Source organism: Longimycelium tulufanense (assembly GCF_014645795.1).
In the GTDB taxonomy this organism is placed as follows: domain Bacteria; phylum Actinomycetota; class Actinomycetes; order Mycobacteriales; family Pseudonocardiaceae; genus Longimycelium; species Longimycelium tulufanense.
The window spans coordinates 1372-57198 of the sequence record NZ_BMMK01000030.1; the positions used below are offsets into that span (position 1 = coordinate 1372).

The 55827-nt window shown below is 69.9% G+C and carries 57 protein-coding genes and 1 tRNA gene (1 of these 58 only partly in view); 24 read left to right on the forward strand and 34 right to left on the reverse strand.

What is annotated here, in order from left to right; all coding sequences use genetic code 11:
* The first annotated feature begins 28 nt into the window (after positions 1-28).
* The 6 genes from IEY55_RS24180 (at position 29) to iolD (ending at position 6738) form a co-directional block, all read left to right on the forward strand.
* Positions 29-1069, forward strand: a complete 1041-nt coding sequence (locus IEY55_RS24180; protein WP_229686713.1) for an ABC transporter permease — start codon at positions 29-31, stop codon at positions 1067-1069.
* 4 nt (positions 1070-1073) lie between these two features.
* Entirely contained in the window at positions 1074-1928 is an 855-nt protein-coding gene (locus IEY55_RS24185) for an ATP-binding cassette domain-containing protein (RefSeq protein ID WP_229686708.1), read from the forward strand.
* Positions 1925-2899, forward strand: a complete 975-nt coding sequence (iolC, locus tag IEY55_RS24190) for a 5-dehydro-2-deoxygluconokinase (RefSeq protein ID WP_189060845.1) — start codon at positions 1925-1927, stop codon at positions 2897-2899. The genes IEY55_RS24185 and iolC overlap by 4 nt, the downstream gene beginning before the upstream one ends.
* A 44-nt stretch (positions 2900-2943) precedes the next feature.
* A complete protein-coding gene (locus IEY55_RS24195; protein WP_229686714.1) occupies positions 2944-3894 on the forward strand; it encodes a Cgl0159 family (beta/alpha)8-fold protein in 951 nt (316 codons plus the stop codon).
* Positions 3891-4802, forward strand: coding sequence for a 5-deoxy-glucuronate isomerase (iolB, locus tag IEY55_RS24200; RefSeq protein WP_189060846.1), 912 nt, complete (start codon positions 3891-3893; stop codon positions 4800-4802). The genes IEY55_RS24195 and iolB overlap by 4 nt, the downstream gene beginning before the upstream one ends.
* Positions 4803-4863: 61 nt before the next feature.
* Positions 4864-6738, forward strand: a complete 1875-nt coding sequence (gene iolD, locus IEY55_RS24205; RefSeq protein WP_189060847.1) for a 3D-(3,5/4)-trihydroxycyclohexane-1,2-dione acylhydrolase (decyclizing) — start codon at positions 4864-4866, stop codon at positions 6736-6738.
* A gap of 360 nt (positions 6739-7098) precedes the next feature.
* On the opposite strand, the gene IEY55_RS24210 is transcribed toward iolD, so the two are convergent.
* Complete coding sequence (locus IEY55_RS24210; protein WP_189060848.1) at positions 7099-7293, reverse strand: DUF3073 domain-containing protein; 195 nt, start codon at positions 7291-7293, stop codon at positions 7099-7101.
* A gap of 185 nt (positions 7294-7478) precedes the next feature.
* Between IEY55_RS24210 and IEY55_RS24215 the strand changes: the two genes are divergently transcribed.
* Complete coding sequence (locus tag IEY55_RS24215) at positions 7479-8372, forward strand: DUF8083 family protein (protein WP_189060849.1); 894 nt, start codon at positions 7479-7481, stop codon at positions 8370-8372.
* Positions 8373-8395: 23 nt separating this feature from the next.
* Here the strand turns inward: IEY55_RS24215 and IEY55_RS24220 are convergent, their stop codons facing one another.
* The 6 genes from IEY55_RS24220 to IEY55_RS24245 all read right to left on the reverse strand — a co-directional run bounded on the left by IEY55_RS24220 (position 8396) and on the right by IEY55_RS24245 (position 12985).
* A complete protein-coding gene (locus IEY55_RS24220; protein ID WP_189060850.1) occupies positions 8396-8599 on the reverse strand; it encodes an antitoxin in 204 nt (67 codons plus the stop codon).
* Positions 8600-8732: 133 nt separating this feature from the next.
* Positions 8733-9704 (reverse strand): asparaginase, encoded by a 972-nt coding sequence (locus tag IEY55_RS24225; RefSeq protein ID WP_189060908.1) that lies wholly within the window; start codon positions 9702-9704, stop codon positions 8733-8735.
* Positions 9705-9801: 97 nt separating this feature from the next.
* On the reverse strand, positions 9802-10383 hold the full coding sequence (locus tag IEY55_RS24230) for an RsiG family protein (protein ID WP_189060909.1): 582 nt from the start codon (positions 10381-10383) through the stop codon (positions 9802-9804).
* A gap of 80 nt (positions 10384-10463) precedes the next feature.
* Positions 10464-11351 (reverse strand): beta-keto acid cleavage family enzyme, encoded by an 888-nt coding sequence (locus tag IEY55_RS24235; protein ID WP_189060851.1) that lies wholly within the window; start codon positions 11349-11351, stop codon positions 10464-10466.
* 111 nt (positions 11352-11462) lie between these two features.
* Positions 11463-12590, reverse strand: coding sequence for a CAF17-like 4Fe-4S cluster assembly/insertion protein YgfZ (gene ygfZ, locus IEY55_RS24240; RefSeq protein ID WP_189060852.1), 1128 nt, complete (start codon positions 12588-12590; stop codon positions 11463-11465).
* Complete coding sequence (locus tag IEY55_RS24245) at positions 12587-12985, reverse strand: Fur family transcriptional regulator (protein ID WP_229686715.1); 399 nt, start codon at positions 12983-12985, stop codon at positions 12587-12589. Before IEY55_RS24245 ends, ygfZ begins: the two co-directional genes overlap by 4 nt.
* 115 nt (positions 12986-13100) lie before the next feature.
* On the opposite strand from IEY55_RS24245, the gene IEY55_RS24250 reads away from it, so the two are divergent.
* Positions 13101-13958 (forward strand): aminodeoxychorismate lyase, encoded by an 858-nt coding sequence (locus IEY55_RS24250; RefSeq protein WP_189060854.1) that lies wholly within the window; start codon positions 13101-13103, stop codon positions 13956-13958.
* Between the two features lie 32 nt (positions 13959-13990).
* On the opposite strand, the gene IEY55_RS24255 is transcribed toward IEY55_RS24250, so the two are convergent.
* From IEY55_RS24255 to IEY55_RS24310, 12 genes are all read right to left on the reverse strand, one after another.
* Positions 13991-14371, reverse strand: a complete 381-nt coding sequence (locus IEY55_RS24255) for a cupin domain-containing protein (protein WP_189060855.1) — start codon at positions 14369-14371, stop codon at positions 13991-13993.
* Between the two features lie 35 nt (positions 14372-14406).
* Positions 14407-15711 (reverse strand): hypothetical protein, encoded by a 1305-nt coding sequence (locus IEY55_RS24260; RefSeq protein ID WP_189060856.1) that lies wholly within the window; start codon positions 15709-15711, stop codon positions 14407-14409.
* Positions 15708-16217 (reverse strand): RNA polymerase sigma factor, encoded by a 510-nt coding sequence (locus tag IEY55_RS24265; RefSeq protein WP_189060857.1) that lies wholly within the window; start codon positions 16215-16217, stop codon positions 15708-15710. Before IEY55_RS24265 ends, IEY55_RS24260 begins: the two co-directional genes overlap by 4 nt.
* A gap of 95 nt (positions 16218-16312) precedes the next feature.
* Positions 16313-16765 carry a hypothetical protein gene (locus IEY55_RS24270; RefSeq protein WP_189060858.1) on the reverse strand — a complete coding sequence of 151 codons (453 nt, stop codon included), beginning with the start codon at positions 16763-16765 and terminating at the stop codon, positions 16313-16315.
* 278 nt (positions 16766-17043) lie between these two features.
* Positions 17044-17910, reverse strand: a complete 867-nt coding sequence (locus IEY55_RS24275; RefSeq protein WP_189060859.1) for a 5-oxoprolinase subunit C family protein — start codon at positions 17908-17910, stop codon at positions 17044-17046.
* Positions 17910-18530: a 5-oxoprolinase subunit PxpB gene (pxpB, locus tag IEY55_RS24280; protein WP_189060860.1), complete on the reverse strand. Its 621-nt coding sequence runs from the start codon at positions 18528-18530 to the stop codon at positions 17910-17912. The genes IEY55_RS24275 and pxpB overlap by 1 nt, the downstream gene beginning before the upstream one ends.
* Positions 18531-18562: 32 nt before the next feature.
* Positions 18563-19201 carry a heme-binding beta-barrel domain-containing protein gene (locus IEY55_RS24285; protein ID WP_189060861.1) on the reverse strand — a complete coding sequence of 213 codons (639 nt, stop codon included), beginning with the start codon at positions 19199-19201 and terminating at the stop codon, positions 18563-18565.
* A 376-nt stretch (positions 19202-19577) separates the two neighbouring features.
* Positions 19578-19883 carry a DUF1416 domain-containing protein gene (locus IEY55_RS24290; RefSeq protein WP_189060862.1) on the reverse strand — a complete coding sequence of 102 codons (306 nt, stop codon included), beginning with the start codon at positions 19881-19883 and terminating at the stop codon, positions 19578-19580.
* Between the two features lie 271 nt (positions 19884-20154).
* Positions 20155-20994, reverse strand: a complete 840-nt coding sequence (locus IEY55_RS24295) for a sulfurtransferase (protein WP_189060863.1) — start codon at positions 20992-20994, stop codon at positions 20155-20157.
* A gap of 63 nt (positions 20995-21057) precedes the next feature.
* Positions 21058-21498, reverse strand: coding sequence for a DUF4395 domain-containing protein (locus tag IEY55_RS24300; RefSeq protein WP_189060864.1), 441 nt, complete (start codon positions 21496-21498; stop codon positions 21058-21060).
* Between the two features lie 583 nt (positions 21499-22081).
* The gene (locus IEY55_RS24305; RefSeq protein ID WP_189060865.1) at positions 22082-22519 is read right to left on the reverse strand and encodes a TlpA family protein disulfide reductase; all 438 of its coding nucleotides are present in this window, start codon (positions 22517-22519) and stop codon (positions 22082-22084) included.
* Positions 22516-23298, reverse strand: a complete 783-nt coding sequence (locus IEY55_RS24310; RefSeq protein ID WP_189060866.1) for an LmeA family phospholipid-binding protein — start codon at positions 23296-23298, stop codon at positions 22516-22518. The genes IEY55_RS24305 and IEY55_RS24310 overlap by 4 nt, the downstream gene beginning before the upstream one ends.
* 377 nt (positions 23299-23675) lie before the next feature.
* On the opposite strand from IEY55_RS24310, the gene IEY55_RS24315 reads away from it, so the two are divergent.
* From IEY55_RS24315 to IEY55_RS24350, 8 genes are all read left to right on the forward strand, one after another.
* A complete protein-coding gene (locus tag IEY55_RS24315) occupies positions 23676-24443 on the forward strand; it encodes a response regulator transcription factor (RefSeq protein WP_189060867.1) in 768 nt (255 codons plus the stop codon).
* Positions 24444-24698: 255 nt separating this feature from the next.
* On the forward strand, positions 24699-25613 hold the full coding sequence (mshD, locus tag IEY55_RS24320) for a mycothiol synthase (protein WP_189060868.1): 915 nt from the start codon (positions 24699-24701) through the stop codon (positions 25611-25613).
* Positions 25614-26164: 551 nt separating this feature from the next.
* Positions 26165-27271, forward strand: coding sequence for a phosphate ABC transporter substrate-binding protein PstS (gene pstS / locus IEY55_RS24325; protein WP_189060869.1), 1107 nt, complete (start codon positions 26165-26167; stop codon positions 27269-27271).
* Positions 27272-27443: 172 nt separating this feature from the next.
* A complete protein-coding gene (gene pstC / locus IEY55_RS24330; RefSeq protein ID WP_308424785.1) occupies positions 27444-28370 on the forward strand; it encodes a phosphate ABC transporter permease subunit PstC in 927 nt (308 codons plus the stop codon).
* Positions 28367-29278 carry a phosphate ABC transporter permease PstA gene (gene pstA / locus IEY55_RS24335; RefSeq protein WP_189060871.1) on the forward strand — a complete coding sequence of 304 codons (912 nt, stop codon included), beginning with the start codon at positions 28367-28369 and terminating at the stop codon, positions 29276-29278. The genes pstC and pstA overlap by 4 nt, the downstream gene beginning before the upstream one ends.
* A 7-nt stretch (positions 29279-29285) precedes the next feature.
* Positions 29286-30062 carry a phosphate ABC transporter ATP-binding protein PstB gene (gene pstB, locus IEY55_RS24340; protein WP_189060872.1) on the forward strand — a complete coding sequence of 259 codons (777 nt, stop codon included), beginning with the start codon at positions 29286-29288 and terminating at the stop codon, positions 30060-30062.
* 496 nt (positions 30063-30558) lie between these two features.
* Complete coding sequence (locus tag IEY55_RS24345; RefSeq protein WP_189060873.1) at positions 30559-30951, forward strand: SH3 domain-containing protein; 393 nt, start codon at positions 30559-30561, stop codon at positions 30949-30951.
* A gap of 330 nt (positions 30952-31281) precedes the next feature.
* Positions 31282-32883: a CocE/NonD family hydrolase gene (locus IEY55_RS24350; RefSeq protein ID WP_189060874.1), complete on the forward strand. Its 1602-nt coding sequence runs from the start codon at positions 31282-31284 to the stop codon at positions 32881-32883.
* Between the two features lie 107 nt (positions 32884-32990).
* Here IEY55_RS24350 and IEY55_RS24355 read toward each other — a convergent pair whose 3' ends face one another.
* Complete coding sequence (locus tag IEY55_RS24355; RefSeq protein WP_189060875.1) at positions 32991-33806, reverse strand: SAM-dependent methyltransferase; 816 nt, start codon at positions 33804-33806, stop codon at positions 32991-32993.
* A gap of 260 nt (positions 33807-34066) precedes the next feature.
* On the opposite strand from IEY55_RS24355, the gene IEY55_RS24360 reads away from it, so the two are divergent.
* From IEY55_RS24360 to IEY55_RS24370, 3 genes are all read left to right on the forward strand, one after another.
* Positions 34067-35428 carry a cytochrome P450 gene (locus tag IEY55_RS24360; protein WP_189060876.1) on the forward strand — a complete coding sequence of 454 codons (1362 nt, stop codon included), beginning with the start codon at positions 34067-34069 and terminating at the stop codon, positions 35426-35428.
* A gap of 418 nt (positions 35429-35846) precedes the next feature.
* On the forward strand, positions 35847-36758 hold the full coding sequence (locus tag IEY55_RS24365; protein WP_189060877.1) for an alpha/beta hydrolase: 912 nt from the start codon (positions 35847-35849) through the stop codon (positions 36756-36758).
* A 267-nt stretch (positions 36759-37025) separates the two neighbouring features.
* The gene (locus IEY55_RS24370) at positions 37026-37616 is read left to right on the forward strand and encodes a hypothetical protein (protein WP_189060878.1); all 591 of its coding nucleotides are present in this window, start codon (positions 37026-37028) and stop codon (positions 37614-37616) included.
* 432 nt (positions 37617-38048) lie between these two features.
* Here the strand turns inward: IEY55_RS24370 and IEY55_RS32625 are convergent, their stop codons facing one another.
* The 6 genes from IEY55_RS32625 to dusB form a co-directional block, all read right to left on the reverse strand.
* Positions 38049-38177: a hypothetical protein gene (locus IEY55_RS32625; protein WP_268239350.1), complete on the reverse strand. Its 129-nt coding sequence runs from the start codon at positions 38175-38177 to the stop codon at positions 38049-38051.
* 31 nt (positions 38178-38208) lie between these two features.
* Entirely contained in the window at positions 38209-38862 is a 654-nt protein-coding gene (phoU, locus tag IEY55_RS24375) for a phosphate signaling complex protein PhoU (RefSeq protein ID WP_189060879.1), read from the reverse strand.
* Positions 38863-38977: 115 nt separating this feature from the next.
* Complete coding sequence (locus tag IEY55_RS24380) at positions 38978-40987, reverse strand: LCP family protein (protein WP_189060880.1); 2010 nt, start codon at positions 40985-40987, stop codon at positions 38978-38980.
* A gap of 1054 nt (positions 40988-42041) precedes the next feature.
* A complete protein-coding gene (locus tag IEY55_RS24385; RefSeq protein ID WP_189060881.1) occupies positions 42042-42950 on the reverse strand; it encodes a GGDEF domain-containing protein in 909 nt (302 codons plus the stop codon).
* Between the two features lie 337 nt (positions 42951-43287).
* A complete protein-coding gene (locus IEY55_RS24390) occupies positions 43288-43746 on the reverse strand; it encodes a hypothetical protein (protein WP_189060882.1) in 459 nt (152 codons plus the stop codon).
* Between the two features lie 262 nt (positions 43747-44008).
* On the reverse strand, positions 44009-45169 hold the full coding sequence (dusB, locus tag IEY55_RS24395; protein WP_189060883.1) for a tRNA dihydrouridine synthase DusB: 1161 nt from the start codon (positions 45167-45169) through the stop codon (positions 44009-44011).
* A gap of 83 nt (positions 45170-45252) precedes the next feature.
* Here dusB and IEY55_RS24400 point away from each other — a divergent pair, with 83 nt between their 5' ends.
* Positions 45253-46326, forward strand: coding sequence for a DUF3558 domain-containing protein (locus tag IEY55_RS24400; RefSeq protein ID WP_189060884.1), 1074 nt, complete (start codon positions 45253-45255; stop codon positions 46324-46326).
* 48 nt (positions 46327-46374) lie between these two features.
* Here IEY55_RS24400 and IEY55_RS24405 read toward each other — a convergent pair whose 3' ends face one another.
* Positions 46375-46947 carry a superoxide dismutase family protein gene (locus tag IEY55_RS24405; protein ID WP_189060885.1) on the reverse strand — a complete coding sequence of 191 codons (573 nt, stop codon included), beginning with the start codon at positions 46945-46947 and terminating at the stop codon, positions 46375-46377.
* An 89-nt stretch (positions 46948-47036) separates the two neighbouring features.
* Between IEY55_RS24405 and IEY55_RS24410 the strand changes: the two genes are divergently transcribed.
* Both IEY55_RS24410 and IEY55_RS24415 read left to right on the forward strand, forming a co-directional pair.
* Positions 47037-47960 carry a DMT family transporter gene (locus tag IEY55_RS24410; protein WP_229686709.1) on the forward strand — a complete coding sequence of 308 codons (924 nt, stop codon included), beginning with the start codon at positions 47037-47039 and terminating at the stop codon, positions 47958-47960.
* A complete protein-coding gene (locus IEY55_RS24415; RefSeq protein WP_189060887.1) occupies positions 47957-48427 on the forward strand; it encodes a DUF6328 family protein in 471 nt (156 codons plus the stop codon). The genes IEY55_RS24410 and IEY55_RS24415 overlap by 4 nt, the downstream gene beginning before the upstream one ends.
* A gap of 62 nt (positions 48428-48489) precedes the next feature.
* Here the strand turns inward: IEY55_RS24415 and lysA are convergent, their stop codons facing one another.
* On the reverse strand, positions 48490-49824 hold the full coding sequence (lysA, locus tag IEY55_RS24420) for a diaminopimelate decarboxylase (RefSeq protein WP_229686710.1): 1335 nt from the start codon (positions 49822-49824) through the stop codon (positions 48490-48492).
* A gap of 294 nt (positions 49825-50118) precedes the next feature.
* Here lysA and IEY55_RS24425 point away from each other — a divergent pair.
* A tRNA-Lys gene (locus IEY55_RS24425) sits at positions 50119-50191 on the forward strand.
* 611 nt (positions 50192-50802) lie between these two features.
* On the opposite strand, the gene IEY55_RS24430 is transcribed toward IEY55_RS24425, so the two are convergent.
* From IEY55_RS24430 to IEY55_RS24440, 3 genes are all read right to left on the reverse strand, one after another.
* Positions 50803-51030, reverse strand: coding sequence for a hypothetical protein (locus IEY55_RS24430; RefSeq protein ID WP_189060888.1), 228 nt, complete (start codon positions 51028-51030; stop codon positions 50803-50805).
* A 95-nt stretch (positions 51031-51125) separates the two neighbouring features.
* The gene (locus tag IEY55_RS24435; RefSeq protein WP_189060889.1) at positions 51126-51518 is read right to left on the reverse strand and encodes a PPOX class F420-dependent oxidoreductase; all 393 of its coding nucleotides are present in this window, start codon (positions 51516-51518) and stop codon (positions 51126-51128) included.
* Positions 51519-51711: 193 nt separating this feature from the next.
* Positions 51712-52461, reverse strand: a complete 750-nt coding sequence (locus tag IEY55_RS24440; protein WP_189060890.1) for a DUF4190 domain-containing protein — start codon at positions 52459-52461, stop codon at positions 51712-51714.
* 429 nt (positions 52462-52890) lie between these two features.
* On the opposite strand from IEY55_RS24440, the gene IEY55_RS24445 reads away from it, so the two are divergent.
* Positions 52891-53652: a MerR family transcriptional regulator gene (locus tag IEY55_RS24445; protein WP_189060891.1), complete on the forward strand. Its 762-nt coding sequence runs from the start codon at positions 52891-52893 to the stop codon at positions 53650-53652.
* Between the two features lie 200 nt (positions 53653-53852).
* Here IEY55_RS24445 and IEY55_RS24450 read toward each other — a convergent pair whose 3' ends face one another.
* The 3 genes from IEY55_RS24450 to IEY55_RS32630 all read right to left on the reverse strand — a co-directional run.
* Positions 53853-54521 (reverse strand): endonuclease V, encoded by a 669-nt coding sequence (locus tag IEY55_RS24450; protein WP_189060892.1) that lies wholly within the window; start codon positions 54519-54521, stop codon positions 53853-53855.
* A 12-nt stretch (positions 54522-54533) separates the two neighbouring features.
* Entirely contained in the window at positions 54534-55094 is a 561-nt protein-coding gene (locus IEY55_RS24455) for a suppressor of fused domain protein (protein ID WP_189060893.1), read from the reverse strand.
* 638 nt (positions 55095-55732) lie between these two features.
* Positions 55733-55827: the 3' portion of a hypothetical protein gene (locus IEY55_RS32630; RefSeq protein ID WP_268239351.1), read on the reverse strand. The gene runs 37 nt beyond the window's last position; 95 of the gene's 132 nt are visible here — the last part of the coding sequence; its start codon lies off the right edge, out of view — the gene reads right to left on this strand; the stop codon is at positions 55733-55735.

The following is a 55827-nucleotide window of genomic DNA, read 5'->3' on the forward strand; positions in this document are numbered from 1 at the left end:
GACCCCACCCCTGACAAGGAGGACAACCGTGGCCGTAGCCACACCTACAGTGGACGAACGCCTGGCCCGGGTCGGCGTGCTGGACCGGCTCCTGGTCCGGCCCGAGCTCGGCGCCGTGCTCGGCGCGCTGGTGGTGTTCACGTTCTTCTCGGTCTTCACCGACCAGTTCCTCAGCCCGGCCGGCGCGGCGACGTGGCTGGACGACGCCTCGACGCTGGGCATCATGGCCGTGGGTGTCGCGATGCTGATGATCGGCGGGGAGTTCGACCTCTCGGCCGGTGTGATGACCGCGTCGACCGCGCTCGTCACCGCCATCCTGGCCACCCAGCTGGGGCTCAACGTCTGGCTGGCGCTGGGCGGCTCGTTGCTGTTCGCGCTCGCGGTGGGCGCGTTCAACGGTTTCGTCGTGATGCGCACCGGACTACCCAGCTTCATCGTCACACTGGGCATGTTCCTGGCCCTACAAGGCCTGAATCTCGGTGTGACCCGGCTGTTCACCGGAAGCGTGCAGGTCTCCGGGATCTCCTCGGTGGATGGCTACGAGTCCGCCGGGTTCCTGTTCGCCTCCACCGTGCAGATCGGCAGCATGACGTTGCAGGTGTCGGTGCTGTGGTGGCTGCTCGTGGCAGGGGTGGCCACGTGGGTGCTGCTGCGTACCCGGTTCGGTAACTGGATCTTCGCCGTGGGCGGTTCGGTGACCAGCGCCCGCCAGGTCGGCGTTCCGGTGATGCGCACGAAGATCCTGCTGTTCATGACGACCGCGTTCGCGGCCTGGGTGGTCGGCTCGATCAACATCCTGCGGTTCACCACGGTGCAGGCCAACCAGGGAATCGGCCTGGAGCTGCAGTTCATCGTGGCCGCGGTGGTCGGCGGTTGCCTGCTGACCGGTGGTTTCGGATCGGCGATCGGCGCCGCGATCGGCGCTCTGATCTTCGGCATGACGCGGCAGGGCATCGTTTTCGCCCGCTGGGACACCGACTGGTTCATGTTGTTCCTTGGCGTGATGCTGCTGGCGGCCGTGCTGGTCAACAACGCCTTCCGCCGCAAGGCGGAAAGGGTACGGAGGTGAGCGGGTGAGTACCCCCCTGCTGGAAGTACGCAACGTCGGCAAGCGCTTCGGCGGCGTGATTGCACTCCGCGAGGTCTCCACCGTGGTCAACGCCGGCGAGGTCACCTGCGTGCTCGGTGACAACGGCGCCGGCAAGTCCACGTTGATCAAGATCCTCGCCGGCGCACACTGTCACGATGAGGGCGAGTACCTCGTCGAGGGCGAGCCGGTGCGCCTGTCCTCGCCCCGTGAGGCGCTGGACCGCGGTATCGCCACCGTGTTCCAGGACCTCGCGGTGGTGCCACTGATGAGCGTGTGGCGCAACTTCTTCCTCGGTTCCGAGCCACGTGTCGGCTGGGGCCCGTTCTCCATGATCGACCGGAAGAAGGCGTGCGAGACGACCCGGTCGGCCCTGGCCGACATGGGGATCGACCTGCGAGACGTCGAGCAGCCGGTGGGCACGCTCTCCGGCGGTGAGCGGCAGTGTGTGGCGATCGCGCGTGCCGTCCACTTCGGTGCGAAGGTGTTGATCCTGGACGAGCCGACGGCCGCGTTGGGCGTGAAGCAGGCCGGTGTCGTGCTCAAGTACGTGGCGCAGGCCCGCGACCGCGGCCTGGGCGTCGTGCTGATCACGCACAACCCGCACCACGCCTACCCGGTGGGCGATCGGTTCCTGCTGCTCAAGCGGGGACGCAGCCTCGGCTGCCAGGAGAAGGCCGACATCACGTTGGCCGAACTGACCAGGCAGATGGCCGGTGGCGCGGAGCTGGAGGCCCTCGAGCACGAGCTGCGGCAGGAGCGGGTGGTGCCGGAGCCGGCGGGGGCCCTGGAGAAGAAGGTGAACAACAGCCGTCTGAGCAAGGAGCGTGCTATCTCGTGACTGCCCACGAGGCGCAGGCGAGACCGGGCGGATCGGTCGGCACGGAGTTGCTGACCGTCGGCCGGGTCGGCGTGGACCTCTACCCGGAGCAGAGCGGCGTACCCCTGGCCGGGGTACGCACCTTCGCGAAGTCGCTCGGGGGCACCGCCACCAACGTGGCGGTGGCCGCTGGGCGTCTGGGCCGCCGCAGTGCCGTGCTGACCAAGGTCGGCCCGGACGGGTTCGGCGACTACGTGCGGGAGGCGTTGCAGGACTTCGGGGTCGACCCCGGTCACGTCGGTACCGCGCCCGATCTGCTGACACCGGTCGTGTTCTGCGCGTTGGACCCGCCAACCGATCCGCCGCTGCTCTTCTACCGGTTGCCCACCGCACCGGACATGACGCTGCAGCCGGCGGACGTGCCGTGGGAGCTGGTGGAAGAGGTCCCGCTGCTGTGGGTGACCGGCACCGGGGTCTCGGCCGAGCCGGCCCGCTCCACCCAGCACGAGATCCTGCGCCGCCGCGGCCGGCGTGCGCACACCGTGCTCGACCTCGACTACCGGCCGATGTTCTGGCCGGACGTGGCGACCGCACGCCGGGAGATCGGCGCGATGCTGGACCACGTCACGGTCGCAGTCGGCAACCGGACCGAGGTCGAGGTTGCCGTCGGAACCGCGGACCCGGAGGAGGCGGCCAAGCGGCTGCTCGACCGCGGCGTGGAGCTGGCAATCGTGAAGAAGGGCGGAGACGGCGTGCTGGTGGCGAGCCGGGACGGGTCCTGGACCGTGCCGCCGCGGCGGGTCGAGGTGGTGTGCGGGCTGGGCGCCGGTGACGCGTTCGGCGGTGCGCTCGCGCACGGCCTGCTGGCCGGCTGGGACCCGGTGCGCGTCGCCGGGTACGCCAACGCGGCCGGGGCGATCGTGGCGGGCCGACTGGCCTGTGCGGACGCCATGCCCACCCCGGAGGAGATCGAGGAGTTCCTGCAACCGTGAATCCCGTGAGCAGTGGGGTGGCCGACGGCACAACCAGCGGCCGCATCAGCGACGCCGACTGGGCGGACCTGCTGGCCACCCGAGCTACCGAACCGGAGGCGGTCTCCCGCGCCTACGCGTCCCGGCGCCGCCGGGACAGCCTGCTGTCCGAACAGGGCACGCTCTTCCTGGTGGCCGCCGACCATCCGGCGCGGGGCGCGCTGGGCGTCGGTGACGACCCGATGGCGATGGCCGACCGGCGGTCGCTGCTCGAGCGACTGCTGGTGGCGCTGGACAATCCCGCGGTGGACGGGGTGCTGGGGACGCCGGATGTCGTGGAGGAACTACTCCTGCTGGGCGCCCTGCACGACAAGATCGTCATCGGTTCGATGAACCGGGGCGGGCTGGCCGGTGCGAGCTGGGAGGTCGACGACCGGTTCACCGGACACGACGCACAGTCTATTGTGGACAACCGGCTCGACGGCGCGAAGATGTTGCTGCGCCTGGTGGACGACGACCCCGGCACGATCCCAACCCTCATCGGGTGCGCGAACGCCGTGAACGAGCTGGCCGAGCGCGGCCTGATGGCCATGGTCGAGCCGCTGCCGTATCAGCGGGACGGTGCCGGAAAGCTCGTGCTGCGCCGGGATCCCGCCTCGCTGGCCCGCGCGATCACCATCGCCAGCGGGCTGGGCCGCACCTCCGCCCACACCTGGCTCAAGCTGCCCGCGCCCGCCGAACCCGACACGGTTCTGGCGGCGACCACACTGCCGGTCGTGGTGCTCGGCGGTGTCCCCTCGGCGGACCCGGGCGCCGACCTGGCGTCCTGGGGCGCGGCCCTGCGCAACCCGGTGGTCCGCGGCCTGGTCGTGGGCCGGGCGCTGCTCTACCCGCCGGACGGCGACGTGGCCGGCGCCGTCGAGTCCGCCGCCCGTGTCCTGCGCGCCGCCCGCGGCACCGCGGACGACGCGGGCACCGACGGCAAGACGAACAACAGCAAGGAGGTCCTCGCGTGACGCAGGCAGCACCCAGCACCAGCAAGCTGCACCGGCCGCTCGGCACACTGTCCCACGGCGACGACCCGATCCTGCTGACCCCGGAGGAAGCGGGCTGGACATGGACCGGGTTGCGCGTGCTGCGGCTACCGGCCGGTGGGTCCCGCACCCTGCGCACCGGTGAGTTCGAGGCGTTCGTGCTCCCCCTGACCGGAGGCTGCACCGTCGAGGTGGACGGCGAGCGGTTCGAGCTGGCCGGCCGCGAGTCGGTGTTCACCAGTGTCACCGACTTCGCCTACGTACCAAGGGATGCCGAGGTCGTTCTCGCCAGCGCCCAGGGCTGCGAGGTGGCCCTGCCGATGGCACGCTGCACCCGCCGGCTGGCCCCGAAGTACGGGCCGGCCGAGCAGGTTCCGGTCGAGGTCCGCGGCGCCGGCACCGCCACCCGGCAGGTGACCAACTTCGGAGTCCCGGGCGTCTGGGACCACGCCGACAAGCTCAACGCGTGCGAGCTGATCACCCCGGACGGCAACTGGTCGTCCTACCCGCCGCACAAGCACGACGACACCGAGCCGTGCACGGTGGTCAACGAGGAGATCTACTACTTCCGGATCGCCGGCCGGGACGGGGTGACTCCCGACCGCGAGGGCTTCGGACTGCACCGCACCTACACCGACGACGGCTCGATCAACGAGGACGTGGTGGTGCGCGACGGGGACGTGTTCCTGATCCCGCGCGGCTACCACGGGCCGTGCGTGGCCGCCCCCGGGTACCCCATGTACTACCTCAACGTTCTGGCCGGCCCGGGTGAGGAGCGCTCGATGGCCTTCTGCGACGACCCCGCGCACAGCTGGGTCCGCGACACCTGGGCCACCACCCCCACCGACCCACGGTGCCCGGTCACCTCGGCCGAGGGCCGGGTGCGGTGACCGCGCCGCCGGGTACGCCCGGCCCGCGGTCCACCCCTTGAGAAACGAAACGGAGCCAACCGTGACGACCGTCCGTCTCTCCGCGGCACAGGCACTGGTGCGCTGGCTGGTCGCCCAGCGGACCGAGCTGTTGGACGGCACCGAGGCACCACTGTTCCCCGGCGTCTTCGCGATCTTCGGACACGGCAACGTGCTCGGCCTGGGCACCGCCCTCGACGAGCACCGGGACGACCTGCCCACCTGGCGCGGCCACAACGAGCAGGGCATGGCGCTGGCCGCCGTCGGCTACGCCAAGGCCACCCATCGCCGCCAGGTCGGCGTCGCCACCTCCTCCATCGGCCCGGGCGCGATGAACATGGTCACCGCCGCCGGCGTCGCGCACGCCAACCGGCTGCCGGTGCTCCTGCTGCCCGGCGACACCTTCGTCGGCCGCGCCCCGGACCCGGTGCTGCAGCAGGTCGAGCACTTCGACGACGCGACCGCCACGGTCAACGACGCCTTCCGCGCGGTGAGCCGCTACTTCGACCGCATCACCCGGCCCGAGCAGCTGCTGGCCACCCTGCCCCAGGTCGCCCGGGTGCTCACCGACCCGGCCGACTGCGGCCCGGTGGTCCTGGCGCTGCCCCAGGACGTCCAGGCCGAGGCCTTCGACTACCCGCTGGAGCTGTTCACCCGGGTCGTGCACCGCGTGCCCCGGCCCCGGCCGGACGCCCGTGCGGTCGCCGCCGCCGTGGACCGCATCCGCCGCGCCGAGCGACCCCTCCTGGTGCTCGGCGGTGGCGTCCGCTACTCCGGGGCGGCCCAGGTGGCCATCGATGTCGCCGAGGCGCACGGCATCCCGATGACCGAGACCACGGCCGGCCGCACCCTCGTGCCGCACGACCACCCGCTGCATGCCGGCCCGATCGGCATCACCGGCTCCGCCTCCGCCAACACCCTGGCCGAGCGGGCCGACGTGGTGCTGGCCGTGGGTACCCGGCTGCAGGACTTCACCACCGCCTCCTGGACCGTGTTCAACCCGGAGACGCTGGTGACGATCAACGCCGCCCGGTTCGACGCGGTCAAGCACAACGCGCTCGCCGTGGTCGGCGACGCCGGTGAATGCCTGCACGAACTGGCGGGGGCACTGGGCGACTACCACGCACCGCCGGAGTGGACCGCCAGCGCCGCCGAGGAACGCGCCAAGTGGGACGCGCACGTCAACGCGCTGCGGGAACCCACCCCCAAAGACGGCCTGCCCACCTACGCCCAGGTCGTCGGGGTCGTCAACGACCTGTCCGGCCCCGACGACTACGTGATGACCGCCTCCGGCGGGATGCCCGGTGAGCTGATCGGCGGCTGGCGGGCCAACGGCACCGCCACCATGGACGTCGAGTACGGGTTCTCCTGCATGGGCTACGAGCTCGCCGGTGCCTGGGGTGCGGCCATGGCCCGCCGCCACACCCACCCGCACGGGATCGTCACGACACTGCTGGGCGACGGCTCGTACCTGATGCTCAACTCCGAGCTGTACTCGGCCGCGTTCGCCGGGCACGGGTTCGTCGCCGTGGTCTGCGACAACGACGGCTATGCCGTGATCGCACGGCTGCAGACCGGGCAAGGCGGCCGGGCGTTCAACAACATGTACGACGACTGCCGCAGCGAGCGGACCGACACCCTACGGCCCCGGGTCAGCTTCGCCGACCACGCCGCCGCCCTCGGCTGCGCGGTGCTGCCCGCGGACGACCTGGCCGGCGTGGCCGACGCCTACCGCAAGGCGCGCGAGATCGCCGTGGCCGAGCGGCGGCCCGCCGTCGTCGTGGTGCGCACCCACCCGTCGTCGTGGACCGAGGCCGGCGCCTGGTGGGAGGTGGGCGTGCCCGAGCACCTGTCCGGCCACCCCGGCTACCAGCAGGGCAAGGCCCGCCAGCTCCGTTACACCAGCTACGGCGGTTAGGCCCCGCTTCGGGCGCGACACCCGTCCAGGGCCCCCGGCCGCGCCCGGAGCGGTCTTCAAGGGAAAGGGAAGGGCCCGTCACCGTTTCTCTGCGGTGACGGGCCGCCTTCTGCTCCGCGTTTCGCGAGAGCTCCCGGCCCTGCCGGCGCGACCCAGACGCGCGTCGGACGTGGTCGGGATCCGACCACGTCCGACGCGTCGTCGTGTCTGCCCGGGCCTGGCCCACACCCCCGACAACCGTCAACAAGCCCGCCCGCCGGACACACCAGGCCGACCCCTGTGGGTCGGTATGGCTACCCAGGAAGGCGGGCCGACCACCGCCACCCCACCGCGACCGGCCGGCCCGGTGGGACGCCGACGTCAGCGGCGGTACTCGTCGTACCCGTCGTCGTACGCGTACGGGTCGTCGAAACGGTCGTCGTCGCCGTACTCCTCGCCGGAGGACTTACCGCCCGTCAGCTCCTGCTGCAGGGCCCTGAAGTCCGGGGTGGGGGAGTTGTACTTGAGCTCTCGGGCCACCTTCGCCTGCTTGGCCTTGGCACGGCCGCGCCCCATGGCTCGACCCCCTCGCACAGGGACGGGGCGGCCGCGGGAAACGGCGGCCCCGTTCGGTCTCGACAACTTCTCCTGGTAACTACCGTACCGTGTCGACGGGGTTTGACGCGACGCGGGACCGCCCGCTCCCGACGTGATGCGGACCGCCGCTGCCGCCCCACCCCGCGCCATGCGAGTATGCCCCGGTGCCGCGTCCGTTCGTCGCCTACCTGCGGGTGTACGAACCGTTGCCGTCGCTGGACACTGCGCTGCGGCAACGGGTGGAGGAGGCGTTGGGCGCCGGGGAGCTGGACCCCGCCGACGCCGGAGAACGGGAACGACAGCTGTGGCTGAAAGCACAGCTGGCCTCGCCGCCCCGGCTGCTGCCCGGGGAGCTGCCGGACGGCACGGCCGCCCCGAGCGCCCCGTTCGACGTGATGGTGCTCGAACCCGAGGACGTACCCGCCGAGACCGACGGTGAGATCGGGCCCGGCCCCCTGGTCTGCCCGCTGGACGTGCGACCCCGGGCCGCGGCCGCGCTGATCGGGTTCCTGTCCACCGCACCCGCCCCGTTGCGCGAGCAGGTCCTGCCGCTGCCACCGGACTCGGTGCGCTCCCGCGCGTCCGCGGTGATGGCCGAGCTGACCGCCGGGGCCGTGCACGTGGTGTCCTCCACCTGGACCGTCCCGCTGCCGTGGTTCGCGCTGGTCGATCCGGACGCCCGGCAACTCGTGCTGGCGCCCCAGGAGGACCCGCACCGCCGGGTCTGCTGGCGGGTGAGCATGGCCGATGCCCGTCGGCGGACGGCTCGGGCGCACACGGCGGTGCACGACGCGCTCGGCGACGAGGGGCCGGCCAAGGTCCTCAAGGACACCGGACGGTGGCTGGAGCACTTCCACCCGCACTCGGCGGTGGAACTCGACTACGGCGGGTTGGTCCAGCTACTCGACGACGCCGACCTGCTTGCCGACACCTCCGCCCATGACGTGCACGCGGCCGTGGACGCCCTGGAGTCCGGCGACGTGGACGAGGTCGCCGAGCTGTACGAGCGGCTGCGCGAGTTCTGGGGCGAAGTCGCCGAACGCGAGCGCTTCAACTAGCCGGAACGAGCCGGCCGGCTCGGTCAGGTCGGGTTCTGCTGCTCACCCTCGGCCGGCGGTTCGTTCCCACCGAGCTGTTCGCCGATCTTGTCCCGGGCGGTGTCGATCTGGTCGGTGTACTTGCCGCCGGTCTTCTCGTCGGCGATGTCCGCCGCCTTGTCGACGCCCTCCTTCACTTGCTGCTCGCGCCCGGTCACCAGTTCCTTGAGCTTGTCGAGAATGCTCATCCGCCTACCTCCTGCGGTCCGCTGAGGGTTGTGCGCACGCCGCGGACGAACCCCGACGGACCCCCGCCGCGGCCGCGCACGACCATCTTGGGCGTGACCGCGCCCGATCCCGAACAAACCGCTCGGCCGGGCGTCACCCGGACGAGCGGCCGAAGACGTCCGGGAGCAGGCGGACCACGCCGACCGGCTCGCCCCGGCCCAGGACCGGGTCCTCGGCCAGCGCGTCGAGCTCCGGCGAGGCCGGTACGCCCAGCGCCCGCAGCGCACCCACCATGATCGGCAGCCGGGCCCGGGCCGCCCCGTCGGTGACCTTCAGCGCAACCGCGCCCACCCCGGGCACCGCGGCGGCGTGCACCCCCTCGGCGCCGGCCTTGCACAGCAGCCCGGACACCGCCGACATCAGCCGAGTGTCCTCCCGGCCGGCGCCCGCCACCAGGTACGGGTAGGCCCGCATGGCGTCCGCGATCCGCCGCTCCGGCGTCCCCGGCTCCGCGCTCACCAGCGCCAGGAACGCGTGCGCCAGCCCGGCCAGCGAGAAGGCGAACAGCGGGGCACCGCACCCGTCCACCGCGGTCGCGGCCACCCGCTCCCCGGTCAGCTCCTCGACCGTCTCCCGTACCGCGACCTGCAGCGGGTGCGCGGGGTCCAGGTAACCCTCGGTCGGCCAGCGCAGCTGCACGCAGGTCGCCAGCATCGCGGCGTGCTTGCCCGAGCAGTTCATCGCCGCCCGGCGCGCACCGCCACCGCCGGCCAGCAGCGCGTTCCGGCTCGCCTCGTGCGAGGGCAGCTCCGCCGGGCAACCCAGCGCGTCCTCACCCAGCCCGTGCTTGCCCAGGATCGCCAGCGCCCGCTCCACGTGCTCCGTCTCGCCGCTGTGCGAGGCACAGGCGAGCGCCACGTCGGCGTCGTCGGGCAGGTCGAGGCCGGCCCGCAGCATGGCCAGCCCCTGCAGCGGCTTGTTCGACGAGCGGGGGAAGAGGGGCGCCCCCGTCTCCCCGAGGGCGTACACCAGCGTGCCGTCGGCGCCGAGGACGGCCACCGACCCGCGGTGCACCCCCTCCCGGAAACCCGACCGGACGATCTCGACCAGCTCGGCATCGCGCATCGCGGTGATGGTGTCCTCCCGTTGTCGGATCGCGAACACCCGCACCGGTCCGCGCCGACCACGCGGCGCGACCGGCGTTCGTTCACCGGCCCGCGGGTCAGCTCCCCTCGTCCGGGGCGTCGCTGCGGGTGCGCTCCGCGGCGAGCAGGTCGTCCACCGATGCCTGGCCCTCCCGGTACCGCCGGGCGATCTCGGCGTTGAGCCGGTCGACCACGACCTGGACCTCGCGGCGACGCTGCGACACCGACTCCTCCTCCGCGGTGTACGCGCGCAGAGCGTCTGCCAGCTTGCCATCCGAGAGCGATGTGACGTCCGACAGGTCGACGTCGGAGACCAGCGCCTCCACGTGCCGGCGGTGCGCCTCGGCCCGTGAGGGCTCCAGCGTCTGGTACCGGCCGGAGCCGGTGGCCGGACCCACCGCGTTCGCCGACAGGATCCCGACCAGCTGCTCGACCACCGAGGTGGCGCCACCCTCGACGCGCCGCTGCTGCTCGGCACGCACGATGTCGATCCGGGCGTGCAGCAACCGCCGCAGGTAGGACAGGTCGGTCTCCTCCTGCGCCGCCTCGTCGCGCAGCGCGCGCACCTCCGCCAGCGGACGTTGCTCGACGCCCTGGGTGTAGTCCGGTGCGAGGACCCGGTCGATGCGCCGGCGCCCGCCCGGACGGACCTCGATCACGTGTCCATCCTGCGGGACACCGCGGCTGCCAGCCAACACCTGACCGCTCACCGTCGTCCGCGTGTCCCCGTCGGGCCGGCTCACCGCGGGCTCCCGCCGGCCGGTACGGCGGGCTGTCGGACACCCAGGATCGTGCGTACCTCGTCCGGGGCCAGCGGCGGCCGCTGCGCGATCTTGGCCAGCCCGGCGGCCCTGGCCACGAGCTGGGCGTTGTCCCGTACCCGCTCGCCGCGCGCGTAGGACAGCGTGTCCTCCATCCCGACCCGCACGTGCCCACCCGCCGACAGCGAGGCGAGCAGCACCGGCAACGTGGTGCGGCCGACGCCCGTGGCCGAGAACGTGGCGCCGTCCGGGATCATGCGCAACGCCGCGACCAGGGTCTCGGCGTCACCGGGCATCCCACCGGGCACACCCATCACCAGGTCGAGGTGGACGTGTTCGCCAGCGGGCAGTCCGTGCTCGTCCAGCAGGCGGCGCAACGCCGCCAGGTGGCCCAGATCGAAGATCTCGTATTCCGGGACGATCCCGCGCTCCTGCATCCGCCGGTGCAGCTCGACGACGAACTCCCACCGGTTCAGGAACACGTCGTCGCCGAAGTTGACGGTGCCCATCGTGCAGGAGGCGGAGTCGGGCAACGCGTCCAGCACGCGCAGCCGGTCCGCCTCCGGGTCGGTCACCGCGCCCCCGGTGGACAGCTGCACGATCAGTTTCGTCTCCGAGCGCAGCGCCGCGACCGTCTCCCGTAGCCGGCCGAGGTCCAGCGTGGGCCGGGCGTTGTCGTCCCGGATGTGCACGTGAATCATGGCGGCCCCGGCCAGTTCGCAGTCGCGGGCGGTGCGCACCAGCTCGTCCAGCGTTACCGGGAGGTTCTCCACGTCGGCCTTGGCGTGTTCGGCGCCGGTGGGGGCCACCGTGATGAGGGTGCCGTGGGCGCCCGGGCGTCGCTGTCGTCGCTGTGCCGCTGCCATGCGGCCGATCCTGGCACAGCCGGGCGGCCTCGCAATGCCCCCAGCGTCGGCAAGACGACCGGAATCCCGACGTAGAGCGGGAAGGTACCGCTCTCGAGGCGGGCGACGAGGTCACCCGTGCAGGCGGCGCAGCGCCTGCCGGCCGGGCGGCTGCCCGGTCTCAGTGGGCACGGAGTCAGGATCCACCGCGGCGGCCACCGCGCGGTCCTCGGCGCCGGCCACGAGCTGCGCGTCCAGCGGTGCCGACCGCTTGAGCAACGCCAGCGCGATCGGCCCCAGCTCGTGGTGCAGGGCCACCGAGCCCACCCGGCCCACCGGCTTGCCGTCGAGCGTCACCGGGTCGCCGGTCACCGGCTGGACCTCGGGCGAGCCGTCGAGGTGCAGCAACACCATCCGGCGTGGCGGCCGACCCAGGTTGTGTACCCGGGCCACCGTCTCCTGGCCGCGGTAGCACCCCTTCTCCAGGTGCACCGCGACGCCGATCCAACCCACCTCGTGCGGGATGGTGCGGTTGTCGGTGTCCAGGCCCGCCCGGGGCCGCAGTGCCTCCACACGGAGTGCCTCGTACGCCCAGCTGCCCGCGGGCCGCGCACCCGCGTCGGTGAGCCGCTCCCAGCGGTCGACCAGCGCGTCCCGGGGAACGAGCAGGTCGAAGCCGGCCGGTCGGGGCCACGGCATGCGGCGCACCCAGCCGCCGTCCGGCAGCGGCGCGACCGCGTACGGCTCGGCCGGCACCGGCGCGTCCACCGCGGTGAGCAGCCCGGGCGCCTCCGGACCGAGCAGGGAGAGCACCGCGTACTCGGAGCTGGCGTCCCGCGGCTCGACCTTGGACCAGAACCGCATCGACTCCAGGTACTGCGCGAGCGGGACGGGTGCGGCAGGTGGCAGGGCTCCGGTGGCCGTGGCGCCCGCGTCGGCGTCCAGCCACACGCAGCCGTCGAGGTGCGCCAGCACCATGTGGGCGTCGATCCGGCCGTTGCCGTCCAGCACCAGTGCCTCGGTGCCCGCGCCCTCGGGCAGGTCCGTCACGTGCTGGCTGAGCAGCGTGTGCAGCCATCCCAGCCGGTCCTCGCCCGGGACCGCGACCACCGTGCGGTGCGAGCGGTCGACCACCACCGCCGTGCGCGCGGCGGACCGCTGCTCGGCGAGCGGGTCACCGAAGTGCCAGGGCACGCCGGCGTCCGGGGAGTCCTCGGGCGGGGCCACCGCGCCGGGTCGGGCGAGGAGGGGAGAAGTCACTGGTCGGCTCCGGGCTCGTCGGGTTCGGCCACGCAGTCGGCACACAGGCCGTGCAGCGCGACGTGGGTTGCATCCAGTGCGAACCCGCGTTCCCGGCGCAGTTGTTCCACCAACCCCGACAGCGTGTCCGTCGGCACCTCGTCGACCCGCGCGCAGCGGTGACACACGAGGTGCACGTGCTCGTGCTCCTCCGCCGAGTACGTCGGCGCGCCGTGCCCCAGGTGCGTGTGCCGCACCAGACCAAGCCGCTCGAGCAGGTCGAGGGTGCGGTAGATGGTGGTGATGTTGACGGTGGGGGCCGTGCGCTGGACGTGCTGGCAGGTCTGTTCCGGGGTGGCGTGCCCGAGCTCGCGGACCGCGTCGAGCACGAGCTGCCGCTGCGGGGTCATCCGCATGCCCCGCTCGTGCAGCGTGCGTCGCAGGCTGGTGTCCACGCCCCGATCGTAAGCTGGGCGGCGCGGACGTGGCGTTGTGTCCTGGGCCGGCCGGGCGTGGGCGTACTGTGACGCCATGCGCGTGCTGGCTGGCCTGGACGGAGCGCTGCTGGACCCGGAGGCCCCGCTGCTCCGCGCGGACGATCTCGCCGCGACCCGCGGGGATGGCGTCTTCGAGACCGTGCTCGTGGTCGACGGCAAGCCGCGGGAGCTGGGGCCGCACCTGGACCGGTTGGCCCGCTCGGCCGCCATGTTGGACCTGCCCGCCCCGGACCCGTCGGCCTGGGAGCGGTGCGTCAAGGCGGTGATCAGCGCCTGGCGGGGCGGGCGCGAGATGGCGCTCAAGCTCGTCTACACGCGCGGTCCGGAGTTCGGTGACGGCACCCCCACCGCCTACGGGATGGGCCTGCCGATCGGCGCGGGGGCGCTGCGGGCACGGGTGGAGGGGGTCTCCGCGCTCACCCTGGAGCGTGGGTTCGCCCCCGAGCACGCCGGGCGCTCCCCGTGGCTGCTGCTCGGCGCCAAGACCCTGTCGTACGCGGTGAACATGGCGGCCCTCCGGTACGCCGAGAGGCAGGGTGCGGACGAAGTCGTCTTCCTGGCCTCCGACGGCTCGGTGTTGGAGGGCCCGACCTCGACCGTGGTGGTGGCCAACGGCCGCACCCTGCGCACGCCACCGCCGTCGATCGGGATCCTGCCCGGAACCACGCAGGGAGCGTTGTTCCGGGCGGCCGAGCGGGCCGGTTGGACCACCAAGGTGGAACGGCTACGCCCGGACGACATCCGCGGCGCGGACGGACTTTTCCTCGTGTCCAGCGTCCGCAAGGTGACCTTCGTGCACACCCTCGACGGCACGCCGCTGCCGAATTTGGAGCCCAGGCGCGCCCTGCACGCCGAGCTCAGCGACCTTTACGAGTCCGAGTACCGCACCTGAAGCCCCGCGGGGGAAGGGCTGATTCTGTCCACTTAGGACCCGTCGGTCAGGTGGTAGTCGTCGAGGCTGAACGGGGGCGCGCTCACAGTCAGGAACTCCAGGTCGGTGACGTCGGATGCGTTGAAGATCTGGTGTACCTGGGGCGGGAGGATCAGAACGGTGTCACCCGGTCCCAACCTGCGTTCCTCCGCGTCGAGGATGAACCGTGCCTCCCCGCTGAGGATGTAGTAGGTCTCCTCGGTCTCGTGGTGGTAGTGGGCGGGTGAGTATTTACCCGGCGGGACAACCACATGGACCAAACCGTGCTTCGCCGCTTCTGCCACGGCCGGTTGTCTTCCCACCATCTCGTAGATGATTTCGCCCTTCGCGGCGAGGAAAGGCTCCTCGACGTCTTCCTTCCGGATGACACGCACAGCCCGCACTCCCTCGTTTGTCGGTTGTGGAAAACTCATGGCGCGCACGGGAAGTCGTGCACGTCGTTGCGGTCGAGCCCGGGAGGTACGGGCCCGGTGTAGATGACCTCGACCCGGGTGTAGACGGTCAGGCCGTACCCGCAGGAACGCCGCTCACTGAGCACGACGCGGGCGGGGAACGGCTGCTGCTCGGACTCGGCGCAGCTCGGGTCGCACGGGTTGACCCACGCCGTCCCGGTGGCGTGTGCCTGCTCGCCACCCCAGTCCCGCCACTGCAGTTCGGAGACCAGGTAGTTGGCGTCCGCGCAGGTGATGACGATTTCGCTCGGGCGCGTTTCCGGGGCGATACAGTTGATCAGCCCGGCGGCCTGGATCACGACCTCCTGGTCGCCGGGCTGTCCCGGGCGTGCCGCACGGGACGTCCTGGTCTCCAACAGCGACCCGGTGCTGGGATCGAACGTGAGCTCCTCCCGCTGGCCGGCGGCGCTGTGTGCCACCACGACCCGCTCGGGAGACTGCTCGCCCACCTCGACCGAGGGCAGTGCCGCCAGCACCCGGTAGAGCGCCGCACGCAACGGTGTGGGCAACCCGGGCGCCACCATCAACTCGCGCGCCAGCTCGAACATGTCGGTCGCCGGCGCATAGGTGCGCAGCGTGCCCGCGAGCTTCCCGGGATCCTGGGGAAGGCGGAGCATCTCGTCGTAGCCGATGCGCGCCGGTCCTACCCGGTAGTCCACCGGGCCGCGTGTCTGGCTCGACCCGGTGCCGGCCAGCGCCGGCCTGCCGTCCGCCTCCCAACGCCGCAGCTGCTCCGCGTCGTCGAACTTCGGCGGATCCGCCGTGGACCTGGTCTCGGCCGTTCCGCCCGGGAACATGGTCACCTCGACCGTGCGCCGGACGGTGTAGCGGTAGCCGGCGTCCTCGTAGCGCCGGGTCTGGGTGCTGCGCTGGAAAACCTGCCGCTCGAACGGAATTTCCTCGAATTGGATCCGGCCGGTGTCCACGGCCGCTGCCGCCCGCTCCAGCAGCTCGGCCGCGCTCGGGGGCGGCTCGCGACCGGGCAGCCCGAAAACCACCAGGCTGATGGCGATGACGCCGGCCATGGCGGGTAGCGCGAGCATGAGGGGCCACCGCAGGCGCGGGAACCGGCGCCGTCGTGCCGTGGTCCCTTCGCGCGGGGACTGCACGATCCGCTCGTACAGCGCACGGGCACTCCGCTCGTGGTGGTCGTCGGTGAGCTCGGCGACCCGCGTCGGGTTCGCCGCCTGGAGCGCACGGAGGGCCTCGTCGGCGGCGGAGCGGTTACGGTGCCAGGGAATCCAGCGGCGGCCTGGTGTCATCGGTCCCGCGTCACCTCCTCCAGCGCGCGGGTCAACCGCCGCCGCGCCCGGTGCAGCCGGACCGAGGCGGTGGTGCGGGAGCAGCCGAGCGTCCGGGCCAGTGCCGGCACGTCCAGCTCCTCCCAGACGTGCAGCATGAGTACCTCCCGGTCCCGTTCGCTCAGCGTGCCCAGCGCCCGGTGGACCGGTTCGTGGTCCACCTGCTCCGGCGCGGCGTCCTCCGGTGGGGCCAGCGTCGCCACCCGTTCGACCAGTGCGCGGTTCCGGCGCATCGAACGGAGCTGGTTGGCCAGCACCCGGCGGGCGACACCGAGGATCCAGGGCAGTGGGTCGTCACCGGGCACGTCGTCCAGCCGGCGCCAGACGACCATGAAGGTCTCGGCGACGACGTCCTCCGCGGAGTCGGCGGTGGTGCGTCGTAGCGCGTAGGCCAGCACGGATCGGTGGCAGGCGGTGAAGAGCCGCTCGAAGCGCGGTGTCTCGTCTCCGCTGTCCGACAACCTCACCCCCGACCTGCGGTGCCCGGCCCGCCCCCTGCGGGTCGCTGGGCCGGGTGGGGTGTCCCGCCCCCGACGCGGGGCACCCCACCCGGCGGTTCCCCTTATTCAGCGAGCTTGTGCTCGTGGTGGCCGTTCGGGCCGTCCACAATCACCCGGGTGAAGTACCGCTCCGGTCGGTCGGCAAACGGCTTGCTGTCGACCAGCCGGACTGTGACCGGGTAGCTCTGCCAGCTGCCGTCCGCGCAGGACGGGTCGCAGGTATTGATCACCTCGCGGCCGGTCGCGGTCGCCTCGTCGGCGTTCCACCCGCTCCAGTCCAGGCCGACCAGCTGGTCGTTGCCGTCACCGCAGGCCAGCGAGATGGTGTCCGGCTTCACCTGCAGCTGGTGTGCGCAGTCGACCACCACGACGTCATCCCCGGCCGAGGGGCTCGTCCCGGTGTCCGTGCCGGACCCCGCGGTCGCGGCGAACGCGGACGGCACCATGAACCCGGCCCCGGTGAGTAGCGCGGCGAGCGGCAGCCCGAGGGCCGCGACGTAGGTCTTGCGGCGCATCAACGCCTCCCCTTCTTGATCCCCCTCACCCCGGCGCGTCCGGGGTAGGCACGGTCGGGTAGCGGACGGAAGCGGTACGCCCGTCGTGTGGGTCCGGTTCACCCGGTGCGCCCAGCGCGGCGGAGGACTTCCCCGCAGTGCCCTTACACCTGGAACTTGTCCGGCAGACGACCAGGGATTTCAGGCAGGAAATGTGACGCGCCGCACGGCGAGTGGCCGGCAGCCGGGACGACATGGGTCAGCCAAAAGGCGGAGCCGGCCTACGAACGGGGAGGACCTCAGCCGACGGGGCGGAGGTGAACGGTGCTGCCGGGGCGGGCTTGGCCGAGCAGGGGAAGCGCCTCCGGGAGGGCGACGCCGATCACCGGGTAGCCGCCGGTGGTCGGATGGTCGGCCAGGAAAATCACCGGAAGTCCGTTCGGCGGCACCTGGATCGCACCGGTCACCATGCCTTCGCTGGGCAGCTCCACACCGTCGAAACGCTCCTGCCGGTGCAACCGCGACCCCTCCAGCCGCACGCCGACGCGGTTGCTCTGTGCGGACACCGTCCACCGCCCGGCCCATAGCTGTTCGAGGGCGGCGCCGAACCAGTCATCGCGCGGCCCGAGTAACACCGGAATCTCGATCTGGTCGGGGAAGCTCGGCACGGGCAGCTCGTCCGCCCCGCGCGGCACACCGGTCGCCGATCCCAACGGCAACACGTCCCCGTCCCGCAGCGGTGCCGGCCCCAGCCCGGACAACACGTCCGTTGACCGGCTACCCAGCTCGACAGGCACGTCGATGCCACCCGACACCGACACGTAGCTGCGTAGACCCGTCGCTGGCGTGCCCAGCTCGAGCACATCGCCCGCCGCCAGGTGCAACGGAACGTGCGAGCCCACGGCCTCGCCGTTGACACTCACCGCCACCCCCGGCCCGGTCACCGCAACCGTGCACGAGCACTCGGCGCGCGCCCGCAGCCCACCGAGCAGCACCTCCAGCCCGGCGGCCTCCTCCGGGTTGCCCACGAGCCGGTTGGCCAGCCGTAGCGACGGCTGGTCGAGCGCACCCGACGGCGGCACCCCGAGCGGGGCGAACCCCGAGCGGCCGTGGTCCTGCACCAGCGCCTGCGGCCCGGTTCGCTCCACCACCACCGAACGCGCCATCACGCCACCTCGAACCGGACTCGGTCACCGGGCGAGAGCAGGGCCGGCGGATCCCGCCGGGGATCGAACAGCGTGGCGTCCGTGCGGCCGATCAACCGCCAACCGCCCGGTGACGAGCGCGGGTACGCGGCGGTGAACTCCCCGGCCACCCCGACCGAACCGGCCGGCACCGTGGTCCGTGGGTTGGCCAGCCGCGGCTGTCGCAGGGGTTCCGGCAGGCCGACCAGGTACGCGAACCCCGGCGCGAACCCGCAGAAAGCAACGGAGTAGCTCGCCGCGGTGTGCAGCGCGACGACCTCGTCGCGGGCCAGGCCGGCGGTCTCGGCAACCAGGTCCAGGTCCGGGCCGTCGTAGCTGACCGGCAGCACCACCTCGCGCGGGGTGCGTTCGGGCGCCCGCGTCGGGTCCAGCCGGGACAACACCTCGCGCAGCGCGTGCAGTCCGTTCGAGCCGGGCCGGACGGTGACCAGCACGGTCCGCGCGGCCGGCACCAGCTCCAGCAGGCCGGGCAGCTCGCCATGCTCCGCCGCCTCCGCCAGGCCGGCGCGCACCGCCGCCACCTCGTCGAGCGAGGACAACTCCACCAGGGCGGCGTCCGGACCGCAGTGTCGCAGCTCCACGGGGCAATTCTCGCGCGTCCCGGGCGGAGTGATCAGCCCACGACGCGTTGCAGGCGCGCCGAGGCGTGCGGCTGCATGGGCTGGCCGGACATCGCGCGCTCCTCGACGTAGGCGAGGTCGCCGCCGGCGACGATGCCGTACAGCCGCTGGGCGCCGACCACGTCGCGCGCCGACGCGGTGCGCACCACGGCGTCCGTGGCGATCTCCCAGGACGTCTGGCTGCGCGGCTTGCCGTAGAAGATCTCGACGATGCCGGTGGCGTGCGCCAGCAGCACCTCGATGGTGTCGTCCGGCTGCGGCCGCCACCAGCCGACCTCGCGGGCGGCCTGCCGGATCACCTTGCCCTCGTCGTCGAGCAGCCAGGCCCGCGCCTCGTAGTACAGGAACGGCCGGCCGTCGTGCGCGAAGGTGATCTGCTGGCCGTAGCGGTACGGGCCCTCGATCGTCGGGTAGACGACCTCGCCCTCGCCGCGCCACACGCCGACCAGCGGGAGCAGCGACAGGCACGCCTCGTGCAGGTCGGGGCCCTGCCGGAGGTTGGCGGTGTCCGGCGCGACGGGCAGGTCGTCGAACTGGGGCAGGTTGCGGCCGCGGGTCTCCTCGGCGCGCTTGGCGGCGGCCCTGATCGCGGCGTCACCGCTGCCGGGAACCGGGGCAGGCGAGTCAGTCATGGTGATGGGAAGTCAGCTCGGGTCGGTGTCTCACCGCTGGTCGGAGTACAGGCGGTACACGACGTAGCCGGCGAACCAGACGGTCGCCACCGCGACCACCACCATCAGCGAGGTGAACACAATGTGCAGCACGCGCCGAGGATAACCCCGCAGATCCGACCACCTGACGCGACGCCCGGTGACCTTCCGCACCGACCGCCGGCCAGGCCCTCGACCACGGGTTTTCCAGCCACGACCAGTGGGAGCCGCCCATCCCGGCGCACGCTCCGGGCACGTTCCGGCCGCGCGAAGCCGACGTGGCTGCCGCCCTGCCAGGCAGGACGACAGCCACGTGTCGACGATCAGCCGCCCCGAAGGTCGCGGCCGATCATGCGGCTCAGGCGACCGCGATCTCCAGCTCGTGGATGCCGGGCCCCTCGGCCGTCACCGCGGTCTCGCCGCGGCCGGACCGGTGCAGGGCCCGCACCGTCCAGGAGCCGGGGGCGGCGAAGAACCGGAAGTCGCCGGTCTCGGCGGACACCACCTCGGCGGTGAACTCGCCGGAGGCGTCGAGCAGCCGGACGAAGGCCCCGGCCACCGGGGTGCCGTCAGCGACGACCCGGCCGGTCAGGACCACCTCCTTGCCCGCGTCCACGTTGGCCGGCAGCGTGGCGGTCTGCTGCGGCGCGCCGCATCCGCTCATGAGGATCTCCAATCGGGTCGATGTCAGTGGCGTTCGGTGGCGTCGTTGGGTAGCCGGTCGGTCCGGTGACGACAACGGTGGGGACGGTCAGCAGCGTCCGGCCAGCGCGAAGGCGGCGGGGTTACCGCGGGACCGCACAACGGTGCCGCCGGTGCCGGGCCACCGGAGAGCTCCACCCGCCTTCACCGGCGCGGCAGCAGGCGGTGAAGGCGGGACCGCCCCGGCCTGGCCGGTGGCTCCCATCCCGTGAACGGGAGCCACCGGCCCCGGACTACTTCCCGGCGCCGACCTCGATCGGCACGCCGACCAGCGAGCCGTACTCGGTCCAGGAACCGTCGTAGTTCTTCACGTCCTCGTGCCCCAACAGCTCGTGGAGTACGAACCAGGTGTGCGACGAGCGCTCGCCGATGCGGCAGTAGGCGATGGTGGCCTTGCTGCCGTCCAGGCCGGCCTCGCCGTAGATCTCGCGCAGCTCGTCGTCGCCGCGGAAGGTGCCGTCCTCATTGGCTGCCTTGCTCCACGGCACGTTGATGGCGCTCGGGATGTGCCCGGCCCGCTGCGCCTGCTCCTGCGGCAGGTGGGCGGGGGCGAGCAGCTTGCCGCTGAACTCGTCGGGCGAGCGCACGTCGACGAGGTTCTTCGTGCCGATCGCCTCGACCACCTCGTCCCGGAAGGCACGGATCGAGGTGTCCGGCTCCTGGGCTGTGTAGCTGGTACCCGGACGCTCGGTGACCTCGGTGGTCAACTTGCGGCCGTCCAGCTCCCACTTCTTGCGGCCGCCGTCGAGCAGCTTGACCTTGTCGTGGCCGTAGAGCCGGAAGTACCAGTAGGCGTAGGCGGCGAACCAGTTGTTGTTGCCGCCGTAGAGGATGACAGTGTCGTCGTTGCCGATGCCCTTGGCGGACAACAGCTTCTCGAAGCCCTGGCGGTCGACGAAGTCGCGGCGGACCGGATCCTGCAGCTCGGTCTTCCAGTCGATCTTCACCGCACCCGGGATGTGCCCGCCGTCGTAGGCGGTGGTGTCCTCGTCCACCTCGGCGAACACCACACCCGGCGTCTCGAGGTTCTGCTCGGCCCACTCGGCCGAGACCAGGACGTTCTCGCGGCTCATTGAGCGCTCCTCATTCTTTTCCGTGCAATGTCCCGGCTCTGGCGGTGCACCGCGCGGGCGCGGTCACGAAGCCTGCTGCCGGTGTGCCGGGGCCAACCGGCGGAGCAGGAGGTATGCCTGGCAGCCGAGGCAGTACCCGAAGGCGGCGTTGAGGAAGGCCGCGACGAGTGCGGCCGCCGTGGCCGTGATCCCCAACGCGGTGAGCCCGCTGGCATAGCCGATGACCCCGACCACCGCGAAGACGAAACCCACCGCCTGGGCGAACCGCAGCGGCGGGGTCTCCTCACGCTCCTCGGTCGGCTTCAACCGCGGCTGCACCGCCTTGCGGTAGAGCAGGCCGTAGGGGTTGAGCCGCAGGCTCACGAAGGCGCACATCGCGAAGATCACCGCCTGCGCGGCCAGCAACCGCCAGCTCCCGGTGACCAGCACCAGGGCGAGCACGATGCTGGTGAGCCAGGCCGAGAACCGCGGTCCTCGCGGGTCGACGGGCGGATCGGCGGGCACGGTGACCTCCTGACGCCGGAACCGGACGGGTCCGAAAACGGCGGTGTCGGCGCGCCCGGGCGTCGGTGTGGCGTGCCCGTGGTCAGCGCGGCGCGAACCGCCTGGCTGCCAGTGGCGGACACTGGCTGCTGAACACACGGCACAGGTCGACCGCGCGTCGCTTCGTCAGGGGCCAGCGCATGGGCAGGAGGCTACCCAAACCTCCCTGTTCCCGGGAGGGGCGTCCACCAGATGGAATAGCCGCCCAGCGGCCGGCCAGCGGTTTCGCTGGGCCGGGCGTAGGACTGGCACCGGAACCCGAGCGACACATGGTGCAGGCCGCCGGCGGCCCAGACGATCAGTCGGTCGCGGCATCCGGCCTGCCATACGTGCTCGAGGACAGACCAACGCCGCAAGGAGACAGGTAAGGACACTGTCAGCAGGAGACAGACAAGAACACCGTCGGCGAGTTCGCTGCCAGCTTCTGGCACGTGCCCAGGGTGGCCAGGACCGAAGAGTTGACCGGAGCCCGGCGGGCACCTCTTTGCACCTTTGCGGTTCTACGCTCGGCACAAGGTGCCTGCGCCTCCAGATCGGCGTTTCCTCAGCTGTTGCGGTTGAGGTAGGGGAGCAGGGCCTCCAGGAGGCGGTCCCGCTTCGGCACCCCGTGTACCCGAAGTAGCTCGTGGCCGCCCGCATCCACCGCGAGCGTGGTCGGTGTGCGACGGACGCGGAGTTCCTCGGCTAGCTCGGGCCGCTCGGTCAGATCGATCTCCACGTGGTCCAGCCCGGCGGTGCGGTCCGCCAGGTCGGCGAGCAACACACGCGCGTGCCGGCAGGGTGCGCAGAACGTCGTGGAGAGCTGGACGAGGGTCACACCAGACCCCAGCTTCCCGCGCACCGTTTCGGGCACCAGCGCAGCGCTCACCGTGCCGTCCCCCTCGGGCCTCTTCCGAATCCGTCCCTCGCGCACCCGGTGCAGCACGCCGATGGTCACGGCGACCACGATCGCGGCCACCAGTGCCCACCAGCCTGCGCTCATTGCCCGCTGCCACCACCCAGGGTCACGTTGGTCGCCTCGCCCCGGATCACGAAGGTGCCACCCTGCACCTCGATCTCGGTGGGCTTGACCGTGAACGGCAGCGAGCCCGGCTCGATCTTGATCTCGAACTCCTTGAGCAGCTGCTGCTGGACCGCCTCGGGCACACGCACCACGCCGACCCCGGTACCGGAGGGGTCCAGCTCGATCTTCTGCGGCGTGATCTCGATCCCGGTGTCCTGCAACACGACCAGGCCGGTGACGGCGGCCTCGACCTTGGCCCCGGCGATGCTCTTGGTGCCGGTCAGCTTGACCCGTGCCTGCCGCTTGTCCTTGGCCACGGCGGGATCGGGCGCGGCGCCGTCCCCGGAGCTCGCCGGCACCTGCTCGATCTTCAGGTCGGGCACCTCCAGGATCCGGCCCAGGTCGTTGGCGCGGATGTGCAGCTCGCCCTCCAGGCGCTCCACGGTGGGCTTGGCCTTGCCGGAGGCGATATCGGACAGGGTGGCCTTGGTGTGGAACAGCCGCAGCACCAGGCCGAGGTCGCGGAAGTCGTTGTTCAGCGGCACCCGGCTGGCGTGGATCTCGATCTCCCGGTAGTCGCCGGCCAATGCCTGGGTGATGAACGGGAACCCGTTGAAGCGGACGTCCGGGTCCTCGTTCAGCTTCAGCTGCTCCCGGATCGACTTCGAGACCTTGTACTCGGCGAAGGCGGCGAGCCCGAAGTCGGCGGCGACCAGCAGGCCGATGAGCACCACCAGCGCGACGATCAGCTTTCTCACCTACGGGCTCCGTCCTTCTCGCTCGGTCTTGAATGCTCGGTTCCGGGCTCCGCTGTGCGCCCTGTCGCCGAGTTGCGATGCTCGCTCTGCCCGTAACCTCGCGTGCGCCGCGCTCGGCCCGTCCGCGTCCGGTCTACCAGGTGGGTCCACCGGGGCGGTGCGCCGGCCATGTGCGGATTCCGTTGCACCCGCCTGACGTCGCAGGTAACACCGCTGTAACACAAGTCCTGTGAACACTGCCACTGACCTGCGGTGTTGCCCTGTTCACCCGGTGTTCCCCGCCGTATCCTCCACGTCATCCCCTGGCAACGGCGCCACCATCTACCACCGGCGCGAGCGCCGCCGGCCCCCGGGCCGCGGCGGGAGGAGGGGTCCACGTGACCAACGTCGAACTGCTGCTGCTGACCAACGACGCGGAGCCGGCCAAGGTGCTGCCGGCATTGGGCCTTCTCCCGCACACCGTGCGCCCCCTGGCCGCCGAGGTGTCGGCGTTGCTGGAGGCGGGCCCGCACGACGCGGTCCTGGTCGACGCCCGCACCGACCTGGTGGGCGCGCGTAGCCTGTGCCGGCTGCTGGCCAACAGCGGCGTGGACGTTCCCGTCGTGGCGGTGGTGACCGAGGGTGGCCTGGTCGCGGTCAACGCGGACTGGGGCGTGGACGAGATCCTGCTGCCGGGCGCCGGCCCGGCCGAGGTGGATGCCCGGCTGCGCCTGGTGCGGTCCCGGCGGGCCGCCGCGCACCGCGGTGGCGACGGCGCGTTGCAGCTGGGTGACCTGGTGATCGACGAGGCCACCTACACCGCGCGGCTGAAGGGCCGTCCGCTGGAGCTGACCTACAAGGAGTTCGAGCTGCTCAAGTACCTCGCGCAGCACGCGGGCCGGGTGTTCACCCGGGCCCAGCTGCTGCAGGAGGTCTGGGGCTACGACTTCTTCGGTGGCACCCGCACCGTCGACGTCCACGTGCGGCGGCTGCGCGCCAAGCTCGGCCCGGAGCACGAGGCGCTCATCGGCACGGTCCGTAACGTGGGCTACAAGTTCGTCCGCCCGCCGCAGAACCGGCAGGTGGCCGAGCCCCGGGTGCCGGAACCGTCCGAGGTCGACAGCGAACTGGCCCGATCCCGCACCGAGCTGGCCCGCAGCCGCTGAGCGACCGCTCGCCCTCCTGCCTGCCGGGCGCCCCGGAGCCGCGCGAGTATCGGGTTGCGCGGTTCCGGGCTCGCTGGGCGTCCAGTCGCCGCGTGGCGTTGCTCGCTTCGCCCGTCACCTCACGGTGTCCGATGGCTCGGTTCCGGGCTTCGCTGCGCGCCTTACCGTCGCGATGCTCGCTTCGCCCGTCACCTCGCAAACGGGTGATCAACAGCACTGCCCGGGGTGAACCGCGGTTCGAGTAGCGTCGCGGACGTGGTGCGGCTGTATTGGCAGGCGGTACTGGACCCCGAAACCGCGGCGGAGGTGCTCGCGCTCCTCGACGCCGCGACCAAGGCGGACGGGGTGTCCCCGGTCAGCGACCACGCGCGGATGCGGCTCCGCGCCACCGACGAGGGCCCCTCGTGGCACGTGCTCGCCCGGGACGACACGGGGCGGCTCGCCGGCTACGCGCACCTGGAGCCGGCCGTGGAGGGGCCGGCGGTGGCCGAGCTGGCGGTGCGTCCCGAGCTGCGGCAGCAGGGGATCGGCACCGACCTGCTCTCGGCGATCATCGAACGCACCGTCGAGCCGGACACCGAGAAGCTCCGCGTCTGGTCGCACGGCCGCCACCCGGGGGCGCTGCGGCTGGCCCGGCGGTTCCGGTTCCGGCGGGCCCGCGAGCTGTGGCGGATGCGCCTGGACTTCGACGGCGAGCCACCCCGGCCGGAGCTGCCCGAGGGGGTGCGGCTGCGCCCGTTCGAGGTCGGCCGGGACGAGGCGGCCGTGGTCGCGGTGAACAACCGCGCCTTCTCCTGGCACCCGGAGCAGGGTGGCTGGACCGAGGCGGACCTGCGCGACCGACAGGCCGAGGACTGGTTCGACCCGGAGGGTTTCCTGCTCGCGGTCCGCACCGAGCCGGACGGCACCGAGCGACTGCTCGGTTTCCACTGGACCAAGGTGCACGCCGGTGACGATCCCGTCGGCGAGGTCTACGTGCTCGGTGTCGACCCCGAAACACAGGGTGGTGGCCTGGGTAAGGCACTGACCCTGGCTGGGCTGCACCATCTGCGGGCGCGTGGACTGCCTGCGGTGATCCTGTATGTCGAGTCGGACAACGAGGCCGCGATCGCGGTGTACTCGCGGCTGGGATTCCGGCACTTCGACAGCGACATCCAGTGGGCCCACTGACCGTCCCGGGGTCGATACCACTCAAGGTCGAACCAAGATCAGCTAGTTGCGGTGGCGTGGAAACGCGGACGCTTCCAGCCGGTTTGATCGCTCAGTGCGGCATTGCCCCGGGTAGTCGAAAACGCCGCGAGTCGCCACCCCGCGCCGTCCGGGGCGGGGCGCCGCCGTGCCGTGGCAAGGCGGGGCAGCCTGTCGGCGGGTCACACCGGCTCAACCCGGCTTCCCACCCGCTTTCCGACAGCAGCCGCCACACCATGAGTTGGCCACCGAACAGCACCCGTTCCCCGCCCGTGCCCTTCTGGGCGCTCGTCCCGGTTCCGGGTACGTCCCGCGGATCGTGGGCTGATCGTCACGATGTGCATACGCCCAGATCACAGGACCACATACAACGCGGTGGACCTAGTCACTGGCGGTGACTTGTTCACCCCTCGTTCACCTGAAGAGGGCCACCTGTCAACCCGCCCTGCCTAGCGTCCGGCGCAGCGGGCCGACATCACGACCGTGGCCCCCGCATCAGCCCCGCCAATTCTTCCCAAGCTGGAGGACCCCCGGTGAACATCAAGCGGCACGGCGCTGCGCTCGGTCTGGTGGCCGCCAGTGCGCTCCTGCTCTCCGCGTGTGGCAGCGACAACAACGCGCAGCGCGGCGACACGGCCGCGGCGAACAGCGCGAACGTTGATTGCGGCGGCAAGAAGGAGCTCTCGGCCGAGGGCTCGTCGGCACAGACCAACGCCATCCAGGAGTTCGTCGCCGAGTACGCCCACATTTGCGATGGTTTCAACGTCGCCTACAACCCCACCGGTTCTGGGGCCGGGGTCAAGCAGTTCATCGGGGGGCAGGTGGACTTCGGTGGCTCGGACTCGCCGCTGAAGGAGTCCGAGGTCGAGAAGGCCATGCAGCGGTGTTCGGGCAACCCGGCCTGGAACCTGCCCATGGTCTTCGGCCCGGTCGCCGTGGCCTACAACCTGCCCGGCATGGAAGGCCTGGTGCTCAAGCCGGACACCATCGCCAAGATCTTCAACGGCGGCATCAAGAAGTGGAACGACCCGGCGATCAGGGAACTGAACAGCGGCGCCAACCTTCCGGACAAGAACATCGTGGTGATCTACCGGTCCGACGAGTCCGGCACCACCGACAACTTCCAGAAGTACCTGCAGGCCGCCGCCAAGGACAGCTGGACCCAGGGTGTGGGTAAGTCGTTCAAGGGCGACACCGGCGAGGGCAAGGCCAAGTCGCAGGGCGTCACCGACGGGGTGAAGGCCACCGAGGGCGCGATCACCTACGTCGAGAAGTCCTTCGCCGACGCCGCGAACCTCGGCATCGCCAAGATTGACAGCGGCGCGGGACCGGTCGAGCTGACCGACGAGGCCGCCGGCAAGGCCATCGCCGCGGCCAAGATCAAGGGTAGCGGCCACGACCTGGTGCTCGACCTCAACGCGCTGTACGCCTCCAAGGAGCCGGGCGCCTACCCGCTGGTCCTGGTGACCTACGAGCTGGTCTGTTCCAAGGGCTACGACGCCGAGACCAGCAAGGCCGTCAAGGCGTTCCTGACCACCGCGGCCACCAGCGGTCAGGACAACCTGACCAAGGTCGGTTATGTGCCACTGCCGCAGGAGTTCCGCACCAAGCTGCTCGACGCCATCAAGGCGATCGCCTGACCAGGCAGGACAGCCGGAAAATCTGTCAAACTGACAACGACACGCGCAGTGAGCGACTCGACGCTTGCGGACCGCCCTCCGGCCCCGGGCGGGGTCGGGGGGCGGTTCCGCGACGGCACCGCACACCCCGGAGGGTCCCATCTCCACTCCGAACATTGCCCAGTCCCGGCCCGTGCGGCGGCCCGGTGACCGCCTGTTCCGCGGCGCGGCGGTCGGTTCGGGCGTCTTCATCGTCGCGCTGATCTCGGCGATCGGCCTGTTCCTGCTGCTCCAGGCGATTCCCTCGCTCCGCGCCAACCAGGTCGGCTTCCTGACCAGCGGCGTGTGGAACACCACCAGCGCTACCGACTTGCAGTTCGGCATCCTGTACCTGCTGTGGGTGACCGTGGCCACATCGGTGCTCGCACTGGCCCTGGCCATGCCGATATCGCTGGGGATCGCGTTGTTCCTCACCCACTACGCGCCGCGCCGGTTGGCGCGGCCGTTCGCATATGTGGTGGACCTGCTGGCCGCGGTGCCCTCGATCATCTTCGGCCTGTGGGGCATCAAGGTGCTGGCGCCCACGCTGGTGCCGGTCGCCGAGTGGCTGAACCACAACCTCGGTTTCATCCCCCTCTTCGCCGAGGGCAACGTGACCATCGCCGGTGGCGGCACGGTCTTCACCGCGGGCGTGGTGCTCGCGGTGATGATCCTGCCGATCATCACCGCGGTCAGTCGTGAGGTCTTCGAGCGCACCCCGCGGGAGCACATCGAGGGCGCGTTGGCACTCGGTGCGACGAAGTGGGAGATGCTGCGCACCACGGTCCTGCCGTTCGGTAAGGCCGGTTACGTCAGCGCGGCGATGCTCGGCCTTGGCCGGGCGCTCGGCGAGACGGTGGCGCTCTATCTGATCCTGTCGGCCACGACTGCCGTCCCGGAGCTCAGCTTCTTCGACGGTGGCGCCACGATCGCGTCCAAGATCGCCCTGGGCGCGGCCGAGTTCAACAACCCGCTGACGGCGGGCGCCTACATCGCCGCCGGCCTGGTGTTGTTCCTGCTGACCTTCGTGGTGAACGCGCTGGCGCGGGCCGTGGTGGCCGGTAAGAAGGAGTACGCATGACCACGGCGATGATGGACTTGGAACGGCCCGCGACCGGGCCCACGTTCCAGGGCGTGAGTGCCGGCCGCAAGGCGAAGAACGTGCTGGCCACCACACTGGTGACGCTGGCGTTCCTGCTGGCCGTCGTCCCGCTGGTGTGGGTGCTGTGGTCGGTGGTGGAGAAGGGCCTGGAGCCCATCCTGCGGGCCGACTGGTGGAGCCACTCGCTGTCGGGCCTGCGTCCCTACGAGGACATGGGCGGTGCGTACCACGCCATCTACGGCACGGTCGTGCAGGGCCTGACGACCGCGCTGCTGTCGGTACCGATCGGGGTGATGGTCGGCGTCTACCTGGTCGAGTACGGCACCGGCACCCGGTTGGCCCGGATCACCACGTTCATGGTCGACATCCTCACCGGCGTTCCCTCGATCGTGGCCGGGTTGTTCATCTACGCGCTGTGGATCACGATCTTCGGCTTCTCCCGCAGCGCGTTGGCGGTGTCGTTGGCGCTGCTGCTGCTCATGGTTCCGGTGGTCGTGCGCACCACCGAGGAGATGTTGCGGATCGTGCCGAACGAGCTGCGCGAGGCGTCCTACGCGTTGGGCATCCCGAAGTGGAAAACCATCGTCAAGGTCGTGCTGCCCACCGCGCTGTCCGGCATCGTCACCGGCATCATGCTCGGGTTGGCGCGGGTGATGGGCGAGACCGCGCCCGCACTGGTGGTGGGCGCCTACGCGCCCTACATCAACTTCAACGTCTTCGACGGCAACATGGCGAACCTGCCGTTGCTGATGAACGACCAGTTCGCCAACCCGGAGACGGCCGGCTTCAACCGCACCTGGGGGGCGGCCATGACGCTGGTCCTGATCATCATGCTGTTCAACCTGCTGGCCACCGTGATCTCCCGGTGGTCGGCCATCAAGAAGTGAGCGGGCGATGGCCAAGCGCATCGACATCAAGGACGTGAACATCTACTACGGCAAGTTTCATGCCGTGGACAGCGTGACCCTGTCGGTCCCGCCGCGCAGCGTCACCGCGTTCATCGGGCCGTCGGGCTGTGGGAAGTCGACGGTGCTGCGCTCGCTCAACCGGATGCACGAGGTGACTCCGGGCGCACGGGTCGAGGGCCGGGTGCTGCTGGACGGCGAGGACATCTACGCGCCCAGCGTCGACCCGGTCGAGGTGCGGCGCACGATCGGCATGGTGTTCCAGCGGCCGAACCCGTTCCCGACGATGTCGATCCGGGACAACGTGGTGGCGGGGCTGAAGCTGGCCGGCGTGCGGAACCGGAAGAAGCTGGACGAGGTGTGCGAGCGCTCGCTGCGTGGCGCGAACCTCTGGGAGGAGGTCAAGGACCGGCTGGACCGGCCGGGCGGTGGCCTCTCCGGCGGTCAGCAGCAGCGGTTGTGTATCGCGCGGGCGATCGCGGTGCAGCCGGACGTGCTGCTGATGGACGAGCCGTGCTCGGCGCTGGACCCGATCTCCACGCTGGCGATCGAGGACCTGATCACCGAGCTGAAGCAGGACTTCACGATCGTCATCGTCACGCACAACATGCAGCAGGCCGCGCGGGTGAGTGACCAGACGGCGTTCTTCAATTTGGCGGGTGTGGGCCAGCCGGGCCGGCTGGTCGAGGTGGACGACACCGAGAAGATCTTCTCCAACCCCAGCCAGAAGGCCACCGAGGACTACATCTCCGGCCGCTTCGGCTGATTTCGCAACGCGTTTCCGGCGGCGTCGGGCAACGCCCGACGCCGCCGGAAACTGTCGGGCACCCGGTTACCCGCCCGCCGCACCGACGCCGTTCCTGGCGCGCGGAATGGCTGGAAGACTCGCGGCAACAACACCGTTGATGATGCCAGCTTCGGCCCGTCGGAACGCGGTGTTGTCCACAGGCCGATGACTTGTCCACAGCCCGCGATCTTGTTCTTGCTTTGCGTTTTCGCAGCTCAGTAGGCTTGCCGTGGGCTGCGCAGACCCAGGGCGGGCGGGGGCTGCCCTCCCACTGCGTGCGCAGCGACCTGCCCGAGCGGATCCGAAAAGCTTATTGTTTTTCACGTTTTTCTGCCGTTGTTGTGTCACGCAAATTTCTTGAGTAACCGGGCCGGATAATCACTCGGTTGGTAGATCGGCTTCACTCAGCGCGGGTATACAGAAGGTCGTACTCTCTCCAGGTACCTGCTCCAGCGAGGCATAGGGGGCGTTCGCGATGCGGGTACCGTTCCCGGTCAGAGGCCCGGTTCTCATGGTCGGCGCGATCCTCGCGCTCGTGGCGGGCACGGTGTCCGGCGCGGCGGCCGAGGCCGATCCCGTTCCCCCGGTCGTCGTAGAACCGTTGCCCATGCTGGCGCCCGAAGTGGCCTCCTGTAGCACCCGCACGGTCGAGGTCGACGCAGACGTCCTCAACGTTCGCGCCGACCCCAACCCGCACGCCGCACTCCTCGGCCAGGTCAACCGGGGTGACCGCGGGCCGTGCACCAGGGTCGTCACCGGCATGCCGTACAGCGAGTGCGGCGCCCTCGACAACACCTGGATCCAGATCCCGTTCACCGCCGAGGACCGCGCCGGCTATCTCGCCGCGGCCTGCGTCCGCGATGTCTGAGCGGACCCTCTGGGCCGCAGTGCATCCCGCAACGTCGTCGTCGGATCGGTGAAACCCCGGCCATCGGCTCGGCCCTGGTGAGCCGGAACCGAGGTCGGTAGCCCGGCCCGCGCTGCTGCGATTCTCTGAACTCCTTGGCTCCAGCCCGCCTCATCGGCGGCCCGCCAGCACCTGTGTGGTTCGGCGACATCGGCGAAGCCACGTCGCGAGATAGCAGGGTTGCGCGCTCACCCATGGGTGAGGATACGGATCTCGCGTTGCCGGCCGATCAGCCCAGGGCTCTACTCCAAGAAGATCACCGATTCTGGGCTGGTCGGACGGAGGTTGTCGATGCGTCGCTGCTGCGTTGTGCTCGCCGCCTGCCTCATGGCCTGGCTCGGGCCACCCGGACTCACCATCGCCACCGCTCAACCTCCGGGCTCAACAGTCAACTACCAGACCATCCCCGGTGACGGCGGAACACCGCTGGGCGCCTTCGTCATCGAGCCGACCGGCCAGGGCGACGGCCCGTTCCCCGTCCTGGTGATGCCGGCGAGCTGGGCGCTACCCGGTCTCCAGTACATCGGCGGCGCCAGGAGGCTCGCCGAGAACTTCGGCTACATCATCGTCAGCTACACCGCCCGGGGCTGCTGGGACTCCGGCGGCGAGGTCGAGGTCGCCGGAGCGACCGACATCGCGGATGCCAGCCGGGTCATCGACTGGGCACTGGCCAACACGAACGCGGACCCGAGCAAGGTCGGTATGGCCGGCATCTCCTACGGCTCGGCCATCGGCACGATGACCGCCGCCGTGGACAAGCGGGTACGCGCGGTCGTTGCGATGGACACCTGGTCCTCGCTGGAACGTTCGCTGTACCCGAACGAGACCGTGAACAAGCAAGGTATCGACTTCTTCCTCGCGCTCGTCCACCTCTTCGGCTGCCGCGCGGGACCGGCGCTGACCGAGCTTGAGAAGGCGTACCAGGAAGACGACATCCAACGCGTGATCCCGCTGACCGTGGAGCGCTCCCCGGCGACGAAGCTGTCTGGGATCAACGCCAACAACCCCGCGGTGATGATTGCCAACACCTGGGGCGACTCGTTCTTCCCACCCAGCCAGGTCGTGGACTTCTACAGCGCGCTCACCGTGCCGAAGCGGCTTTTCCTGTTTCCCGGCGACCACGCCACGATCACCGAACCCGGCGGCCTCGGATTCCGAAACGAGCACTGGGACAGCGCCGCCCGCTGGTTCGACCGCCACCTGAAAGGCATCAACAATGGCGTGGACGCCGAGCCACGCGTCAGCCTCAAGCCCAACAGCGGTGGCGACTGGCGGGGCTATCCCACCTGGCAGGCGGCCACCACCGCCACCGACACACTCTTCCTCGGGCCAGAAGGTGAAACAAGCCTCGGATCGCCCATCGGAGCCCTCGGCGACCAGCCGGCCACCGGATGGTCGCAACAGGTCAACGGCGGTGTTGACACCGTCGCGAATAGCGGAACCGTGCTGATCAGTGGAACCCTGCAGGGCTACCTCAACGTTCCGGTCAACGCGTCGATCCAGCAGATCGACCGCGCCGCGGCCGGAGTATGGGCCGCCGCACCGTTGGCCACGCCGATGACCGTGTCGGGAGCCCCCAGGTGGCGCACGACGGTAACGCCGAACGCCGCGAACCTCACCCTGTTCGCATACCTGTTCGATGTGGACAACGACGGAAACGGTTCACTGATCACGCACAAGCCCTACACGCTCCGCGGTGTCACACCAGGAACGGCCCACACGATCGACTTCGAGCTGGAACCGACGGTCTGGGACGTCCGGGCCGGACATCGGCTGGTGCTCGTCGTCGACACCGTGGACCCGCGCTACCGCAGCACGACCCAGCAAGGCACCACGCTGACCTTCACCTCACCCACGAACGATCCGTCGTGGCTACGAATTCCGCACGGCTGAGCGGAAACTCGATCGGCCCCGCTGCGAACACGGCGGGGCCGATCCATCTTTGAAACCAACGAAGGCCGATCCGACAATCCGTCGGGGAACCGAGGATCCGGGTCAGCTCAGGGCTTGCGGGCGACGCCCGCGTAGACGCGGACATTGGACAGCGCGCTGTCGGAGAAGTCGCCCGGCCCCTGTGGATGCCAGGCCGCGCAGCCCACCACCCCGGGCTCGACGAGTTCCCACCCGTCGAACAAGGCAACGACCTCCTTGTAGGGGCGGGGCCACGCCTGTTCCTGGCTCCCCTTTGCGGTCTCCTCCGTCGCCCCGCGCAGCCGGTCGTCATCCTGGTCGTAGGTCGCGTGCGACATCGCCAGGTAGCTGCCTGGCACGAACGCGTCGCGGTAGCGGGCGAGCAGGCCGGCCGGGTCCTCCTCGTCGGTGACGAAGTGCCACACCAGGAGGTTCAGCAGGCCGATGGGCCGATCGAAGTCCAGTAGGCCGCGGACCTCGGCGTGTTCGAGAATGCCTTCCGGGTCCCGCAGGTCGCCCTGGATCGCGATCGCCCGGTCGTTGTCCTCCAACAGTAGCTGGCCGTGTGCCACCGCCACCGGTTCCATGTCCACGTAGACCACGCGGCACTCGGGTTCGGCCTGCTGGGCGATCTCGTGCACGTTGCCCACGGTCGGGATGCCCGAGCCGATGTCCAGGAACTGACGGATACCCTGCTCAACCAGGAAGTTGACGGCACGACGCAGGAAAGCCCGGTTGACCCGCACGGTGTCCCGGACGTCGGGCATCTTCACCTGGATCACCTCGGCCAGCCGCCGGTCGGACTCGAAGTTGTGCCCGCCACCCAGGAAGAAGTCGTACACTCGCGCCACGCTGGGTAGCTCGGTGTTGATGCCCCTGGGGATCCACGACAGGTTTTCGGTCAAGGCAACACCTCTCCACGCTCGATCGCGAGGTCCGGAGCTTACTGATCGCTACTGCGATGAGTTGTCACCTGGTGGAGCGGTCGTCCTTGTGTGCGGCATGTATCTCAGCGGTCGAGGGTCTTGGGTGTCTCTTCGCGCTGGCAGAACGGTCCATGTCCGATCTTCGTCCTATCGAGTGGTTTGTGGGTGGGATGGCATCCTGGAGCGGGCATTCTTCTTCAGTTGATCCGCGCCGACTTCTCGCACGATTGGTTGCTGGCATGCCCGCTGGACCGCACCTGAAACAAGTTCGCGCCAACGTGATTCCCGTGGCACCCGGCCGGTGGCCGTTGCTCGGGCATGCAATGTCCTTGCTTCGTCAACCGCTTCGCTTCATGGAGTCGCTGTCCGCCCGGGGTGATGTCGTCCGGATCTACCTGGGCACGATGCCCGCGTACGTCGTCACGAGGCCGGAGCTGGTCCACCGGGTTCTGGTCACCGATGCGGACCGGTTCACCAAGGGTATCTTTTTGGAGAAGTTCCGCCCGTTCTTCGGGAACGGTCTCGCTCTGTCCAGCGGTGACTTCTATCGGCGGCAACGCCGCCTCGTGCAGCCGGCCTTCCATCGCGCACGGCTGGCCAGGTACGCCGAGACCATGGCGGCGATGTCCGGGGAACTGGTCGACTCCTGGCGTGCCGGACAGGTCGTCGACGTCGACAGGCGGATGCAGGACTTGGCGATCGGTGTCGTCGGGCGGACTCTCTTCTCCACCGAACTGCGGCGGGAGGATGTCGAGGAGGTCCAGCGCTGGGTGCCGGTCCTGCTCAGGGACGGGCTCGTCCGGGCGTTCTCCCCGAAGCTGGTGGAAAAGCTGCCGATCCCGGGGAACCGGCGGTTCGACGTGGCGATCGCCCGTGTGCGGAGCATCGTTGGTGACCTCGTCGCGGAGGCTCGCGCCGAGGGCCGTGACCGTGGGGACCTGTTGTCCACGCTGATCTGTGCCCGGGACTCCGAGACTGGCGAGGGTATGAGCGACGAGCAGGTGCACGACGAGGTCGTCACGCTCCTGACGGCCGGCACCGAGACCACGGCGGTCACGCTCGCCTGGCTGTTCCACGAGATCGGCCGGCACCCCGAGGTCGAGCGGCAGCTGCACGCCGAGATTGACGAGGTGTTGGCTGGTCGTCCGGTGACCTTCGAGAATCTTCCCGACCTGACCTACATGCGGCAGGTGGTCAACGAGGTGTTGCGAGTGCACTCACCGTGGTTGCTGATGCGCCGTGCCGAGGTGAACACCGCAATCGGTGACATCGAACTCCCCGCGGGAACGGAGGTGGCTTTCAGCCCGCACGCCCTCCACCACGACGCCCGGCTCTTCCCGGATCCGGAACGGTTCGACCCCGACCGCTGGTCACCGGATCGCGCCGAATCATTGCCCCGCAACGCGTTCATCCCCTTCGGCTCGGGAATGCACAACTGTCCGGGCCAGAGTTTTGCACACGCCGAAATTGCCATCGCGGTCGCCACCGTGGCCGCGCGGTGGCGACTGGTTCCGGTCCCGGGGCGGACAGTGCGTACCAAGGTGGTTGCGATGCAGTTCCCCAGCCAACTTCCCATGACGGTGGTCCCTCGTCGGCGCTGATTGACCTTGTCACACCGCGTCCGGGACCACGTGATGTCACGGTGTGCGACGAACCGGGTGGGGTGGGTGATGGAGGTCCAGTCGCCGATGGGAGGATCAGCCGCCATCGGGATGGTCCGTTCGGTCGTTTGCCTACCACCGACGGGACTACAGCGGGCCTGGGAGCCGGGCGCCGTGCCGACGACCATCCCAGTCGAAGCGGCCGCGGACGTCGTTTCCCTCGACGGTTCCGTGGTGCTGATCGGTGCCAAACGTGAATGGAGGTCGTAACTTGCCATATTCCCGGTTCTTCCGCAGAGGGCTGAAACGTGTCAGCGCGGCCCTTGGGATCGCGATCCTGGGTGTTGCGGGGTCGCTGACGCCGGCGCACGCGCAGCCGGGCGAAGCCGCATGCAAAGACCTGAACATTCCGGTGTCCATGGCGGCCCAGCAGGAGACCATGTACGGCAAGCTGTGCGTGCCCCACGGCGGTACGAGCACCGTGCAGCTCCTGATCCCGGGTGGTACCTACAACAGCACCTACTGGGATCCGCCACCAACGCCGGGTGTGCACTCCTACCGTGCGGCGATGAATAAGGCCGGGCACGCCACACTCACCGTGGACCGGGTTGGTACCGGACGTAGCTCGAAGCCGCCGAGCCTGCTGCTGACCGCCATGAACCAGGCCAATGCAATGCACCAGGCCATCCAGAAACTGCGTTCGGGCGAGTTCGGCCACAGGTTCGACAAGGTGATCATCGGTGGTCACTCGCTCGGCTCGGCGATCAGCATCATCGAGGCGGCCACCTACCAGGACGTCGACGGTGTGATCGTGACCGGTATGGCCCACAAACTCGCGATCGTGGACGTCGTCAAGGACGGTTTCCTGAACTTCTACCCCGCGACATTGGACGCCAAGTTCGGTGACCGGGTGCTCGATCCCGGGTATCTGACGACGCGGCCCGACACCCGATGGACCGCCTTCCACCGCCCCGGCCCCGGGAACAACGGCGCCGTCGCGTTGGATGAGCGGACCAAGGACGTCTTCGCCACGACCGAGGCCCTCGACGGGATCGGCGTCGGGATCTTCAGTCCGCACTCAAGGAACATCAAGGCGCCGGTCATCCTCGTGATGTCAGATGGTGATCCGTTCTTCTGCGGCGTGTTGGGCGTCAACTGCTCCTCGGCCCAGACGTTGCTCCAGGACGAGCTCCCCAACTACGCGCCCGAGGCCCGCCTCCAGACCTACCTGCTGCCCGGCAATTTCGGGCACTCCTTCAACTACGCCCCGAACGCCGGCCTCTACCACGAGGTCGTCGCGCAGTGGGCGGACAACATGGTCGGTCACTGACCCGCGACGGCTGTGCTGCCCCGGCCCTGGATAGGTCACCGTGAACTATCCAGGGCCGGTGTCGTCACGGCCACCAGCGGTAACGCTCTAACCTGCATTCCCTTCTTTTCGGTCATCCGCAACACGTGCCGCCGTCGAATCGCGAAGGATTATCCAGTTTCGAATTATTGCTGCTCCATCCGGGTGGATACTTCTTGCGATCCTCATTCCTTGATGTTTCGCTGTCAGCGCCGATCAGGTGCGACGAACCGTGGAAGGAGTTTTACTGTGCGACCTGCCGCACTCGTTCATGCCATGACCTCAATCAACCGGGGGAGACGGCAAAAGCTGGGCTCCAGGCGGAGAACCGCTCTTCTTGCCGCGCTTTTGTCGGTGTTCCTTCTTCCGGTCGGAGCTGTCCCCGCGCAGGCGGAGGTTGGCGACCTGAAGTGTGACAGCGAGTTCACCTTCACCTTCACGCCGCCACTGGTAGCCGGCGGAACGAGTAGCGCGGCTGGCTCTGCCGAGCTCTTTGACTGTGTTTCGCCCAATGGCAAGCATGCCGCGCTGACGAGTGCGGATGGCGTGGCAGACTCCCAGGCGGACGGCGCCAAGGGGCCCAATCCCTGCTCGTTGCAGTTCAAGATCGAAGGTGATGGGACCCTGAACTGGAACAACGGCGACACCAGCGACTTCCAGTTCAAGCTCTGGACCGAACCCGCCGCCATGAAGTTCGCCGCCGAGGTTGAGATCACCGGTGGCCGGATGCAGGGAGACAAGGTCATTGTCGTCACCGAGTCCCTGGACTGGAACAAGGACGACTGCATGAGTGCGGGGCTGAAGTACCTCAAGGGTGAGAACCATCTGCTGTTCGGTTGAGCCGCGCCCAGACCAGTTCCGACGACGGTGGCGCACTGATCAGGCTGTACCCGATGCGGCCTGCAGGTACGGCTCTCCCGTTGACACCATCGGAGTCTTACCTCCGTAACACCGCTGAGGATCGTGTCATGCCGGTCGGACTGTTCCTGTGTCCGTGACGTCAGAGCGACCGAAATTCTCGGGATTGTCCAGCCGGCCTCAACTGCTCGGCCAGGTTCGACGCGTGGTCTGTGTGCGGAATGGCCGGCTCGGACGGTGAGTTCCTTGTGGCTGTGCCAGAAACGATCGCCCCCGGTGGGTTGCCACCGGGGGCGATCCGTGTTCGGGGAGTGATGGTTCAGAGTTGCCGGGAACGCGTCCCGGCGTGCGCCCAGCCCACTGATCGTGGACCGTGGCGCGCAACGCGGGCGACTGACACCCGAGATCCAACGGTCAGCCGGGCAGGTCGAGGCCCCTCCGTACGCGCTCCCCGAACATGTCGGGACGGTGCACCCAGATGGTGGCCAGCCAACACATCATGGTCAGCGGCCGCAGCGGGGTCGCTGACAGCCAGCTGACCATCGGGAGTCGACAGACCCTCCGTGTACGGCTCTCAGACCTCCGCACCGGGCATCTTGCCGGTGACGACGAAGACCATCCGTCGGGCAACCGAGACCGAGTGGTCGGCGAAGCGCTCGTAGAAGCGGCCCAGCAGCGTCACGTCGACGGCCGCGGCGGTCCCGTGCGGCCACTCGCGGTCCATCAGCACCGAGAACAGGTGCTTGTGCAGGTCGTCCATCGCGTCGTCCTCGTCCTCCATCTGACGCGCGATGTCGATGTCCTTGGTGCGGATCACCTGCTCGGCACGGCGAGCGAGGTGCACCGCGACCCGCCCCATCTCGGCGAAGGTCCCCCGCACCTGCTCGGGTAGCACCGGCTGCGGGTGCCGGCGCCGGGCCGTCTTGGCCACGTGCTGCGCGAGGTCGCCCATCCGCTCCAGGCTCTCGGCGGCGTGCAGCGCGGCGATCACCACCCGCAGGTCCGTGGCCACCGGGGACTGCAGGGCGAGCAACGCGAGGGCGTGTTCCTCGCACTTGGCGCGCTCGTCGTCGACCGCCTGGTCCTCGCCGATCACCTCCTCGGCAAGCGCCAAGTCGGCCTCCAGCAACGACCTTGTCGCCTTCTCCATGGCGACGGCGACCATGTCGCACATGACGGCCAGTGCACCGGCCAGGTGGTCGAGCTGTTCGTGGTAAGCCTCACGCATGAGGCAACACTACGGGTGAGGAGTCGCGGAGACACCATTCGTGGGTGAACGGAGGGTGAATCGCGACCGTCCAGGTGGTATCTGCCCCCACGCCGAGCTGGGGTGCGGATGGTGCTCAGCCACACACCCCGGCGTCCGCGGCGTTGACGATCGACAGATCGCTGGGCAGCGGGTCCCCCGGCCTGTTCGTCCGCTGCTCGGCCCCGTTGTCCCCGCCGGCAGTGCCCGGCTTGACGATCTTGTCGAAGTTCGGACCGAGCACCAGCTGGATCGCGCCACCCAGCGACGGATCCTCCTCCAGCACCGCACCGGGAACGGCCGAGGCCAGCGTCTGCGCCTTGTCCACAGTGACCCCGGAATGCCGGATCACGGTCTTACCGGTGGGATCTGCGTTGCGCTTGAGGACCACCATGAAACCCTGCTCCTGCAACGCCTTCGCGGCGCTGTCGGCCAGTCCGGCCCGGTCGGTCCCGTTGAGCACCTGCACCTTGACCGTCTTCGGGTCGACCGGCTTGCCGACCGCGGGGTTCGGCTGGGCCTGCGGGTTCGGCCGGCCCGCCGCGCCGGCTGCCGGCTTCTCCTGCGGCAGCGGCTTACCGTCGATGACCGCGTTGAACAACGCCTTGGTGTCGGCCTCCCGCATCACCTCGTTGCCCCGCGCGTTGGCGTCGCCCGTGGTGGGCACCCGGGTGAAGGTCACGCGGCCGGCGTCCAGTCCCTGCAGCGACTGTGCCAGCGGCATGAGCTGTTTCGGAGACACGTTCTCGCCGAAGGTGTTCCTACCGACCTCCTGCAGGAAACCGGTGAGCTTGCCCGGGGACAACAGCACCTGGGTGGACATCACCTTGCGCAGCATCGCGGACATGAACCTCTGCTGGCGCTGGACCCGACCGTAGTCGGAGGTGGTGTCGTTGCTGAGGTAACGGGCGCGCACGTAGTTGAGCGACTGGTCGCCGTTGAGCACCTTCTTCCCGGGCTGGGGGAAGATCGGCCCGAGCTTGCGGTCGATCATCGGCTGCTCGATGCACAACTCCACGCCGCCGATCGCGTCCACCATGCCCTTGAAACCGTGGAACTCCACGCCCAGGAAGTGGTTGATCTTCAGGCCGGAAATCTTCTGCACCACCTGGGTCAGGCACCTCGGCCCACCGAACCGGTACGCCTCGTTGAGCTTGGCGAACTGGCGCGGCTGGATCGTGCCCCCGGTGTAGCGCCCGGAGTCCGGGTCCCACGCCTCGCAGGGCGGCAGGGAGATCTCCAGGTCCCGCAGGAAGGAGACCAGCACGACGCGTTTCCGGTCGGCCGGAACGTGCGCCACGATCACGGTGTCCGCCCGCGCGCCCTCGGCGTCGTCGGTGGTGCCGACGTGGTCCTCGGGCCGGGCACCGGCGCGGGTGTCCGAACCCACCAGCAGGAAGTTCTCGGCGCCCTGCTGCTTCTCACGGTTGCGAATGTCCGCGGAGTCCTGGTTGAGCGCGGAGATCTCGCGGATCCCCATCCACTGCAGGCCACCCCAGCTCACCCCGGAGGCCACGAACACCAGCACGGCCGCCGCGATCGCGATGCCCCTGCCGATCAGGATGCCGCGTCGGCGACCGCCGCCGGCCGGCTCCGGCTCGGCCGGACCCGCGGGTGGCTCGTCACCGCCGTCGTCCCCGCCACCGCCGCCACCGGTGGCGGCGGCCGGGGCGCGGTCGGCGGACGGGATCACCTGCGTCTCACCGGCCGGGTCGTCCGGCGGGCGCGCGCTGCCGTCGTCCTCGCCCAGCTCCGGTTCGAGGTCCCGCTTGATGATCCGGGTCAGCGGCTGCAGCCGCTTGCGGCGCTTGCGTTCCTCGGCCAACGCCTCGTCGTGCACGGCGGAGAACCGGGCGAGTGTGGCGTCGATCTTCTTGCGCTGCTCGTCGCGCTCACCCTGGTCGGGGTCGGCGACCGCCGGCACCTCCTGGGTGACGTCCGCGCGTTCCTCGCCGGCGGGCGGCGGGACCGGTGCTGCCGGCCGCGGTAGCACCGGGTTGGCGTGGTTCTGCGGTCCGGCCGGCGGACGCTGTGGGGCGGGCGGTGTCTGTGGAGCCGGTCGCCGCGAGCGTTGCACCGACGGCGTCGGGTCCGCACCGTCGGGCACACCGGCAATCCCACCTTCGGCGGGCGGGTTCGGGGGTGCCGGCCGGTCCCCCCGGGCGCCGGGTACGGGACGCGGTGGCACCTTTGCGGTGGGGCGCGGTCCGGTCCCCGGCGGGGCGGGACGGGGGAGATCGCCCCGGCTCGGTGCCTCCGGTCGTGGCGGTTTCGGCGGCTGCGGTTGAGGTTGTGCCGGTAGCTGCGGCTGGGGTTGCGGTGCCTGCGGTGGTCCCGGCCGTCGGACGGATCCGGTGTGTGTCGGGCCGGAACGAGCGGCCGGACCTGACGGAACAGCACCGGAAGCCGGTGCCTCCGGTGCGTTGCCCCGGTGCGTCATCGGGGGAGTGCCGGGCGTGGCCGGTGGTACCGGCGGCTTCCCCGGCCCGGGTTGACCGCCCGGAACGTTGCCCCGGCGAACCCGGATGCCGGGCGGCCGGACCGATCGGCGAACCGGCGGGGCCGGCGGTGGCTCCGCGGCCGGCGTTTCCGGTTGGGGTTGCTTGGAGTCGCCGGCACGCCTGCCCCGCGAAGCAGGGGGAATCTGGTGCTGACCCGTGCCGTGCTTGGCGATCAGGTCGGAGACGCTCAGCCCACCCTCGTCGTCCAGCGAGCGGCGGCGCCGTCCCGCGGTACCGGGCTCGGCGTGACGGCGGGGGTCGCCGCCGTGGTCCTGGGACGGCTGGGAACGCCGGGGACCGATGCCGTCGCGCCCTTGGTCCGGCACTCGGCCTCCCTTCCCTTCCCGTCATCCACTGTGGACGGTTTTGGTCCGGCACACCCGCCGTGCGCGGACACGGTGCCCGTCACCGTGCCGACACCCGCGCCGGCGAGCAGTGACCGTACCGGTTGCGTCACGATCAGATCGCTTGACGGACGCGATAGTACGGCCGACGTCCACCACTGACGACCACCCATCGAATTTCCCTCACTTTGTTCGCGGGGAAACTCGGGGTGAACCGCGCCTTTCGGTGGAATCGGACCCGCCTGCCGGGGTAATCGATTCCGTGATCACCCGGCTACCGATCGTTCAACAGCTTCGGGGTGGAAACGTTCGGGAGTCAGTAACCAACCACCCGCGGCTCGGAGACCGCACGACGACCGGCGGCCGCGCCGGCCAGTCTCACTCGACCGTTGTGCCGGTAGGCAACGGCGTTGCGGCCCGACCGCTTGGCCGCGTACAGCAGGCCATCGGCTTGCAGCAGGGTCTGCTCGGGACCGTTGGGCGCACGGTTGGAGGGCGCGCTGTGCGCGAGCCCGATGCTGACCGTGACGCGGAGTCCGGGACCGAGCTGTTGCCATGGGTAGTGCTCGACCCGCGCCCGCGCCGCGTCGCACACGGCCACCGCGGTGGAGGCGTCGATGCCCGGCAGCACGAGCACGAACTCCTCACCGCCGTAACGCGCGCAGAACGCGCCCTCGGGTAGCCCGTCCTGCAGCAGCTCCACCACCCGTTGCAGGACGCGGTCCCCCACAAGGTGGCCGAAGGTGTCGTTGACCTGCTTGAACCAGTCCAGGTCGACCAGGGCCAGGCCGAGGCCGGTCGGGTGCGCGGCCTGCTCGGCCAGCAGGCCGACCAGCCGCTGGTCCAGGTAGCGCCGGTTGTAGCTGGCGGTCAGGCTGTCCCGCAGGCTCTGCTCGCGGGCCTCGGCGTGCTCCCGGCGCAGCCGGTCCACCTCGCGGCGCAGCTGCTCGGGCACGTGCGGCGGCTCGGTCTGGTCGGCGTAGAGCAGGTCCAGCGCCGAGCGCAGGTGCTGGTAGGCCTGCCGCCACTGGCCACGTGAGGCCAGCAGGGCGGCGATCGACTCGTGGAGCTGGATGAGCCCCGAGCCGTCGGCCTCCCGGGCGACGGGGTGGGCGGCGCCGCCGGCGCGCGGTGCGACGGGAGCCGGGTGGGCCGGCCGCGCGGTCGGCTCCGGGCCGTTCTGCACGCCGTCCGGGTCGGCGACGTCTGGTCGCAGTGCGGTCACCGCTCTCACCTCCCTACGTCCGTGGTGTCGTCGATTGAGACTCCTCGCTTGAGACAGCGGCACGCGGGCGTGCCGGATTTCCCTCGACCGGTTGACGTCCCGCTGCTCCAAAACGGTGACGGAGAGTGATCTGTCTCAACCTTGGTTTGTGTACCGGTGCCCGGTTGGGCGGCCAAGCGGTTTCGGTCGAACCCACCCACTCGGACCAGCTCCCCCGTGACCACGGTCACCGCCACTCTTCTGATGTGTCAAGGATCACGAGGCCGATTCGGCCACGATGACGAGTCTGGGTTACCCATCGGGGTCCGGTTCGGACGGTGCCGGTGGCCGGCGGTGCTCAGTCCGGGCACGGGGCGAATCCGTACGTCGCTCCATCGAGGATCACGACGTGTTTTGACCCGATCTGGTTACTGAGCGTGGTATCGCCCCGGTGGGCGGAGAGGGCCGCGGCCACGACGTGCACGGCGCCACGCGGCGGTCTCCAGGCCCCAGGTGGCCGCCACGTCGGGTCGGGTCGCGCGGTCGACATCGCCGGTCGCATCTGGACCGTGAGCCCGCGCAGGTCGCACATTCGGTCGATGAAGTCGGGGTGTTGCGTGCGGCGGAAGAACTCGGCCTGCGCGGCGCTGCCCAGCGCCGCCGCGTCGTTGACCTCCGCGAAGTACCGCGTGACGAGCTGGCGATCCGCCTCGCTGAGCCCGGCGGGCCGCGGGGTCCCGGCCACCGTGCACGCGGTGAGGGCGAGGCTGGACGCAAGCAGGAGAACCAGCCGTTTCGCCCGCACCACCAATACCATCACCCTGTCTTTTCACAGTCTTGTCACGACGTCCGCACGGCATCTCGCCGCAGCGTCGGGTGTGCGCGGAGTCCCGTCGACAGAGCCCTTTCCGCTGGGTCCCGACGATGGGGTCCCGGCGGTTGGCGCCCGCCTCGTCACTGCTGGGCAAGGATCCCGTCCGGTAGCCGCCATCCTCACCCGGACTCGGGCGGTGAGCCTGTCGGCGCACACCCGTCGTTGCCGCCGGGACACCGGCCCAGCGTTCGTGGTCGGCCGGGCATCAGCCGCCGGAGTGGTCCAGCTCCGCGCCGGCCGGCACCGTCTCGTCCTCGGGGTCGTCCAGCCAGCCCTCCGGCAACACCACCCGGCCTGGCGAGCCCTGCCGGCCGCGCGGCCCTTCGGCGTCGGGCGGGAAGGGCGCGTCGTGGTCCAGCTCGGCGAGCAGGTCGTCCAGCTCCACCAGACCGCTGACCAGGCCGAAGTGCTGCCGCAGCTCCGAGCCCACCGGGAAGCCCCGCAGGTACCAGGCCATGTGCTTGCGCAGGTCGCGGATGCCCTTCTCCGGGCCCAGGTGCGCGATGAGCAGCTCGGCGTGGCGGCGCAGCACCCGGGCCACCTCGCCCAGTGGCGGTCCGGGTGGGACCGGCTCGCCGGCGAACGCGGCCTGCAGGTCGCGGAACAGCCATGGCCGGCCCAGGCAGCCCCGGCCCACCACGACACCGTCGCATCCTGTCTCGCGCACCATCCGCAGCGCGTCCTCGGCGGCGAAGATGTCGCCATTGCCCAGCACCGGGATCGTGGTGACGGCTTCCTTCAGGCGCGCGATCGCGGGCCAGTCCGCCTGGCCGGAGTACCGCTGTGCGGCGGTGCGTCCGTGCAGGGCGACCGCGGCGGCGCCCTCGGCTTCGGCGATCCGGCCCGCGTCCAGATACGTGCGATGGTCGTCGTCAATGCCGATACGGAACTTGACCGTCACCGGAATACCCGCCGGCTCGGCCGCGCGCACCATCTCGCGCACGATGGCGCCGAACAACCTCCGCTTGTAGGGCAGCGCGGCCCCGCCGCCCTTGCGGGTGATTTTCGGCACAGGGCAACCGAAGTTGGTGTCGATGTGATCGGCGAGTCCCTCGTCGACGATCATCCGCACCGCCGCGCCCATGGTCTTCGGAGCGACCCCGTACAGCTGCATGGACCGGGGGTGCTCACCCTCGCCGAAGGCGATCATTCGCATGGTTTTCGGGTCGCGTTCGACCACGGCCCGCGAAGTGATCATTTCGCAGACGTAGAGCGAGGTGCGGCTACCGAACTCCCGGCAGAGCTGCCGGAAGGCCAGGTTGGTGATGCCGGCCATCGGGGCGAGCACGACCGCCGGGTCGACCTGGTAGGGGCCGATCCGTAGTGGCGCGGTGCGGGTGGCCGGGGCTGAGGTGGTGCTGAGCATCGCTCCCATTGTCCCCGACACCCGGATATCACCCACCCGTGTCGGGTGTGAGCTGCCAGGATGCCGGGACCAAAGGGGGTGCCATGAGCCGGACGTCACGTACGGTCGCCGCCATGGCCCTCGGCTTCGCCACCCTGCTGGCCGGCTGCGACAAGCCGGTCGCCGGGCTCCCCGCCGCCGCGGTCGAGCCGCCGGCCACCACCCCCCTCGAGCCTCCCGGCCGCCGGCTGCTGCCATTGCGCCCCGTGCCCATGCCGGCCGGGGAGTCGATCGCCTTCCTGCCCCGGGAGACCACCCGCCAGGTGCTCTGCCAGGCGATCGACGAGGACAAGTGGGCCGATCTCCTCGGCGGCGACGTGACCCGCCAGGTGCACGACACGTTCGGCTGCGAGGTGCGTGGCGGTGGTCTGCGGGTGCGGTTGGACACGACCGGCGGGCTCTACCACGCCGGCGTCATCAACCTCAGCGGTACCGAGGAGCGCACCGGTGATCTCGGCGGGCGCCGGGCCAGAGCCGTGGTGACGCCGGATGGCAAGGGAATCAGCGCGGCCGCGGTGGCGCTGACCCCAGCTGCCGAGTCGGAGGAGGTGCTGCACAACTACGTGAACTCGATCCGTCCGACGTTGACGATCTCGGTGACCGCCGAGGAGTACGGGAGCGAGCATCGGCCGACTCACGAGGTGATGGTCGAGGTCGCCGAGGAGGTGGTGCCCGCGGTCACCCCGCAGGGCCCCACGTTCGCCGTGCCCGACCGGAAGGCCAACGGGGAGATCCCGTTCACCGAGATGCCGCTGGTGCGGAAGGGACGGATCGTGGACATGCCGTTGCCGCACCAGGGCATGCAACTGTGCACCCTCGCCCGGGAACTACTCGGAGAGCACGCCAACGAGGCGAAGGTGACCGTGACCGACATCGGCCGGTGCATCCTGGGCACCGACCGCTGGAACGTCTACACCTACATCAACCACTTCAGCCCCCTGGAAGACGCCACGGAGCTGATCTCCGGGCGTCCCGCGGCGGTCGGACCGCACGGGGACGCCCGGGTTCAGCTCCGCGACGACGCACCCGGCGTGTTGCACACCCAGGTCAGCCGGAACGCGCCGGTGGACCCGTGGGCCTACGCCGAGGAGGTCACCAGCCGGCTGCTGGCCGGCTGATTCCACGTAGATCGTCTACTGTGGATGAGGCGATGGAGACAAGTCCATTCAGAACGGCATGTTGATGCAGGCAAGCCGGGAACCGGCGCCTCCGGCCTCCCCGGGCGCGGTGGCCGTGTGGTGCTCGTGGATCACCACCGACTTTGCTCCGCCTTCACGGAAATGCCACGCGACGTTCGTCGAGACGACCGCGTTGCCCTGTGCGTCGGTGGTGAAGTCGAGCCAGATCTCGTTGCGCGGGTTCGCATAGTCCGGGTCGGTCGACGTTCCAGGCTTGGGGTCGACGACGTTCTGGTAGTGCGGTCCCGCATTGGCGCCGGACGCCCCGCAGGAGTTGACATGGGCGTGCGCCCCGTAGGAGCGGTTCGGTACGAGCCCGTGGACAGCAAGGAGCACGTAGCTGCTGTCCGACGGGTACACCGCGGCCACGGCGGCGTTCGAGCCTTCGGGTACGAGCGAGGAGTTGTACGTGATGGCGTTGGAGTGCCTTCCGTACTCGGTGAACGTCCCTGTGGTCGCGGTGGCGTAACCGGGCTTCGTGGTGGGGGAAGCTGCGGCGGGCACGGCGGTCGCGAGCGTGAGCGCCCCGAGCAATGTCGCCGTGAGGAGAGATCGGTTCATGTCTCCCTACTCTGGTCCAGATCTGTACCCGGTGCAGAGCCCGAATGACAGGTTTTTCCGTTGTGCGTAGCGCGATCTACCTTGATTGGGTGAATTTCACCCGGGACCGCACCTGGCTCGTGGCCGGCGCGGCAGCGTTATGGGGAACGGATGGCCTGCTCCGCAAGCCGCTCGCCGACGCCTTGCCGCCCGCGACCGTTGTCCTCTGGGAGCACGTGATTGTTCTCGCGCTCCTCCTGCCGTGGCTCCCCGCGGCGTGGCGTGCGTTACAACGGTGCTCGGTGCGGGAACGTGTGGCCATGGTCACCATCGGTGCCGGCTCCTCCGCGGTGGCGACGGCGTTGTTCACCGCCGCGTTTCGGGTCGGTGATCCGGTGACACCGCTGGTGCTGCAGAAGTTGCAGCCGATGTTCGCGGTGCTGGCGGCCTTCGTGTTGCTCGGGGAGCGGATTCGCGTCGGTTATCTGGCGTTCGCGCTTCCCGCGCTGGCCGGGGCATGGTTGCTGACCTTCCCCGACCCGCTCCGGGTGCGTGTCGCGGCGGTGCAGGCCGCGCTGCTGGCCATCGGCGCCGCCGCGCTGTGGGCGGCGGGCACCGTGCTGGGGAGGCTGGTAAGCAAGCGGCTCGCGGCACGGGACGTGACCGTGCTGCGGTTCGCCTTCGGCCTCCCAGCGGCCGCGCTCGTGGTGTGGGGGCAGGGCGCGCCGGTCGCCGTGGGTTGGGACAACGTCGTCGGCCTGGCGTTGCTGGCGCTGGTGCCGGGCCTGCTCGCGCTCAGCGTCTACTACTGGGGACTTCGCGCGACTCCGGTGGCGCGCGCCACACTGGCAGAGCTGGCGTTCCCGGCGACGGCGGCGTTGATCGGTGTCGGGCTGCTCGGCACCCGGCTCACCGCCACGCAGTGGCTGGGATTCGGGCTGGTGGTGGCCTCGGTCACCGCGCTGGGGTGGCACGAGCGGGTGCGACGGGTATCCGTGGTCGTCGAGCGGGGTGAGGAGGTGGCGGCACGGTGAGCACTCCCGAGCCGGATGTGCACCAGCGGCTCGCGCGCAACCTCAACGAGCTCCTGCAGGAGCTGCGCGTGGCGGTGGCCGGGGTGCAGATCCTGTTTGCGTTCCTGCTCGCGGTGACCTTCACCGAAGCCTTCCGGGAGGCCACCGCCTTCCAGCGCGGTACCCACCTCGTGACCGTGCTGCTCGCGACCGGTTCCACGGTGCTGCTGATCACGCCCGCGGCGTGGCACCGGCTGCTGTTCCGCTACGGCCGGCGGCAGGAGATCCTCCGGGCGGCCAACGGCTTCGCCGTGTCCGGGCTCGCGCTGCTGGCCGCCGCCATGACCGGCACCGTGCTCCTGGTGGCCGACGTCATCCTCGGCGGCTGGGTGGCCGCGCTGCTCGCCGTGCTGGTGGGGGCGGCGTTCGGGCTGCTGTGGTTCCTCCTGCCGCTCCGGCTCCGGCTGCACCGCAGGCCCCACGACTAGCTGGGCCGCCGTCGTCGCTGCCTTGGGGGCTGGCCGGCCGGTTCGGCGGTTAGCCCCAGGGCTCAGCCCACGTCGCGGCGGAGCAGGTCCTCCTCGGTCTCACGGCGCACCAGCAGCCTGGCCACGCCGCCCTCCACGGCCAGCACCGGCGGGCGGCCGACCATGTTGTAGTTCGAGGCCAGCGAGTGGTGGTAGGCGCCGGTGCAGGGCACGGCCAGGAGGTCGCCGGCCCGCAGGTCGTGGGGGAGCGGCACCTCGCGCGCGAGGACGTCGCCCGACTCGCAGTGCCGGCCGACGACGGTGGCCGGCTGCGTCGGGAACGTGTGGGGGCGGCCGATCAGTCGCACCGCGTACTGGGCGCCGTAGAGGGCCGGGCGGGGGTTGTCGCTCATGCCGCCGTCGACCGCGACCCAGCGGCGGGTCGTGTTCTTGACCGCGGTGACGCGGTAGACGGTGACGCCGGCGGTGGCGACCAGGGCGCGGCCGGGCTCGATCGTCAGCCGCGGGACGCGTAGGCCGTGGCGGTGGCACTCGTCGTGGACCGCGACCTCGATGCGGTTGGCGAAGCCGGCGAGATCGAACTCCTCGTCGCCGGGAAGCTGCGGGACCGCGTGGCCGCCGCCGATGTTGAGCTCGGGCAGCTCCACACCATGCTCGTCGCGGATGCGGGCCATCAGGCCGATCAGCCGGCGGGTGGCCTCCTCGAAGCTGGCGACCTTGCGGATCTGGGAGCCGATGTGACCGTGCAGACCGACCAGGCCCAAGCTCGGCTCGGCCAGCACCCGTCGCACCGCCTCGGCTGCGGCGCCCGTGCTCAGCGGGAAGCCGAACTTCTGGTCGTCGGTGCCGGTGGTGATCGAGGCGTGCGTCTGGCCGTCCACGCCGGGCGCCACCCGGACCAGCACCCGCTGGCGGTCGCGGACCAGTGCGCCGAGCTGGTCGATCTCGTCCAGGGAGTCGATCACGATGCGGCCGACGTGCAGGGCCAGTGCAGCCTTGAGGTCCTCGGGGGTCTTGGCGTTGCCGTGCAGCAGGATCCGCTCGGCGGGGAAGCCGACCGAGCGCGCGACCGCCAGCTCGCCCGCGGAACAGACGTCCAGGGACAGGCCCTCGTCGGCGACCAGGCGGGCCATCGCGCGGCACAGGAAGGCCTTGCTGGCGTAGGCGACCTCGGCGTGGGGCAGGGCGGCGCGGTAGGCGCGGCAGCGGCGTCGCACGTCGGTGGTGTCCAGCAGCTGCAGTGGGGTGCCGAAGCGGTTGGCCAGCTCCGCCACCCGCAGGTCGCCGACCCGCAGGTCGCCGTGCGCGTCGACAGTGGTTCCGGTGGGCCAGACGCGCGACTCCAGTCGGGCCTGGACCATGCTCCGCATGGTGGGTAGGAGCTCTGCCAGTGTCACCGTTTCCTCCCGGTGGGGCTCTGGACACCGCCCACAGAACCCCGCTCCGGTGCGGGAGTCCGGGGGTTCGGACGCAGTCATGACGCCCTCGGCCGCCATGTTTACGGCCTGGTAACACGCGCGTGACCGGGGCCACGGGGCCGTTCGGCCGCTTCGGCCAGATCAGGCAGGCCGACACGCCCGGATGCGTCCCGGGGCACGTTTCCGCTGGTCGGAGCGGGAGTGATCAGGACGATCAGGCTCATCTGTCAGGACCACACCACCGGCCGCCCATCGTCGTCTAGCCTTGTGCCCGGGCCGCTAGCTCAATTGGCAGAGCAGCGGACTTTTAATCCGCGGGTTGTGGGTTCGAGTCCCACGCGGCCCACCGACTGTGTAAGTACGCGAACCGGACACGGCGAGACCCGGGCTGGTCAAGAGGCCTGTGCCGGATCTCGCGGCCGGGGCGTGAGGTTGCGGCGAGCCGGCTTCTGGCGGCTCTTGCTGGTGCGGGCCGGCTGTGGTCGGCCGGGGCCGGCGCGTAACAGGCTGAGGACGGCGAGCGCGCGGTCACCACGGTCGGCGTGACAGCACAGCAACGACACCGGCCACGAGCGTCACCAGCGCGATCAGGCCCTACCGCAGAACGACGAATGCCGCGATCGGGACTGGTGCGGCGCGAGCAGCTCAACGGAAGCGGACGCAGCGCTGTCTCCCTCGCGGAGCAAAGATGGAGCGCCTGTACCTCCACGGCCAACCGCGGACCCCACTGGCGCGACCACCGAACAGCTACAGACGGCCTTGTCGAACGCAGCCTGGCACGAATTGCCAGGCGTCGTATGGAACAGTAGATCTCCGTAACTATCGTCCGGCTCTGCCGCCTGTGGACGGCGTTGGGAGAGTATGGCTGGGCGAATTTTTCCTGTTCCCTGCCATCAAGAGCCCGCCTAGCGTTCGATCCTTCTCCGGAGCGGCAACGGCGGGAGCGATGCGTTCGTGTCAGGGCGCGACAAGGAGAACGGCCACCACGAAGAGGACGAGGGTGGCCGCCAACACGATCAGGCCGGCAAGAACCATGGGCCGCTTGGGGTTCCCGCGCCGCAAGGAGTCGCGCAGCGAAGGACGGCTCCAGACGGAGTCCCGTCCGGTAGGACGGTACGCGGGGATCTCCTCGCGCATCCGTTCCACGTGCGCGGCAAACTCCACGTTGGAGCGCTCGGTACCCACACGCGATCGTAGATTGCCGATACGGTGCGGCGGGCCCGGTTTGCCGGGGTAGGGACTGCGCAATTCCCTTGGCCTGTTCCGATGGACGCAGGCGGTCAGCCCATACCGGTGACGTGGTTCGGGGTGAGGCGGATGACCACGCGGACGTCGTCCGGCCCGTCCGCGGTGTAGTCGCCGCCGGTGTACTTGCGCGACAACTTGTTGATCAGCTCGCGTCCGCCTTCGGTGGTGAGACTGACCTGACCGCGCACCTCGATGTAGTGGTAGGGATTCTCCCGGTCGAACAGGCTGACGCTCACCCGCGGGTCACGGCGCAGGTTCCGTTCCTTCTTCCGTCCGACGACCGTGGAGAACAGCAGGTCGTCGCCGTCCCGTCCGACCCACACCACGCTGGTGTGCGGGCTGCCGTCCACGTTGAGCGTCGCCAGCGTTGCGAAGTTGATGCCATCAATCAGCCGCTGGGCCTTCGGCGAGAGCGTCACAGACATGGTTCCGAGCGTACGACCAGGTTCGGGAACTCGCTGGGTACCTACGACCTGCCCACTTCGAAGAAAAGGAGAAACGGCAGGAGAAGGGCAGAGGGACGCCCCCGACGAGCGGAGCCGAAGGAACGACCGAGCCCCGCGCGCCGCCGGTGGTGGGGCCAACCAGCACGAGCGGTCGGCCCCACCACCAGCCTTGTCAGTTGATCGTCCAGAACGCGGCGGGCTTACCACCGATGCCGTTCATTTGGATCTTTGCACCTTCGAGCTTGGCGGGGTCGACGTCGAAGACGATCCAGCCGTCCGTCTTCTGGCCGACGGCCAGGTTGGCGCCGTCGAGTCGCTTGCCCTCCAACCCGGAGACGAAGGTGGTCTCGCTGACGGTGCCGTCACCGTGGACAAGTCGGAAGTCAGCGCTGCTGACATGGTGGCTGCCACTGGTCTTGGTGACAGTCGCGTCGACATGTGCCGTGAGGTACGCGCCGCGCTGGGGGTTCTCGAACTGGCTCCCAACGTTGGCGTTGGGGTTGATCTGCGACACGTTCACAGTGAGCTCGTTGCCCAGTCCCGCGCTGACGTTGATCGGTGTTCCAGCTGCTGCTGTGGCGATACCGCCATCGTCGACCTTACCAGGCTTGGTTTCCCCACCCACCGTGGATGACGGACCTTTACCGAGTTCGTCGACGGCTTTGAAAAACAGCACCATTCCAAGGATGCCTACGACGATGGCCAACGCCGAAAGAATGACGCCGGAGAGCGCGACCTTGCTGTTCGTGGCGTGGCCTCGCCGGACGCGTGCACGACCGGCCAGGCCCAGAATCAGGCCGGTGACCCCGGCGATGATCGCGAGCCAGCCGGTCAGCGGCGTCAGAGCCAGGACCAATCCGATGAGTCCGAGAATGAGCGAGGCGATGCCAAGGCCGTTCCGCGGCGGAGCCTGGGGCGGCATTGGCTCAGAGGTAGGAAGTGTCACGGTGCCCTCTCTGAACAAATTTCGAGTCTTGCGGCTGTGGCATGGAAGGGAGGACGCAAGCCTTGCCTATCCGGCCGGTGAAAGGTTGCCACTGTCGATTTCGTGATGGAGGTGTGACGGAAAAATGACGGTGGTTTTGTGTGGTTAGATTCTTTCGTTCACTGATTCTGGTCCAAACGGGTGGATAGTCAGTTTCGATGGGTGAAGATGGCTGAGAGTGTTTGCCTTTTCTCCGCCCGCCTGGGCGGCGGGTCCCGGCTCCCTCTGCTCGGAAAGCTCCGCGTGACGATCAGCACCCTTACGTGTCCGGATTGACCGCTTGACCTTGACGTAGCGTCAACTTCTACCGTGGTTGTCGGGTCGGACGGACCGGTTCGTGCGGGCAGGAACGGGAGGTGGTTCGCGATGGCGTGGTCGATCGCCCAGGTGGCGCGGATGTCGAAGGTGACATCCCGGACGCTGCGGCACTACGACGCCATCGGGCTGCTGCCGCCGGCCTATGTCGGCAGCAACGGATACCGCTACTACGAGCAGGAACAGCTGCTGCGCCTGCAGCAGATCATGTTGTTCCGCGAGCTCGGCCTGGGCCTGGAGGCGATAGCCGAGATCCTCTCCGGCCGCCACGACAGCGTCACGGTGCTGCGCAAGCACCATGAGTGGCTACAGGCCGAGCGGGAGCGGTTCGGCGCGCTCGCCCAGACCGTCGCCCGCACGATCGAGCAGCTGGAAGGAGGTGACACGGTGCAACCGCAGGAGCTGTTCGAGGGTTTCGACGCCGACCGGCAGGCTCGATACGAGGCCGAGCTGGTCGAGCGGTTCGGCGAGTGCATCGAGGCGAAGATCGCCGAGAGCAAGCGCGGGATGTCGACGTGGACCAAGGAGGACGCAACGGATTTCACGGCGGGATGGAAGCGGATCATCGAGAACTTCCGCGACGTCGCCGCCGAAGGCGCCTCCGTCGACGACCGGCGCACGCTGGACGCGGTCGACGAGCACTACCGGTGGCTCTGTAGGGCCTGGACACCCAACCGGGAGTCCTACACGGGGCTCGGCCGGCTGTACGCCGAGTACCCCGACTTCCGGTCCCAGTTCGAGGACCTGCGTCCGGGGCTCGCCGATTTCGTGGGGGACGCGATGGCCGCGTACGCACGAGCCCGGCTGAGCTGAGGGCCCGACCCGGTCAACGGGGTCACTGAGCCCACGACTCGGCCGTGCTAGCGGCCCGAGTGCTAGCGGCTCGATCCTGCGGATGGCTGAGGCGTTGATCGCCGCGCCATCCAAGTAGGTCAGTCGGTCGCTCGACCCTGCACGCAGGTTGGGCGGCCGAGCCGGCGGCCTGGGTAGGAGCCGCGGATCCTCCCAGGCGGTCAGCCGGCCAACGCGGCTCGTGCGAGGTGGTCGGCGTGTCGGGTCGTCTCCGGCAGCCGGTACCGGGGCGAGAGCCAGAGCGTGAGCCGGGCCGCCACCTCCAGGTCCAGCTTGTGTCCCACCGAGACGAAAACCGGCTTCACCTCGTCCTGCGTCCGCAGCGCGCGACCCACGACGTCCTCGCCGATTCGGAGCGGAGTCCAGTCCCCACGCGCCGGCCCGGGCGGCTCGTACCGGCCGAGTGACGTCTTCGCCACCCCGATGCACGGCAGGTCCGTCAACACGCCCACGTGGCAGGCCAGGCCGAACCGCCGTGGATGCGCCAAACCGTGCCCATCCACGACAAGCAGGTCCGGCCTGGTACGCAACTCCTGCAACGCGCGAATCAACGACGGCAGTTCGCGAAACGCGAAAAGACCTGTGACATAAGGGAAATCTGTCGAGCCTGTCAAGATGGACTCGTCCACCTGGTCCAGGGTTTCGGCGTCGAGCACGCTGATCGCCGCGGCAAGGCGCCCGCTGTCCTCCTCGTAGGCCACATCCAGTCCCGCCACCGTGCGTGGACGTGGGATCGTGCCGCCGACCTTCACCAGCCCCCGCAACCGTTCCTGGACGGCTTCGGCCTCGTCGACGGTCATCGGCCACTCGTGCAGATGGTGCAGGCGCATCAGCGGGTCCCGTCAGATCGCCGAACGTCGATACACGTCGAGCAGATCCGTTTCCTCCGCCTCCCATATGCGGCGCAACGCATCGGCTCCGTACTGCTGGATGTACTGCGCCTCGGCCAAGGTGATCGGTACCAGTGTGAGGAGCTGGACGCGCGGCCGGCCGTACGGGTCGAGGCTGAGATCGAAGTCCGTGCTCAGGTAGGGATGTGGTGAGGCGAGCACCCCGTGGATCGCGGTGTCGGGAACCAACGGCTGCGCGTTCTCCACCGCCTGGTCGTACTCCAGACCCTGGTTGCTGCGCACGACCATCTCGCAGATCACGTTGACCAAGAACCGTGCGGTCTCCCGCTGCGCGCCCTGCAGGGTGCAGACGAACTCCTCGGGCAGCTGCGATCCGACCCAGCGGTACCGGATGCCGTCGCTGACGACCGAAACCATGTCGTACTCGTTGTGCTGGCAGATGTTCAGGGAGTAGCCGCTCGTACTGCCCGCCATGGCCGGCGGCTCGTTTCCGATGATCGGGCCGAGGTGCAGCTCGATGTGCTCGGTGAGCCTGTCGTACTCCTCAGCCATCCGTGCTCCCTGGGCCGTCTGATGCTTTTGGCAAACGCCCATTCTCGCCGTCACGGCCCACCGCCGGTGGCAGACCCCGGTGCCGGGTCGCCCACAACGAGCAGTTGCGACAACGACTCACCCATCGTCGGCCCAACAGGATTTCGCGCCTCTCTCCGGTCGTTACGCCTTGTGGCCCGCAGCAATCAGACGGCCACCGCTGCCACTGGTGCCCTTGCTCGTCGCCGTTCGCGCCCTGATTCAGCGACCCGGGCACGCCTTGATCCGGATGCGATGGATGTCGACGTGACACCCGCAGCCGGGGCGCGTCCAGCTCGGCGCTCATGCCGGGGACCCGGGCGCCGCGAAGCTGACGACGTGAGACGTGTTGCAGGCAGCACGGGGCCCGTCGCCCAGTCGTCACGTCACCGCCGGCCACGCCCGGGCCACAACAGGCTCGCGAGGGGGTACGACACACCCCTTGCAGGATATCGAACATGTGTTCGAATCTGTGCTAGGATCATGTCCGGGTCGGCGCCCGCGGGGAGGGGAAGAACCGCGGGCCCCGACCCGCCCTCCCGAAACAGCACCACAGGCACCACGCGCGCGGTGGCCCCCGGGTGACGATCCGGGGGCCACCGCATGCGCATGCTGGCGGGTCAGGTTTCCTCGTCCTCCAGGTCGGTGAGGTCCAGTTCGTCGAACTCTTCGAACTCGTCAACACCCCCGGAACCGTCGTCGGGGATGTCCAGGC

Coding starts and splice junctions, on each gene's coding strand:
- IEY55_RS24210 (WP_189060848.1), bottom strand. CDS start 7,293: ATGGGGCGCGGCCGTGCCAAGGCCAAGCAGGCGAAGGTGGCCCGAGAG.
- IEY55_RS24220 (WP_189060850.1), bottom strand. CDS start 8,599: ATGAGCATTCTCGACAAGCTCAAGGAACTGGTGACCGGGCGCGAGCAG.
- IEY55_RS24225 (WP_189060908.1), bottom strand. CDS start 9,704: ATGCGCGATGCCGAGCTGGTCGAGATCGTCCGGTCGGGTTTCCGGGAG.
- IEY55_RS24235 (WP_189060851.1), bottom strand. CDS start 11,351: ATGGCAGCGGCACAGCGACGACAGCGACGCCCGGGCGCCCACGGCACC.
- IEY55_RS24245 (WP_229686715.1), bottom strand. CDS start 12,985: ATGCGGATGACCCCGCAGCGGCAGCTCGTGCTCGACGCGGTCCGCGAG.
- IEY55_RS24250 (WP_189060854.1), top strand. CDS start 13,101: ATGCGCGTGCTGGCTGGCCTGGACGGAGCGCTGCTGGACCCGGAGGCC.
- IEY55_RS24260 (WP_189060856.1), bottom strand. CDS start 15,711: ATGACACCAGGCCGCCGCTGGATTCCCTGGCACCGTAACCGCTCCGCC.
- IEY55_RS24270 (WP_189060858.1), bottom strand. CDS start 16,765: ATGCGCCGCAAGACCTACGTCGCGGCCCTCGGGCTGCCGCTCGCCGCG.
- IEY55_RS24275 (WP_189060859.1), bottom strand. CDS start 17,910: ATGGCGCGTTCGGTGGTGGTGGAGCGAACCGGGCCGCAGGCGCTGGTG.
- IEY55_RS24285 (WP_189060861.1), bottom strand. CDS start 19,201: ATGACTGACTCGCCTGCCCCGGTTCCCGGCAGCGGTGACGCCGCGATC.
- IEY55_RS24290 (WP_189060862.1), bottom strand. CDS start 19,883: ATGAGCGGATGCGGCGCGCCGCAGCAGACCGCCACGCTGCCGGCCAAC.
- IEY55_RS24295 (WP_189060863.1), bottom strand. CDS start 20,994: ATGAGCCGCGAGAACGTCCTGGTCTCGGCCGAGTGGGCCGAGCAGAAC.
- IEY55_RS24305 (WP_189060865.1), bottom strand. CDS start 22,519: ATGAGCGCAGGCTGGTGGGCACTGGTGGCCGCGATCGTGGTCGCCGTG.
- pstA (WP_189060871.1), top strand. CDS start 28,367: ATGACCACGGCGATGATGGACTTGGAACGGCCCGCGACCGGGCCCACG.
- pstB (WP_189060872.1), top strand. CDS start 29,286: ATGGCCAAGCGCATCGACATCAAGGACGTGAACATCTACTACGGCAAG.
- IEY55_RS24345 (WP_189060873.1), top strand. CDS start 30,559: ATGCGGGTACCGTTCCCGGTCAGAGGCCCGGTTCTCATGGTCGGCGCG.
- IEY55_RS24350 (WP_189060874.1), top strand. CDS start 31,282: ATGCGTCGCTGCTGCGTTGTGCTCGCCGCCTGCCTCATGGCCTGGCTC.
- IEY55_RS24360 (WP_189060876.1), top strand. CDS start 34,067: ATGCCCGCTGGACCGCACCTGAAACAAGTTCGCGCCAACGTGATTCCC.
- IEY55_RS24365 (WP_189060877.1), top strand. CDS start 35,847: ATGGCGGCCCAGCAGGAGACCATGTACGGCAAGCTGTGCGTGCCCCAC.
- IEY55_RS32625 (WP_268239350.1), bottom strand. CDS start 38,177: ATGGTCAGCTGGCTGTCAGCGACCCCGCTGCGGCCGCTGACCATGATG.
- phoU (WP_189060879.1), bottom strand. CDS start 38,862: ATGCGTGAGGCTTACCACGAACAGCTCGACCACCTGGCCGGTGCACTG.
- IEY55_RS24390 (WP_189060882.1), bottom strand. CDS start 43,746: ATGGTATTGGTGGTGCGGGCGAAACGGCTGGTTCTCCTGCTTGCGTCC.
- dusB (WP_189060883.1), bottom strand. CDS start 45,169: ATGCTCAGCACCACCTCAGCCCCGGCCACCCGCACCGCGCCACTACGG.
- IEY55_RS24400 (WP_189060884.1), top strand. CDS start 45,253: ATGAGCCGGACGTCACGTACGGTCGCCGCCATGGCCCTCGGCTTCGCC.
- IEY55_RS24405 (WP_189060885.1), bottom strand. CDS start 46,947: ATGAACCGATCTCTCCTCACGGCGACATTGCTCGGGGCGCTCACGCTC.
- IEY55_RS24435 (WP_189060889.1), bottom strand. CDS start 51,518: ATGTCTGTGACGCTCTCGCCGAAGGCCCAGCGGCTGATTGATGGCATC.
- IEY55_RS24440 (WP_189060890.1), bottom strand. CDS start 52,461: ATGCCGCCCCAGGCTCCGCCGCGGAACGGCCTTGGCATCGCCTCGCTC.
- IEY55_RS24445 (WP_189060891.1), top strand. CDS start 52,891: ATGGCGTGGTCGATCGCCCAGGTGGCGCGGATGTCGAAGGTGACATCC.
- IEY55_RS24450 (WP_189060892.1), bottom strand. CDS start 54,521: ATGCGCCTGCACCATCTGCACGAGTGGCCGATGACCGTCGACGAGGCC.
- IEY55_RS24455 (WP_189060893.1), bottom strand. CDS start 55,094: ATGGCTGAGGAGTACGACAGGCTCACCGAGCACATCGAGCTGCACCTC.